This is a genomic window from Streptomyces sp. NPDC127106 (assembly GCF_042677605.1).
In the GTDB taxonomy this organism is placed as follows: Bacteria; Actinomycetota; Actinomycetes; order Streptomycetales; family Streptomycetaceae; genus Streptomyces.
Window position 1 is genome coordinate 34,212 of the sequence record NZ_JBHXTC010000017.1, and the last position, 55,797, is coordinate 90,008.

Annotated in this window: 52 protein-coding genes, 1 tRNA gene, 1 pseudogene and 1 riboswitch (1 of these 55 cut by a window edge); of the genes and pseudogenes, 21 read left to right on the forward strand and 33 right to left on the reverse strand. The window is 72.1% G+C overall.

Annotated elements, in window-relative coordinates; translation table 11 throughout:
- The 3 genes from ACFVGY_RS16870 to ACFVGY_RS16880 form a co-directional block, all read right to left on the reverse strand.
- Positions 1-1,022 (reverse strand): HAD-IC family P-type ATPase (locus ACFVGY_RS16870; RefSeq protein WP_385677352.1); only part of this gene is annotated, 1,022 nt, incomplete at its 3' end.
- A gap of 7 nt (positions 1,023-1,029) precedes the next feature.
- A complete protein-coding gene (locus tag ACFVGY_RS16875) occupies positions 1,030-1,893 on the reverse strand; it encodes a universal stress protein (protein WP_385677356.1) in 864 nt (287 codons plus the stop codon).
- Positions 1,890-2,798, reverse strand: a complete 909-nt coding sequence (locus tag ACFVGY_RS16880) for a universal stress protein (RefSeq protein ID WP_385677359.1) — start codon at positions 2,796-2,798, stop codon at positions 1,890-1,892. The genes ACFVGY_RS16875 and ACFVGY_RS16880 overlap by 4 nt, the downstream gene beginning before the upstream one ends.
- 263 nt (positions 2,799-3,061) lie before the next feature.
- On the opposite strand from ACFVGY_RS16880, the gene ACFVGY_RS16885 reads away from it, so the two are divergent.
- The 6 genes from ACFVGY_RS16885 to ACFVGY_RS16910 all read left to right on the forward strand — a co-directional run bounded on the left by ACFVGY_RS16885 (position 3,062) and on the right by ACFVGY_RS16910 (position 7,941).
- Positions 3,062-3,724 carry a CBS domain-containing protein gene (locus ACFVGY_RS16885; protein WP_385677362.1) on the forward strand — a complete coding sequence of 221 codons (663 nt, stop codon included), beginning with the start codon at positions 3,062-3,064 and terminating at the stop codon, positions 3,722-3,724.
- Positions 3,725-3,760: 36 nt separating this feature from the next.
- Positions 3,761-4,630, forward strand: coding sequence for a universal stress protein (locus ACFVGY_RS16890; protein WP_385677365.1), 870 nt, complete (start codon positions 3,761-3,763; stop codon positions 4,628-4,630).
- Between the two features lie 89 nt (positions 4,631-4,719).
- The gene (locus ACFVGY_RS16895) at positions 4,720-5,322 is read left to right on the forward strand and encodes a CBS domain-containing protein (protein ID WP_385677368.1); all 603 of its coding nucleotides are present in this window, start codon (positions 4,720-4,722) and stop codon (positions 5,320-5,322) included.
- A gap of 13 nt (positions 5,323-5,335) precedes the next feature.
- Positions 5,336-5,944, forward strand: coding sequence for a CBS domain-containing protein (locus ACFVGY_RS16900; RefSeq protein WP_385677371.1), 609 nt, complete (start codon positions 5,336-5,338; stop codon positions 5,942-5,944).
- Between the two features lie 102 nt (positions 5,945-6,046).
- Complete coding sequence (locus ACFVGY_RS16905; protein ID WP_385677374.1) at positions 6,047-6,928, forward strand: universal stress protein; 882 nt, start codon at positions 6,047-6,049, stop codon at positions 6,926-6,928.
- A gap of 23 nt (positions 6,929-6,951) precedes the next feature.
- Positions 6,952-7,941: an Acg family FMN-binding oxidoreductase gene (locus tag ACFVGY_RS16910; protein ID WP_385677377.1), complete on the forward strand. Its 990-nt coding sequence runs from the start codon at positions 6,952-6,954 to the stop codon at positions 7,939-7,941.
- Between the two features lie 135 nt (positions 7,942-8,076).
- On the opposite strand, the gene ACFVGY_RS16915 is transcribed toward ACFVGY_RS16910, so the two are convergent.
- The 5 genes from ACFVGY_RS16915 to ACFVGY_RS16935 form a co-directional block, all read right to left on the reverse strand.
- Positions 8,077-8,328: a DUF1876 domain-containing protein gene (locus ACFVGY_RS16915; RefSeq protein WP_385677380.1), complete on the reverse strand. Its 252-nt coding sequence runs from the start codon at positions 8,326-8,328 to the stop codon at positions 8,077-8,079.
- 20 nt (positions 8,329-8,348) lie between these two features.
- A complete protein-coding gene (locus ACFVGY_RS16920) occupies positions 8,349-11,015 on the reverse strand; it encodes a cation-translocating P-type ATPase (RefSeq protein ID WP_385677383.1) in 2,667 nt (888 codons plus the stop codon).
- Positions 11,008-11,604 carry a hypothetical protein gene (locus ACFVGY_RS16925; protein ID WP_385677386.1) on the reverse strand — a complete coding sequence of 199 codons (597 nt, stop codon included), beginning with the start codon at positions 11,602-11,604 and terminating at the stop codon, positions 11,008-11,010. The genes ACFVGY_RS16920 and ACFVGY_RS16925 overlap by 8 nt, the downstream gene beginning before the upstream one ends.
- Positions 11,605-11,647: 43 nt before the next feature.
- Entirely contained in the window at positions 11,648-12,148 is a 501-nt protein-coding gene (locus ACFVGY_RS16930) for a flavodoxin domain-containing protein (protein ID WP_385677388.1), read from the reverse strand.
- Positions 12,149-13,192: 1,044 nt separating this feature from the next.
- Complete coding sequence (locus tag ACFVGY_RS16935; protein ID WP_385677391.1) at positions 13,193-13,876, reverse strand: helix-turn-helix domain-containing protein; 684 nt, start codon at positions 13,874-13,876, stop codon at positions 13,193-13,195.
- Between the two features lie 392 nt (positions 13,877-14,268).
- On the opposite strand from ACFVGY_RS16935, the gene ACFVGY_RS16940 reads away from it, so the two are divergent.
- The 3 genes from ACFVGY_RS16940 to ACFVGY_RS16950 all read left to right on the forward strand — a co-directional run bounded on the left by ACFVGY_RS16940 (position 14,269) and on the right by ACFVGY_RS16950 (position 17,621).
- Positions 14,269-15,549: an MBL fold metallo-hydrolase gene (locus tag ACFVGY_RS16940; RefSeq protein ID WP_385677394.1), complete on the forward strand. Its 1,281-nt coding sequence runs from the start codon at positions 14,269-14,271 to the stop codon at positions 15,547-15,549.
- A 261-nt stretch (positions 15,550-15,810) separates the two neighbouring features.
- Complete coding sequence (locus ACFVGY_RS16945) at positions 15,811-16,464, forward strand: CBS domain-containing protein (protein ID WP_385677397.1); 654 nt, start codon at positions 15,811-15,813, stop codon at positions 16,462-16,464.
- A gap of 293 nt (positions 16,465-16,757) precedes the next feature.
- Complete coding sequence (locus ACFVGY_RS16950) at positions 16,758-17,621, forward strand: universal stress protein (protein ID WP_385677400.1); 864 nt, start codon at positions 16,758-16,760, stop codon at positions 17,619-17,621.
- A gap of 87 nt (positions 17,622-17,708) precedes the next feature.
- Here the strand turns inward: ACFVGY_RS16950 and ACFVGY_RS16955 are convergent, their stop codons facing one another.
- The 7 genes from ACFVGY_RS16955 to ACFVGY_RS16985 all read right to left on the reverse strand — a co-directional run bounded on the left by ACFVGY_RS16955 (position 17,709) and on the right by ACFVGY_RS16985 (position 24,412).
- Positions 17,709-18,170, reverse strand: coding sequence for an OsmC family protein (locus tag ACFVGY_RS16955; protein ID WP_385677403.1), 462 nt, complete (start codon positions 18,168-18,170; stop codon positions 17,709-17,711).
- Between the two features lie 641 nt (positions 18,171-18,811).
- Positions 18,812-20,209, reverse strand: coding sequence for a Ni/Fe hydrogenase subunit alpha (locus tag ACFVGY_RS16960; RefSeq protein ID WP_385677406.1), 1,398 nt, complete (start codon positions 20,207-20,209; stop codon positions 18,812-18,814).
- The gene (locus ACFVGY_RS16965; protein ID WP_385677407.1) at positions 20,206-21,021 is read right to left on the reverse strand and encodes an oxidoreductase; all 816 of its coding nucleotides are present in this window, start codon (positions 21,019-21,021) and stop codon (positions 20,206-20,208) included. Before ACFVGY_RS16965 ends, ACFVGY_RS16960 begins: the two co-directional genes overlap by 4 nt.
- Before the next feature lies 1 nt (position 21,022).
- Positions 21,023-21,829: an FAD/NAD(P)-binding protein gene (locus ACFVGY_RS16970; protein WP_385677410.1), complete on the reverse strand. Its 807-nt coding sequence runs from the start codon at positions 21,827-21,829 to the stop codon at positions 21,023-21,025.
- Positions 21,826-22,302: a cyclic nucleotide-binding domain-containing protein gene (locus ACFVGY_RS16975; RefSeq protein WP_385677413.1), complete on the reverse strand. Its 477-nt coding sequence runs from the start codon at positions 22,300-22,302 to the stop codon at positions 21,826-21,828. Before ACFVGY_RS16975 ends, ACFVGY_RS16970 begins: the two co-directional genes overlap by 4 nt.
- Positions 22,299-23,468, reverse strand: coding sequence for a 4Fe-4S dicluster domain-containing protein (locus ACFVGY_RS16980; protein ID WP_385677415.1), 1,170 nt, complete (start codon positions 23,466-23,468; stop codon positions 22,299-22,301). The genes ACFVGY_RS16975 and ACFVGY_RS16980 overlap by 4 nt, the downstream gene beginning before the upstream one ends.
- A 107-nt stretch (positions 23,469-23,575) precedes the next feature.
- The gene (locus tag ACFVGY_RS16985; RefSeq protein ID WP_385677418.1) at positions 23,576-24,412 is read right to left on the reverse strand and encodes a hydrogenase maturation protease; all 837 of its coding nucleotides are present in this window, start codon (positions 24,410-24,412) and stop codon (positions 23,576-23,578) included.
- On the opposite strand from ACFVGY_RS16985, the gene ACFVGY_RS16990 reads away from it, so the two are divergent.
- Entirely contained in the window at positions 24,386-24,805 is a 420-nt protein-coding gene (locus ACFVGY_RS16990; protein ID WP_385677421.1) for a CBS domain-containing protein, read from the forward strand. The genes ACFVGY_RS16985 and ACFVGY_RS16990 overlap by 27 nt on opposite strands.
- Before the next feature lie 62 nt (positions 24,806-24,867).
- Here ACFVGY_RS16990 and ACFVGY_RS16995 read toward each other — a convergent pair whose 3' ends face one another.
- Positions 24,868-25,227: a hypothetical protein gene (locus ACFVGY_RS16995; protein WP_385677424.1), complete on the reverse strand. Its 360-nt coding sequence runs from the start codon at positions 25,225-25,227 to the stop codon at positions 24,868-24,870.
- 540 nt (positions 25,228-25,767) lie between these two features.
- Between ACFVGY_RS16995 and ACFVGY_RS17000 the strand changes: the two genes are divergently transcribed.
- The 4 genes from ACFVGY_RS17000 (at position 25,768) to ACFVGY_RS17015 (ending at position 31,528) form a co-directional block, all read left to right on the forward strand.
- Positions 25,768-26,580, forward strand: coding sequence for an SDR family NAD(P)-dependent oxidoreductase (locus ACFVGY_RS17000; RefSeq protein ID WP_385677427.1), 813 nt, complete (start codon positions 25,768-25,770; stop codon positions 26,578-26,580).
- 81 nt (positions 26,581-26,661) lie between these two features.
- Positions 26,662-27,441, forward strand: a complete 780-nt coding sequence (locus tag ACFVGY_RS17005; protein WP_385677429.1) for a GNAT family N-acetyltransferase — start codon at positions 26,662-26,664, stop codon at positions 27,439-27,441.
- A 446-nt stretch (positions 27,442-27,887) separates the two neighbouring features.
- Positions 27,888-27,977: a K(+)-transporting ATPase subunit F gene (gene kdpF, locus ACFVGY_RS17010; RefSeq protein WP_385429159.1), complete on the forward strand. Its 90-nt coding sequence runs from the start codon at positions 27,888-27,890 to the stop codon at positions 27,975-27,977.
- 2 nt (positions 27,978-27,979) lie between these two features.
- Positions 27,980-31,528, forward strand: a complete 3,549-nt coding sequence (locus ACFVGY_RS17015) for an ATP-binding protein (protein ID WP_385677432.1) — start codon at positions 27,980-27,982, stop codon at positions 31,526-31,528.
- 124 nt (positions 31,529-31,652) lie between these two features.
- On the opposite strand, the pseudogene ACFVGY_RS17020 reads toward ACFVGY_RS17015, so the two are convergent.
- Positions 31,653-32,116, reverse strand: a pseudogene (locus tag ACFVGY_RS17020) (transposase); the annotation flags it as partial.
- 519 nt (positions 32,117-32,635) lie between these two features.
- On the opposite strand from ACFVGY_RS17020, the gene ACFVGY_RS17025 reads away from it, so the two are divergent.
- From ACFVGY_RS17025 to ACFVGY_RS17040, 4 genes are read left to right on the forward strand one after another with little or no spacing between them, the layout of a single operon-like run.
- Positions 32,636-33,100: a hypothetical protein gene (locus tag ACFVGY_RS17025; protein WP_385677435.1), complete on the forward strand. Its 465-nt coding sequence runs from the start codon at positions 32,636-32,638 to the stop codon at positions 33,098-33,100.
- A 33-nt stretch (positions 33,101-33,133) separates the two neighbouring features.
- Positions 33,134-35,389, forward strand: coding sequence for a hypothetical protein (locus ACFVGY_RS17030; RefSeq protein WP_385677438.1), 2,256 nt, complete (start codon positions 33,134-33,136; stop codon positions 35,387-35,389).
- 59 nt (positions 35,390-35,448) lie between these two features.
- The gene (locus tag ACFVGY_RS17035; protein WP_385677441.1) at positions 35,449-36,402 is read left to right on the forward strand and encodes a hypothetical protein; all 954 of its coding nucleotides are present in this window, start codon (positions 35,449-35,451) and stop codon (positions 36,400-36,402) included.
- Between the two features lie 56 nt (positions 36,403-36,458).
- Positions 36,459-36,644: a hypothetical protein gene (locus ACFVGY_RS17040; protein WP_385677444.1), complete on the forward strand. Its 186-nt coding sequence runs from the start codon at positions 36,459-36,461 to the stop codon at positions 36,642-36,644.
- Positions 36,645-36,728: 84 nt separating this feature from the next.
- Here the strand turns inward: ACFVGY_RS17040 and ACFVGY_RS17045 are convergent.
- A tRNA-Pro gene (locus ACFVGY_RS17045) sits at positions 36,729-36,802 on the reverse strand.
- A gap of 145 nt (positions 36,803-36,947) precedes the next feature.
- On the opposite strand from ACFVGY_RS17045, the gene ACFVGY_RS17050 reads away from it, so the two are divergent.
- Together ACFVGY_RS17050 and ACFVGY_RS17055 are read left to right on the forward strand one after the other, a co-directional pair.
- Positions 36,948-37,649 carry a transketolase gene (locus ACFVGY_RS17050; protein ID WP_385677446.1) on the forward strand — a complete coding sequence of 234 codons (702 nt, stop codon included), beginning with the start codon at positions 36,948-36,950 and terminating at the stop codon, positions 37,647-37,649.
- Between the two features lie 12 nt (positions 37,650-37,661).
- Positions 37,662-38,558 carry a transketolase family protein gene (locus ACFVGY_RS17055; protein ID WP_385677449.1) on the forward strand — a complete coding sequence of 299 codons (897 nt, stop codon included), beginning with the start codon at positions 37,662-37,664 and terminating at the stop codon, positions 38,556-38,558.
- Between the two features lie 15 nt (positions 38,559-38,573).
- On the opposite strand, the gene ACFVGY_RS17060 is transcribed toward ACFVGY_RS17055, so the two are convergent.
- From ACFVGY_RS17060 to ACFVGY_RS17100, 9 genes are all read right to left on the reverse strand, one after another.
- Entirely contained in the window at positions 38,574-38,714 is a 141-nt protein-coding gene (locus ACFVGY_RS17060) for a hypothetical protein (protein ID WP_385677452.1), read from the reverse strand.
- Positions 38,715-38,771: 57 nt separating this feature from the next.
- A complete protein-coding gene (locus tag ACFVGY_RS17065) occupies positions 38,772-39,323 on the reverse strand; it encodes a GAF domain-containing protein (protein WP_385677455.1) in 552 nt (183 codons plus the stop codon).
- Positions 39,324-39,338: 15 nt separating this feature from the next.
- On the reverse strand, positions 39,339-39,962 hold the full coding sequence (locus tag ACFVGY_RS17070) for an ATP/GTP-binding protein (protein ID WP_385677458.1): 624 nt from the start codon (positions 39,960-39,962) through the stop codon (positions 39,339-39,341).
- Positions 39,940-40,281, reverse strand: a complete 342-nt coding sequence (locus tag ACFVGY_RS17075; RefSeq protein WP_385677570.1) for a DUF742 domain-containing protein — start codon at positions 40,279-40,281, stop codon at positions 39,940-39,942. Before ACFVGY_RS17075 ends, ACFVGY_RS17070 begins: the two co-directional genes overlap by 23 nt.
- A gap of 77 nt (positions 40,282-40,358) precedes the next feature.
- Entirely contained in the window at positions 40,359-40,847 is a 489-nt protein-coding gene (locus tag ACFVGY_RS17080; RefSeq protein WP_385677572.1) for a roadblock/LC7 domain-containing protein, read from the reverse strand.
- Between the two features lie 35 nt (positions 40,848-40,882).
- Positions 40,883-42,958, reverse strand: coding sequence for an ATP-binding protein (locus ACFVGY_RS17085; protein WP_385677461.1), 2,076 nt, complete (start codon positions 42,956-42,958; stop codon positions 40,883-40,885).
- Between the two features lie 346 nt (positions 42,959-43,304).
- Positions 43,305-44,507 carry an MBL fold metallo-hydrolase gene (locus ACFVGY_RS17090; protein ID WP_385677464.1) on the reverse strand — a complete coding sequence of 401 codons (1,203 nt, stop codon included), beginning with the start codon at positions 44,505-44,507 and terminating at the stop codon, positions 43,305-43,307.
- A 244-nt stretch (positions 44,508-44,751) separates the two neighbouring features.
- Positions 44,752-45,540, reverse strand: coding sequence for an SGNH/GDSL hydrolase family protein (locus ACFVGY_RS17095; protein WP_360623251.1), 789 nt, complete (start codon positions 45,538-45,540; stop codon positions 44,752-44,754).
- 180 nt (positions 45,541-45,720) lie between these two features.
- Positions 45,721-46,734, reverse strand: a complete 1,014-nt coding sequence (locus ACFVGY_RS17100; RefSeq protein WP_385677467.1) for a peptidoglycan DD-metalloendopeptidase family protein — start codon at positions 46,732-46,734, stop codon at positions 45,721-45,723.
- A gap of 4 nt (positions 46,735-46,738) precedes the next feature.
- Positions 46,739-46,941: riboswitch (cyclic di-AMP (ydaO/yuaA leader) on the reverse strand.
- Positions 46,942-47,252: 311 nt separating this feature from the next.
- Between ACFVGY_RS17100 and ACFVGY_RS17105 the strand changes: the two genes are divergently transcribed.
- On the forward strand, positions 47,253-48,071 hold the full coding sequence (locus ACFVGY_RS17105; RefSeq protein WP_385677470.1) for a tyrosine-protein phosphatase: 819 nt from the start codon (positions 47,253-47,255) through the stop codon (positions 48,069-48,071).
- An 84-nt stretch (positions 48,072-48,155) separates the two neighbouring features.
- Here the strand turns inward: ACFVGY_RS17105 and ACFVGY_RS17110 are convergent, their stop codons facing one another.
- The 6 genes from ACFVGY_RS17110 to hpnE form a co-directional block, all read right to left on the reverse strand.
- On the reverse strand, positions 48,156-49,550 hold the full coding sequence (locus ACFVGY_RS17110; RefSeq protein WP_385677473.1) for an aspartate aminotransferase family protein: 1,395 nt from the start codon (positions 49,548-49,550) through the stop codon (positions 48,156-48,158).
- Entirely contained in the window at positions 49,547-50,587 is a 1,041-nt protein-coding gene (gene hpnH, locus ACFVGY_RS17115) for an adenosyl-hopene transferase HpnH (protein ID WP_385677476.1), read from the reverse strand. The genes ACFVGY_RS17110 and hpnH overlap by 4 nt, the downstream gene beginning before the upstream one ends.
- Before the next feature lie 5 nt (positions 50,588-50,592).
- The gene (locus ACFVGY_RS17120) at positions 50,593-51,258 is read right to left on the reverse strand and encodes a 1-hydroxy-2-methyl-2-butenyl 4-diphosphate reductase (RefSeq protein WP_385677479.1); all 666 of its coding nucleotides are present in this window, start codon (positions 51,256-51,258) and stop codon (positions 50,593-50,595) included.
- Positions 51,258-53,348 carry a squalene--hopene cyclase gene (gene shc / locus ACFVGY_RS17125; protein WP_385677482.1) on the reverse strand — a complete coding sequence of 697 codons (2,091 nt, stop codon included), beginning with the start codon at positions 53,346-53,348 and terminating at the stop codon, positions 51,258-51,260. The genes ACFVGY_RS17120 and shc overlap by 1 nt, the downstream gene beginning before the upstream one ends.
- Before the next feature lie 130 nt (positions 53,349-53,478).
- Positions 53,479-54,582 carry a polyprenyl synthetase family protein gene (locus ACFVGY_RS17130; RefSeq protein WP_385677576.1) on the reverse strand — a complete coding sequence of 368 codons (1,104 nt, stop codon included), beginning with the start codon at positions 54,580-54,582 and terminating at the stop codon, positions 53,479-53,481.
- Between the two features lie 50 nt (positions 54,583-54,632).
- On the reverse strand, positions 54,633-55,797 hold the 3' portion of the coding sequence (hpnE, locus tag ACFVGY_RS17135) for a hydroxysqualene dehydroxylase HpnE (protein WP_385677485.1). Its footprint extends 215 nt past the window's final position; 1,165 of the gene's 1,380 nt are visible here — the last part of the coding sequence; the start codon falls outside the window, past its right edge — the gene reads right to left on this strand; it ends in the stop codon at positions 54,633-54,635.

Below are 55,797 nucleotides of genomic sequence, written 5' to 3' on the forward strand. Positions count from 1 at the left end.
CCCTGCGTCTCGCCGCCGCGTCGGTTGGGGTGGGCGCCCCCGGCGGGCGCCCCATGGTTCTTTCCCCCCCTGCGCCATAGGTGTTGTGGGCCGGTTTTGTCCGTGGCCAGCACGCTCACCGAGCCCAGCGTCTCGACGGCGGGCAGGCGGCGGACGAGCGCGCCCCGTGCCGCCATACGGCGGGCCCCGAGGGCGAGGGCGAGGGTGACCACCGCCGGCAGAGACTCGGGCACCGCGGCGACGGCCAGGCTGATGGCGGTGACGGCCATCGTGCTCGGCGCTAGACCGCGCAGCAGGCCCAGAGCGAAGAACAGCACGCACAGGGCGATGGTGACGGCAGCCAGGATGCGCCCGAGGGAAGCGAGCCGGCGCTGGAGCGGGGTCGGCTCGTGGCCTCCGTCGAGCAGGGCGGCGATGCGGCCGAGGGCACTCGCCGATCCGGTGGCCGTGGCGGTGGCGGTGCCCCGGCCGCGGACGACGACGGTGCCGGCGCTCACCATCCCGCCCGGAGCCTTGTCGACGGGTTCGGATTCACCGGTGAGCATCGATTCGTCCATCAGGAGCGCGGAGGCCTCGGTCAGGTCGGCGTCCGCGGCGACGATGTCGCCCTCGCCCAGCAGCAGGGTGTCCCCGGGCACCACGAGTGCGGCGGCAACATCGTGCGCGGCTCCGTCGCGCAGCACCCGGGCGTGGGGGGCGGAGAGCGCGGAGAGCGCGGCGACGGCGCGGTCCGCCCTGACCTCCTGGGCGACCCCCACCGTGGTGTTGACGATGATCACCAAGCCGATGACCACGGCGTCCGGGTGGTCCCCGATCGCGATGGTCAGCAGCGCGGCACCGAGCAGCACCATGATCAGCGGGTCGCGCAGCTGTGCCAGCACGCGGCGGTACAGGGGCGTCGGCCGGGGTGGTGGCACCTCGTTGCGGCCGTGGCGGACCAGCCGGCGTTCGGCTTCGGCCTGCGTGAGCCCCGGTTGTTCCTGGGCGCGAGCGGCCGGTGTGTCGGTCACGCGGCTGGTCATGTCGGTCTCATTCGGTCGGGATGGTGATCACCGGGCAGTGCGCACGGTGCAGCAGACCGTGCACGACGGATCCGAGTCGCATGCCGGTGTAGCCGCCTCGGCCGCGCCGACCCACGACGACGGCCAGAGCGTGCTCGGCCGCCCGGGCCAGCTCCTCCACCGGATGGCCGACGAGTACCTCGTGGGTGAGGCGCACGTCGGGATACTTCTCCAAGAGCCCGGCGGTGGCCTCGGCCAGCAGGGCTCGCTGAGCCCGTAGGGCGACTTCCTCGTCGTGCAGCAGGAACACCGGCGGCTGCCACACCGAGACGGCCCGCACGGCCGCGCCGCGCAGATCGGCCTCGTCGAGGGCGAACCCGAGCACGGAGGCCGAGGCGGCGCTGCCGTCGATTCCGGCGACGATGTACGGCGGCTGCTGGGTGGTGTGCTCGGCGTCGCCCACGACGACGACCGGGCAGGGGGCCTGTGCGGTCACCGGGACCACGAGCGATCCGGCACCGAACACCTCCGCGACCCGGCCGAGGTGCCGGGAACCGAGCACGACCATGCGGGCCTGCCGGGCCGCCTCGGCGATGACGGGGGCGGGGAAGCCGCCGAGCAGGTCGCCGGCTACGGCCAGCTCGGGATGGCGTTCGTGGACCCAGTCACGGGCCTGTTCCAGTCTCTCGGCCCCCGTTCGCCGCAGGGCGATCTGCCGGCCGTCGTCGTCGCCGTAGTGGGTGTCGTGCGGAGGTGGTACGGCGAGCACCAGGCGCAGCGGGAGGCGGCGCCGGTACGCTTCGTCGGCGGCCCAGGCCAGGGGAAGGTGCCACTCCCGGAGCGGGTCGATGCCCACGAGGACGTCACGCGCATCTGCCCGGTGGCCGGTCATGACCGGCTCCCGGAGTCGGTGCCCTCGCGGGGGATGAGGAGCACGGGACAGTCTGCGTGGTGGAGCACACTGTGCGTGGCCCTGCCCAGGTTGCGGCCGAGTCCGAGCAGGGTGGGGGCCCTGCGGCCGCCCATGACGAGCAGGTCGGCACGGCGGGACGCCTCGACGAGCACTCCGGCCACGGAGGTGCTCTTCTGCGCGTCGCTTTCGACGGTCAGGTCGGGGAACTCGTCGAGGATCGCGTCCGTGACGGCCTCCAGGGCTGCGGCGTGTGCCTCGGCGATCTCGTCGGCCTCGTCGAGCACGGTCACCCCCTTGCCGACGGACTGGAAGAGGTTCCACACGTGCAGCAGTCGCAGGGACGCCTTGTGTAGTTCGGCCTCCTGAGCGGCGTACCGGGCGCACACGAGATCGTCCGCGTCGCGGACGGCCGCGAGGACGGCGCCCCGCTCCTCCGTCTCGCCGATGCCGCGGACCACGATGACCGGGGTTCTGGCACCAGCGGCCGCTTTGAGACCGACGGAACCGAGCATGAGCGAGTTGAAGCCGCCCAGACCGCGGTTGCCCACGACGATCGTGCCGTGCAGGCCGCCGGCCCGGTGCAGGGTGGAGACGGCATCCGTGCGGCTGAACTCGGTCGTCACGAGCAGACCGGGGTACTCGGCAGCCACGGCCTTCGCCGTGTCGTCCAGGATCTCCCGGCCTGCGGCACGGACCTTCTCGATGGTCTCAGCCGACACGTACAGGGCCCTGCCGTCGGTGTCCGCACCGTAGACGATGTGCAGGGGGCGGCTGCGGCGTACGGCCTCCCCGGCGGCCCACAGGGCAGCGCGGCGAGCCGGCTCCGAGCCGTCCACACCGACGGTGACCGAGCTGGTGTCCGGGGTACGGATGGTGCTTTCCACGGTTACTCCCAACCCAGAAGCCGATGGGGACACCACCCACGCTGACACCCGCGGTGCCGTGGCAAGAGGGCCGCACGGGACCGCCGCCGGGCCCAAAGGTCCCCATCGGTCCGGCTCGGCCCCGTACCGCCCTGGACCGGGGTCCTTCCGGTCCCCGGACGGGACCGTTCGGCCCTCGATTCCCCCTCTGCTCCGACGGAGGGTGAGTGGCACACCCACACAGGGCATCGGCCTCGCGTGACCCGGCACAGCAGGAGGGCCTCATGAAACACATCAAGGTGGCGGACCTGATGACCGACGAGGTCGTCTCCGTGGCCCCGGACACCGCTTTCAAGGACGTCGCAAAGCTCCTCGCCCAGTACGACATCTCCGGGGTTCCCGTCCTGGACGATGAGGACCACGTCGTGGGTGTCGTCTCGCAGACCGACCTGCTGGCCGGTACGGGCCCCCATCCCGATCCGGTGGGCGGCGGTGCTCCGGTGAAGCTTCCAGCGGCCGGCGACATCATGTCCGCACCTGCGGTAACCGTCCGTGCCGAAGAGACAGCGGCTGACGCCGCCAGACTGATGACGCGCCGCGGCATCGAACGGCTGCCCGTCGTGGACGTGGAGGACCGGCTCGTCGGCATCGTCACCCGCCGGGACCTGCTCCGCATGTTCCTGCGCCCGGACGCCGAAATACGCCGACGCGTCGGCGACGTCCTCAGAGACGTCGCGGGTGTATCGGCCGACGAGGTCGAGGTGCACGTCGTGGACGGCATCGTCACCCTGGACGGCAGGGTGCGACACCAGAGTCAGCTGCCCGTACTGCTCGGCCTCGTCGAACGGCTCGACGGAGTCGTGGCCGTCGCCTCGCGTGTCACGGCCCGCTCCGACGACACGGCGAGCACCCATGCCGGGCCCAGTCGCCACGCGATGCCGTGGTGACGCCCGGTCCCCGCCCGCCTGGAGGAATCCGTCAGTATGAAGAACCACGTGACAGTCGGGGTCGACGGCTCCGCGGAGAGCCGGGCGGCTGCGCGCTGGGCCGCGCGGGAAGCCGTCCTGCGGCAGGTGCCGCTGCGGCTCGTCCACGCCGTCGACTGGCCCCTGGACCCGGTACTTCCCGGCCTGGGCAAACAGGATGTGGACCGGTGGGCGGACCAGGCCCTGACCGAGACGGCGCAGGAACTGCGCCGGCGCCATCCGCACCTGGAGATCACGACCCGATGCCCGACGGCACGGCCGGCGGCTGCCCTCGCCGCCGAGGCCGCAGACGCCGCGCTGCTGGTTCTGGGCTCACGCGGCCTGGGCGGTCTGGTCGGTTTCCTCATCGGCTCGGTGGCGCTGTCCACCGTGGTCGCCACCGACACCCCGGTCGTCCTCGTCCGCATGGCAGACGACCCGGACGGGCCGGGCACCGGTTCCGGCACCGAGATCGTCGTCGGTGTCGACATCCACGAGGCCTGTGACCGGGTACTCGCCTTCGCCTTCGAGGAGGCGGCCCGGCGCGGCTGCCCGCTGCGGGCCGTACACGGCTGGAAGATGCCTCCCGCCTACTCCTACGTCCCCCTCTTCGACCCGGACAACGAACGGGAGGTCGGTCAGAGCGTCACGCACATGGTGGACGACATGCTGCTGCCCTGGCGGCACAAGTTTCCGGGCGTGGCCGTCACCCACAGCGTTTTCAGGGGATCCGCAGGGGAGCACCTCGTCGCTGCCTCCCCGAGTGCGGGGCTGGTCGTGGTGGGACGCCGCCTGCGGCGCTCACCCCTCGGCGCACACGTGGGCCCGGTGGCCCACGCGGTGCTGCACCACGCGTCGGCACCCGTCGCCGTCATCGCCCATGACTGAACCGGTCCGCAGGTCCGGTTCCGAGCCGTCCGAACCCGACCGGCCCGACAGTCCCCGGATACCAGGAGTTCCTTTACGGAGGCAAGGCCATGAAGCACCTGCGCACGGTCGATGACGTCATGACACACGCCGCGATGTCCGTCGACCGAGGCACCGTGTTCAAGGACATCGTGGAAACGATGCGGATGTGGAACGTCAGCGCCCTCCCCGTCCTGTCCGAGGACGGACGGGTGGCCGGCGTTGTCTCCGAAGCCGACCTGCTGCTCGGGGAACAGCACACCTCCCCGGACCGCGCGACCACCGCGGGGCAGCTGATGACCCGCCCGGCCGTGACGGTGACGAAGGAAGCCACCATCCGGGCCGCGGCACGCCTGATGGCGCGGCGCCATCTCAAGCGCCTGCCCGTGGTCGACGGCGACGGCCGCTTGGTCGGTGTCGTCAGCCGCGGCGACCTGCTGAAGGTGTACCTGCGCCCGGATGCGGACATCGGCACCGAAATCCGTGAGCTGATCACGTGCCAACTGATCCCGCACGGCTCTGCCGAGGTCCACGTGCACGTCTCCAGCGGCATCGCCTACCTGTACGGATCCTTGCCGGATCCCACGCTGGAAGACGTCGTGGTCCGCGCCGCCGGCACCGTGCCGGGCGTTGTGGACGTCAAGGCCGACTTCACGGTTCCGACCGCAGCCTGAGGGGAAGACCGCCATGAGGCACCGCAGCGTCGCGGACCTGATGACGCCCACTGCCGTCACGGTCCGCCCCGCCACGGCGTTCAAGGAGGTCGCCCGGCTGCTGCAGGAGTTCGACATCACCGCCATGCCCGTCGTGGACGAGACCGGGCGCCCGGTAGGCGTCGTGTCGGAAGCCGACCTGCTCCGTCGGCGCACCGCCGGCGGTGCGCCGACCGCCGAGGACCTCATGACGAGCCCGGCTGTCACCGCCCGCCCCGAGTGGAGTGTGGTTCGCGCCGCCCGGGTGATGCAGCGGCACGGGGTCAAACGCCTGCCGGTCGTCGACACGGACGGTCGAGTGATCGGGGTGCTCAGCCGTAGCGACCTGATCCGGCTGTTCCTCCGACGCGACCGCGCCATCCAGGAGGAGATCGTGGAGGACGTCCTGGCCCGCACCCTGCGCATCGCTCCTTCTTCGATCACCGTCGACGTGGACGACGGGCTGGTGACGCTCAGCGGCACGGTGCCCCGGCCCGAGGTGCTGCCCGTGGTCGTCCGGCTCTGCCAGAGCGTCGACGGAGTCGTGGACGTCGACAACCGGCTGACCTGTGTCCCGGCCGCCGGCGACGCCGACCGTATCTGAGGAGGAGCGAACAGTCCCCGGTCGGACCGACCGGGCCCACCCGGGCATTCGCACACGGCAGAGCCTGAGAGCAGCCGGGTATCCGACCCGAGGAGGACCATCATGTCGAACCGGATCACGGCAGGCCTGGACGGATCGGACGCGGACCTCGCCTGCGCCGACTGGGCGGCCGAGGAAGCCGAACTGCGCGGCGCCGACCTGGACCTCGTCCACGTCGAGGACTGGCCGCTGTACGCGCCCTTCGCCGTACCCCTGCCCGAATCCCGCCGACGCTGGACCGAGGAACTCCTGGCCCGCGCCCGGCAGCGACTGGCGCGCGAGCACCCCGCGCTGGACATCAGCACCCGGCGGATCGACGGCCTCGCGACGGCCGACGCCCTCGCGTCCGCCGCCGCGGACGCGGACCTCCTGGTCCTCGGCTCACGCCGGCTCGGCCCGGTCGCCGGGTTCTTCGTCGGCTCCACCGGCTCGGACACCATCCCCAGGACCGAGACGCCCGTCGTCCGCGTACGCGCGGCAACCGAGAGCCCGGACGGCTCGCCGGGGCCGACGGGAGACGACGGGCCGGTGGTGGTCGGAGTGGACCTCCGGAGCACGTGCGACCGGCTGTTCGCCTTCGCCTGCGAGGAAGCCCACCGGCGGTCCTGCCCCCTCGTCGTCATCCACGGCTGGTCCCCGCCGCCCATGCTCGCCTACGCTCCCGCCCTCGATCCCGGCGTCGAGGAGGAGATCGCCGACAGGCTGGAAGCCAGGCTCCGGGAACTGCTGAGCCCTTGGGAACGGAAGTACCCCCGACTCGTGGTCGACTCACGCGCCGTCATCGGACAGCCCGCCGTACAGATCCTGGAAGCGGCATCCGGTGCGGCACTCGTCGTCGTTGGCCGGCGCATCCGCCGCTCGGCACTCGGCACCCACATCGGCCCCCTCACGCACGCGGTCATGCACCACGCCACCTCCCCGGTAGCCGTCGTGGCGCACGACTGAGGTCGCACAGACAGGACCAGCCCGTGACCGCACCACACCTGGAGCCCGATGTCGTCGTCCGGCTCGTCGGCGACGCCGTCACCGCGCCGTCCATGCACAACACCCAACCGTGGAAGTTCGTGTTCCACTCACGGAGCAACACCATCGAGCTGCACGGCGATCCGGAACGTGCCCTGACGAGAACCGATCCGGATCACCGGGCTCTTCACCTCGGTTGCGCCGCAGCGCTGTTCAACCTGCGCGTCTCCGCGGTCTGGCACCATCACCCGGTTCGGGTGCGGCTGCTGCCCGACGACTCCGATCCATGGCTGCTGGCCACGGCGACCGCGGACGAACCGGAAGGTGCGGACCGCGAGCTGGCAGCGTTGCACGATGCTCTGAGACGCCGGCACACCAGCCGCTACCCGTTCAGCGACGAGCCGGTACCGCAGGCTGTGCTGGACGGTCTGCGGGCCGCGGCCCGCCTGGAGGGCTGCCGGCTGGCGATTCCGGGTGACTGGCACGTCGAAACGGTGCTCGGACTGGTGCGTGACGCAGAACACCGGGAGGAGATCGATCCGCTGGCCCAGGCGGAGACCGCGGCGTGGACCACGCCCGTGCGGAATGCGGCCGCCCCGCGCAGCGACGGCATTCCCGCGACCGCCTTCGGCCCGCGCAGTTCCGGCGGACCTGCCCCCGTACGCGACTTCGGCCGCTCCCGGCCCACGCCGGACCGCGGCTGGGCCGTGTTCGAGAAGAGGCCGCAGCTGGTCCTGCTCGGCACCGCCGGGGACACCCGGACCGACTGGCTCCGCGCCGGCCAGGCGCTGGAACGCGTCCTCCTCCAGGCCACCGCGGACGGCCTCGCCACCTCGATGACCTCCCAGCCGCTGGAGTGGCGGGAACTGCGGTGGACCGTCCGCGACCCGGCCGAGGCCATGGGTCACGTCCAGATGGTGATCCGCCTCGGCTACGGCCCCCAGGGACCCACGACGCCCCGCCGGCCGGTGGAGGAGGTCCTGAAGGTTCGGTGACTCCCCGGCTCCGCAGCACGGACGCGTGATCAGAGGGCTCACGGCCAGGCCCCGTACCGCTTGGTCAGGCCGGTCAGTTCGATGACCGGCTCGCCCACGCATCCGGTCTGACCCGGCGGCTGAGGGCCTGCCCGCTCACGGACGGGTTTCGGCCGCCTCCATGTCACCGTAGGCGAGCCGCTTCAGCTGCGCACTGAGGTCTTCCATGGCTCGGGCTGCGGCGAGCTCGTCACCGATCTCCGGTACGTCCGCGTCCGTGGGGTTGCAGTGCGCGGTGCCGTGGCCGGTGAGCTTCGTGGTGCCGGTGTCCAGCTCGACGCGGACCTTGGTCGTGCGGTCTTCCTCGAACAGGTAGACGCGGGTCTTCCACTCGCTGGTGTGAGACATGGCATTCCTCCGTCGTGGGTTCATGAGCGGTGGCGGCGTGCCCAGCGGCGGAGTTCGTCGGTTCCCCACACCAACGGTGGGAACGCCGCGATGAGGAGGACGACGTCCAGGGGGAGGGCCGCGGTGCCGAAGAGGTGCTGGAGCGGGGGCGCGTAGACGAGCGCCGCAGTGAAGGCGAGTTCGAAGGCGATGCCGGCGAGCAGGAGGGGGTTGGTGAAGAGGCCGATGTCGTGCAGGGCCGCGTGGTCGGTGCGGGCGGCGAAGGCCGTGCCGACCTGGCAGGTGACGATACCGGCGAAGGTGGCGGTGGTCGCGGTGAGGTAGGCGTGGTGGAGCGGGGTGCCGGGGTCGACCGGGTCGCCCGGATGCCATCCCGCGCGCCAGAGCACGTAGAAGAAGGCCGTCATGACGAGAGCCGCGGAGACGGTGCCGAGCCAGCCCCAGCTGCGGATCAGCATGTCCTTGTTGATCACTCCTTGGGTGCTGGGGCGGGGCGGCCGGCTCATGATCCCCGGTTCGGCGCGCTCTCGGCCGAGGGCCAGGGCGGGGAGCGTCTCGGTGCCGAGGTCGATGGCGAGGATCTGGAGCACGGTCAGCGGCAGTGGAACGGCCCCGCCGGAGAGGGCGAAGACGAGGAAGGGAACGACTTCGGGGGTGAGGTGGGCGAAGATGTAGACGATGAACTTGCGGACGTTGTCGTAGACCCGGCGTCCGGATTCGATCGCCGTGACGATGGTGGCGAAGTTGTCGTCCGTCAGGACCATGGTCGACGCCTCGCGGGCCACGTCGGTGCCCGATCGCCCCATGGCCACGCCGATGTGGGCGCGGTGCAGGGCCGGGGCGTCGTTCACGCCGTCGCCCGTCATGGCGATGATCTGTCCGTGGCTCCTCAAGGCATCAGCCACCTTTAGCTTCGTCTCGGGCGAGGAACGCGCGAAGACGATCTCGGTGCCGCCCTTCCGGAGGAGGCGGTCGAGCTGGTGGTCGTCGACCGCCTCGGACTGGGCGATCACATGCAGCTCCGGCCTGCCGATGCCGACAGCGCGGGCGATCGCGGCGGCCGTGGCGCCGCTGTCGCCGGTGACGATGTGCACGGTAAGGCCCGCCTCGTGGCAGCGCCGGACCGCGGCCGCGACCTCCGGACGCGGCGGATCGTAGAGGCCGACCAGCCCGAGCAGGTGCAGGTCCCGCTCGGCCTCCTGGCGCCGCGCAGGGCCGTCGGCACCGGCCGACAGGTCCCGCACGGCGACGGCGAGCACCCGCATGCCGTCCGCAGCCAGGGCCTCGGCGGCGTCCTGTGCCTGCCGGGCCGGCTCCCCGCCGGCCAGCAGTGACAGGACGGCCTCCGGGGCGCCCTTGACGATGACGCGGAGGCGGCCGTCGTCCGAGGCATGAACCACCGACATCCGGCGCAGGCGCGGGTCGAAGCGGAAGCAGGCGTGTCGACGGGCGTCCCGGTCGGCCGAATCCAGCGGAACGGCTTGCTGTGCGGCTCCCTCGACCAGTGCGATCTCGGTCGGATCGCCGTGCAGCCGGCCATCGGTCACGCGCGTGACCGTGGTGCACAGGGCCGCTGCCCGGATGAGCTCGGCGCTCCAGGGCCCGGACGCCGTGAGGTGCCCAGGCGTCCAGAAGTCGTGCAGTCGCATCTCGTTCTGCGTGAGGGTCCCGGTCTTGTCCGTGCAGATGACGTTCGTGGACCCCAGGGTCTCCACCGCGCTCAGCCGCTTGATCACCGCGCCTTGCCGGGCCAACACTCGGACGCCGACGGCCAGAGCGAGGGTGATGGTGGGCAGCAGCCCTTCGGGCACGTTGGCGACGAGCAGGCCGATCGCGAACATCAGCGAGTCGGTCACCGGGAGGCCGACCGCCACGCCGGTCACGAGGAAGACCGCACTCATGGCGACGGCCACCGCGGCGATGAGCCAGGCGACCCTCTTGACCTGTCTCTCCAACGGGCTCGGCTCGCGGCGGGTGCGCTGGCTGAGGGCGGCGATCCGGCCGAGCTCGGTGTGGTCTCCGGTGGCGAAGACGATCGCCTGCGCCTGCCCTTCCGTGGCGCTGGTGCCGCTGAAGACGAGGTTCGGCTCCTGTAGCACGGGGAGCGCTTGCAGCCCGGGCCCGGGCAGGCGCTCGACGGGCGTGGACTCACCGGTCAGCATGGACAGGTCGGCTTCGATGCCTCCGCCCGTGAGGCGGGCGTCCGCGGGGATCCGGTCGCCTTCCCCGAGGACGATGAGGTCACCGGGGACCAGATCACGGGCGGGGAGGTGCTGTGGCTGCCCGTCGCGGATCACCGCGGCCTGTGCGGGAAGGTAGCGGGCCAGGGTCTCGACGGCTCTCTCGGCCTGCCGTTCCTGGACGAGTGCGAAACCGGCGTTGACGAGGACGACCGCGACGATCGCCCAGCCCAGGACGTCGATGGCCGCGAAGAAGGCGAGGGCGGCCGCTGCCCACAGCAGCAGGGCCAGGGGGTGGACCAGCTGCCGCAGGAGTTCGCGCAGGATGCTCGGCTGCGCTGAGCGGCGTACCTCGTTCGGCCCGTAGACAGCCAGTCGGCGCCCTGCCTCCCGGCTCGACAGCCCCAGGGGGCCCGTGTGCAGTTCACGGCGGAGCAAGGGAAGGGGCTCAAGCGGATCCGGCATGATGTCCGATGCGAGCTTCGGGCTCACGGTACCGTCAGCCATCGTCCGCTCCCTGATCGGGCCGCAGGCGACCTGTCCAGAGGGGTTCGACGTCCTCCCACTCGGTTTCCCAAGCCCTGGCACAGCGAGCGTCGACAATCCGGAGCCCGAAGCGCACGAGGACACCTGACACGAGCAAGGTTCCCGTGAGCGCTACCGTGCCGAAGCCGAACGCCTCCAGCGCCAGCTCGGCCGTGTCGGGCGGCGCGGCGACGGCGTTGCCGCGGTCGTCGACCCACACACGGACGGTGTCTCCCTTCCGCGTTCCCGGCGGGACGGAGACAGTTTCCCTGTGCGCGCGGTCAGGGGGATAGTGCCAGGTGACGGGGGCAACGGTGATGGTTCTGTCACTCGGCCCGCCTCCGGCCTGATAGGTGGTCCCGTCGACCGTGACGGCCATGACGGCATGCCGATGGGGCACGACCGTCGCGGCGGTGCGGCTGCCGTCGGTCCAGGCAGACCACCCGACGACGGCACCGCACACAACGGCGATCAGGCAGGCCACGGCGAAGGCCGCGTGCAGGCCTGTGCGGGCCCCGTCGGCCTTGCGTCGAAGCGGGTTGGCCCCCGGTCCTGTCGTCCGGTCGTCCATGGCGCGCCTCCGCGCTGCACACGTGCCGAGCGGGCCGCCCCGTTCAGGCGGCGCCGAGCTCGTCGCTGATGTGGTGTGCCCAGGTCTGGATGCGTTCGGGGTTGCGGTAATCCCCGCCCTTGCCCTGGTGGAGCATCCCCCGGACGAGGAGTCCGGGGGTACGAGCCGTGACACTGCCACCGAAGGTCTTGTGCTCCCGTGCGCCGATCAGTTGCATCTGCCGGGCGACTGCGGGAGTCGGGGGGATGTCGTGCTCCTCGGCCGAGCGGTCGAGGGGGCCGCTGCTGAACAGCCACACCGGGCGCTTCCGGAGGGAGTCGGCATTGCGTTCGGCGCAGCGCTTGGCCTTGCCGCTCCAACGACCTGCGTAGAGGGCGCCGCCGAGGACGACGGCATCGTAGTCACGGACGTCGTGGATCCCGTCCGCGGGCAGTACGACGGCCTCCAGCCCGTCCTCGCGAAGGGTCCTGCCGATCTGCTCGGCGATGCCGGCCGTGGCGCCGTGCCTGGTCCCGTAGGCGACCAGGACTCTCTTGGTGGTCATGTCGGGCCTCCCTGTCTCCGCCGTGCGGGCTGTTGCCACTGTGACGCGGCGAACAGCGGCTCCGCTTGGGTCGGACGGTTCCCGGCGGGGACCGTTCGGCCCTCCCCCTACCTGCGCTCCTCGGCCGCCGCCACGTGCTGCTTGACGGCAGCGAAGCCGTCCGGGGCCACGGATATGGAGTCGATCCCGACGTGGACGAAAATGTGTTCCATGACGTCCTCCGGTGCCTGCGTCGCGGCGGGGGCTCAGCACGGCAGGGTGCGGCCGGACGGCGTGCGCAAGTCCAGCGGTGCGGGTCTGCGGGGCTGCTTCGGCCGGGACCGGATCCTTGTGCGCCGCACCGTGGCCACCCTCTCGGGGAAGCGACGCCGGTATGGCGTCCGAGTTCCAGGGTCACGCCGCGGGATGCCCGGCCCGCAGTGCCAAGGGGCCCAGTCACACAGGGCCGTGTGGTCCGCTCGCGTGCAGGGCCGCTCCGGGCAGGCGGAACCACCGTGCCCGGCCCGCAGCGACCCGCTCGTACCTCCCGCCGGGCAGGACCAGGGGCACGGGGCCGAGGGGCGACGGCGGGACGCGGATGCCCAGCCGGCCCGGCCGGAAGCGGATGCGGATGTCCCGGTGCCCGAGGTACGAGAAGGAGAACGCGGAGCCGGGGTCTCGGTGAGCGGCACCCGGTCGATGTGCAGCCCGTCGGTACCGGGGTCGAGCCCGGTGATGCCGCGTTCGACGAGGTCGAGGGTGCCGGCCATGGCGCCGAGGTGGATGCCCTCGCCGGTGGTGCCGCCCTGGATGTCGGGGTTCCGCCGGGGAGGTCGATGCGGCGCGCCGTGAGGAAGGAGCGTACGCCGTCGAGCCGGGACCGGCCGTCCACCAGCTCCCGGTAGTCGCGGACGGCGTCGAACGCGCGCGGCGGTTCACCGGTGTCCCGGTGCTGCCATGCGGCGAGGCACCCGTCGAAGGTCTCCTTCCAGGCGGCTGCGTGGCGGGCCGCCGTGGCCAGGAGCACCCCGTCGGTGTCGAAGACGACCGCGCGGACGGCGTCCATCAGCCGTGCACCACGCGGCGGCCGGTGAGCCGGACGGGGGTGAGCTTCATCCAGTGGGTGCGGTCGCCGCCGGCCCACGGGTGGGACCGGGTCTCGGCGCTCAGGTGCCGGAGTTCGTCGGCGTCGGTGACGGCCGCGAGTTCGCCGACGGCCAGGACGCTCCAGCCCTCGGCGGTCACGTCGTCGATGCGGTCGATCTCGAAGGCGGCCTCGGTTCCCGCGGCTCTGGCGGCAACGGCGTGCGCGTGCGTACGGAAGGCGATTCCGGTCCCCGTGACCAGGTAGTTGACGGGGAGGACGGCCGGGCCGTCGGGGGTGAAGACGGCGATGCGGCCCACGCCGTGCGTGCCCATCAGCCCTCGGCATTCGGTCTCGTCCAGGGGTACGAGCGCGGTGTCGCGCCGGGCGGTTGCCCGGCCGGGGGCCCGCTCGGCGCTGGCGCCGGTCAGGTCGTCGACCGTGACGCCGAGGGCGTCGGCGACGCGGACGAGGGTGCCGATGGACGGCGAGGCCGCGTGCTCCTCCAGGTAGGCGATGTAGTTGGCGTCCGCTCCGCACTGCCGGCCCAGTTCCTCGCGGCTCAGGCCGAGGGCCTCGCGGCGGGCCGCCAGACGGCGGCCCAGGTCGGTGCGTCCGCCCGTCCCGCCGGACGGCCGATGTGGGGTTCGCGGGGTGCTCGTCATGGCGATCACTGCTCCTGGGGTGGCACGGCGAACCTCTCGCCGGGGTGTACTTGCCGTCGAGGACGCCTACCTCGTCCGAGGTCGAGCAGATGCCCGCGAGCAGGACCGCCTCATGGCCCGGGTTCCGGCCGGGGTGAAGTCGGGCACGTCGCCTTTGACCAAGTGGTCCGGCACGTGCTGCCAGCAGGTCCGTTCCGGCCCGTAGAGGACCGGTCCCTTCATAGCGCGGCCTTCTCTCTGCTCTAGGGAAGCGTCAACGCCAGGCTGTCCCTTCATCTCTCTGCCGCGCTTGGGCCGGTCGGGCCCGACGAGGGACCGGTCGGGCCCTCCCCCAGGCGGAGTCGGATGCCATGGTTGAGATCGGCATCCGTTCCGAAAGAAGGGCTGTTGCCATGTCGCCGTCCCGTGGGTCCACCCGTCCGGCCCTGCTGTCCTTCCTCGGCGGTGTGCGGACGGTCACCGGCAGCAAGTTCCTCGTCGAGCGCGACCACGCCCGGATCCTCGTCGACTGCGGGCTCTTCCAGGGTGTCGCGGACCTGCGCCGCCGCAACTGGGCCAAGCTGCCCTGCGACGCCGCCGACATCCACGCCGTCGTCCTCACCCACGCCCACCTGGACCACTGCGGCTACCTGCCGCGCCTGGTCCGGCACGGCTTCCGCGGCCCCGTCCTGGCCAGCGCCGCCACCGCCCGCCTCGCCGAGATCGTGCTCCGCGACAGCGCCCGCCTGCAGATGGAGGCCGCCGAGCACGCCAACCGGCACGGCTGGTCCAAGCACCGGCCGGCCAAGCCGCTCTACGACGATGACGACGTCGACCACACGGTGAGGTTCTTCGACCCGGTCCCCGTCGGCAGCGAGGTCGAGATCACGGCCGGAACGAAACTCGTGCTCCACCACGGCGGCCACATCCTCGGCTCCGCCTGGGCCCGCCTGACCCTGGAGGACGGCCACGCCCTCGCCGTCAGCGGCGACCTGGGCCGCCCCGGCCACCCGCTGCTCCTGCCGCCTGAGCCGTTCGCCGGCGCCGACGTCCTGCTCATGGAGTCGACGTACGGCAACCGCCGCCACGACGACGAGAGCGCACGGCACGCCTTCGCCACGGCGATCACCCGCGCGCTGTCCCGTGGCGGCACGGTCGTCATCCCGGCCTTCGCCCTCGACCGCACCGAGGTCGTCCTGCACGAACTCGCCGCCCTGCGCAGCGACGGCACGCTGCCCCGCGGCGTGCCCGTCTACGTCGACAGCCCCATGGCCCTGGCCGCACTCGACGTCTACCGCGACGCCGTACGGGCCCGCTCCCCCGAGCTACGGCCCGAGATCATCGCCCGAGGCGAGGCCGCGATCAGCCCGGAGCCCTTCCTGGCCGCCCGTACCGTCCAGGAGTCGATCGACATCAACGACACCACCGGCCCGGCGGTCATCGTCTCCTCCGCCGGAATGGCCACCGGCGGCCGCGTCCTGCACCACCTCCACCGGGTCCTGCCCGACCCCCGCAACGCCGTCGTGATCGACCGCCGCCGAGACGCTCCGGGACCGGATCGAGGACGAGCTCGGCTGGACCGCCGTCGTACCCAAATCCGGCGAGGCCGTACTCGCCCGCTGAGACGGGACGAACGGTCCGGCGGTGCGCCCCGCGCGGTCCTCCCAACCCGGACGGTGCCCGGCGCAGAGTAAGGGCGAAAGGTTGGAGGCACACCTTGAGGACCATACACACCGTCCTGGAGGAGATGGCTCCGGAACACGCGAGGCCCTGCTCGCCCACTCCCGCCAGGCCACGTTCCGTGCCGGTGCGAGGGGGACTCGGTCGTCTGCCGCTCCGTCGCCATCGCCGGGTCATCGCCGACCGGCTCGGCTCCGCCCGCGCCCGGCTCCTCGACCTGTTCGCACCCCACGGCAGCGGATCACCGCTCGCCCACGCACGCTGAGGACCCCGCCATGACCTCCACCCCGTACACCGTCGCCGACGTCATGACCACCAGGGTCATCGCCGTCACCCCGTCGACCGGCTTCAAGGACATCGCCGCCGCGATCGAGCGGTGGAAGGTGACCGCCCTCCCCGTCATCGAAGGCGAAGGCCGCGTCGTCGGCGTGGTGTCCGAAGCGGACCTCCTGCCCAAGGAGGAGTTCCACGAGCACCGCCCTGGAATGATCGAGCAGATGCGCCGCCTCGGCGCCACCGCCAAGGCCGGCTCCACCCTCGCCGAGGACCTCATGACCACCCCCGCGATCACCATCCGCCCCGACGCCACCCTCCCCCAGGCCGCCCGCATCATGGCCGACCGGCACGTCAAGCGGCTCCCCGTCGTCGACGCCGACGGCACCCTCAAGGGCATCGTCAGCCGCGCCGACCTCCTCAAGGTCTTCCTCCGCACCGACGAGGACCTGACCGCCGAAATCCGCCAGAGCGTCGTCAAACGCCTTTTCCCGCTCTCCCACGCAGCCGTCAAGGTCACCGTGGCCCAAGGAATCGCCACCCTGACCGGCCAGGTGAAGGACCGGGACCTGATCCCCCTCGCAGAGCGCCTCACCCACTCCGTCGAGGGCATCGTCGACGTCCGCTGCCGGCTCCAGGCACCCACCACGAAATGAACTTCTGCCAGGCTACGGAGTCCGGCTTCCGGGCTGCGCCAGCCGTGACCTTCCAGGAGGACGATGCCCGCCACGGCCGTCGCAGCGCCGCCGAGAGCCGCCACTCCGATCGGCACGGCGCCGATCGTATGGAGGGCCGTTCGTGCCGTCGCCCGGCTTCTTCGGCCGATCTCCGCCGATAGGGCCCTTGGGCCCAGGTGCGCCCCTGTCGGCCCTGTCGGTCGAGCGGGGGCCGCAGCAAGCTGGACGGACAGACCACCTGCGCACGTACGGGCACCACGAGGAGGCGTGTCATGACGGCCCTGGTGACAGTGGGCGTGGACGGCTCACCTGAAAGTCTCGCAGCGGTGGCGTGGGCCGCACGGGAAGCGGTCCTCCGTGATGTGCCGCTGCTCCTCTTCCACGTGGAGGAATGGACGGAACCCCCCCAAGACCACCGGTTCACCGCGACACCGAACCACCGATCCGAAGCACTGCTCCACGACGCCGCCGAGCGGGCTCGCCGGGACCAACCCGCCCTGGAGGTGAGCACACGCTGTGTCCGGGGCCGCGCCGCGGAGGTACTGAGCCGAGCCGCGGACGAGGCGGAGCTGACAGTGCTCGGCTCCCGGGGGCTCGGCGCTCTCAGCGAATTCATGGTCGGCTCGGTGTCACTGGCCGTCGTCGGCACGGCACGGCACCCGGTCGTCCTTGTACGAGCGCCCGCGGACGGCCCCGGGCACACCTCGGACCGTGGGGTCGTCGCGGGCATCGACCTGGCTCACGGCGGCGACCAACTCCTCGGTTTCGCCTTCACCGAAGCCGCTCGCAGGGGCGGTGCACTGCACATCCTGCACATCCTCCACGCTCTGCCCCCCGTTTACGTGTACGCCGGGGTCATGGACCCGCACATCGGCGACGAGCTCGGACAGCGTGCGGAGGAGACCCTGACAGACCTGCTGCGTCCCTGGCAGAGGACCTATGCCGGAGTCCACGTCACCCACGAGGTGGTCGCCGGTTCCCCGGGGGCCCGGCTGGTGGAGGCAGCGAAGGGAGCCACGATGCTGGTCGTGGGCCGACGCACCCGGAAAGCACCGCTCGGCCCGCACATCGGCCACGTCGCGCACGGGGTGATCCACCACAGCTCCGCCCCGGTCGCACTGGTGCCCCTGGACTGACCGGGACAGGGGCCGCATGGAACGCGTGCCGCCCGCGAACCGTCGTGGAGCAGGCGTCCGCAGTACCCCCTGAGGTGCCGCAAGCCCCTAACGAGGCACCGACACCGTTTCCAGGTCGATATGGATCTCCGGCGGTTGGTGCAGCGTGTTGTGGACGGTGCAGTGGGAGGCGACGGCCAGAAGGCCGCTGCGGCGCTGTTCGGGCAGTTCGGGCGGGGGCACAATCACGAGGCGCATGAGGGCGACACGGGCTGGTCGGTCGGTAGCCATGGTGAATTCCGTACGCACGCGCAGCCCCTTCCGCGGCTGGCCGTGGCGGTGCAGATAGCGTCCGGCGTAGAACGCCACGCACGTGGCCAGTGACGCGGCGAACAACTCGGTGGGCGTCGGCGCACGGTCCGTCCCACCTGCTTCCACGGGCTGGTCGACCAGGAATCGGTGGCCGCGGACATCGACGGCGTAGGCGTCGCCTCCGACGTGGGTGGCTTCGAACCGGTGCACATCCTCGGCCCGCCGCCCGGCAGTCTTCTCAGACCCCGTGTCCGTCATGACCGCACCTCCGTTCGCAGGGCGCCCGCCGTGCGAACGCCGCAGGCCGTTCAGCGGTTCACAAGGGCGCGTGAACCATCTCGGCGAAATGCCCGACCCGTTCCCCAGGCCGGTTCCGTGCCGGGTCCGCCCCGCCGATCACGCCGACAATGAGGCGTGGCCGGCGATCACGGGCCCCCATCCGACTTCATGCGGTGTGGGTCCTTGCCCTTGGTCAGGCGCTTCGCCACGTTGTCCCGGTCGGCGACGATGCCGTGGCGCCGACCGTCCGGGCCACGGACGGGGAGGCTCCCGCACCGAGCCTGCCCATGCGCCGAGCGGCGTTCGTGAAGATCTCGTCCTCCCGTACGCAATCGCACCCGTGCGCATGTGTCGCAGGCCGTGTTCTCCTTTCACACCTCGGGGCATCCCGTGGCTGCCTCCCACTGTGGATCGTCGGCTGGGACCCTGGCGATGGGTTGCTCGGACCCGAAAGGGCCCACCCGGCCCTTTACGACGTGGACCACCGCCACGTGCAGGATGTCCACGGCCGGCTGGCCGGGCTTACCGGAGGCGGGTGCTGAGCCTGCCGGGGCGCACTCGGCCGGCGTCGGGGTGTACGCCGTAGACCAGAGCCTGGGGCTTGGCCGGGCGGGCGATTCTCACCCCCTGGGGGTCGGATCGGAGCCACGGATGTGCTCGATGTCCAGTTCCAGGAAGTGTGCCGAGCAGGAGATGCACGGGTCGTGGTTGCGGACGGCCCGCTCGCACAGGTGGGTGAGCTCTGCCTCGGACTGCTCTCCGCGGTCGAGGCCGGCCTGGACGACCCGGCGCAGGTCCTCCTCGATGGCGCCCTGGTTCTGGGCGGTCGGCGGAACGAGGCTGGCGTCGGCGATGCGGCCGCTGTCGTCGAGCGCGTAGCGGTGGTAGAGCAGGCCACGCGGCGCTTCCGTGGCACCGTGTCCGGTGCCGGCCCGGGCGGGTACGTCCACGTACGGGCGGCCGGGCTGCTCGTACGCGTCGATGATGCGCAGCGCCTCTTCCACGGCGTACAGGACTTCTACCGCACGGACGAGGATGCTGCGGTAGGGATTCCTGCAGACCGAACCGCGCCCGGCGCCCGCCGCCCCGGGGCGCAGCGGGGGATCGCCCAGTCCGGCCTCCCGGGCCGCTTCCAGGGCCGTGGGGGAGAGCAGGTGGCCGTTGACGGCCCAGCGGGCGAGGGATCCGGTGAGGTGCTTGCGGCCGTCCAGCCGGGAGTGCAGGGCCGTGGAGTACGGGACGTGCGCCTCGGTGACGTGGTGGGAGAAGTCCCGGAGGGGGAAGCTGCGGGGCGCGAGGGGCTCGTCGTACGGGAGCACGGTGGGGATGCCGGACTCGATGGCGTACGTATCGGCTTCGGCGAGGGCGAAGAGGTCGGCGTCGCACTCGGAGTCGGGGAAGTCGAACCCGGCCACCCAGCGGACCGTGTCCCACGCGTCGTCGAGGGCGGTGCGCAGTCGCTCCGTGAGGGGCCTGAGTTCGTTCCGGGTCGGGGTGCGGTGGAACCCGCCGAGGCGGACGTTGACGGGGTGGATCGCCCGCCCCCCGAGCAGCTCGACCACCGCATTGCCGGTCTGCTTGAGGCGCAGTCCGCGCTCGACGTGCTCCCGATGGGCTCGGGCCAGGCCGATCACGTCCTCGTGGCCGAGGAAGTCCGGTGCGTGCAGCAGATGGATGTGCAGCGTCTGGCTCTCGATCCATTCACCGCAGTACAGCAGGCGGCGCAGGGCTGCCAGTTGCCCGTCGACGGTGATGCCGCACGCGTCCTCGATCGCCCGGCAGGCGCTCATCTGGTAGGCGACGGGGCAGATCCCGCAGATGCGGGAAGTGAGATCGGGGGGCTCGGTATGCGCCCTGCCGCGGAGAAAGGCCTCGAAGAACCGCGGGGCCTCGTAGATCGCCAGGCGTGTCTCGGTCACGGTGCCGTCATGGATGCGCAGGTGGAGCGCGGTCTCGCCCTCGACACGGGTCAGGGCGGGGATCCGCAGGACCTGGGAGCGGGGCGTGGGCTCGCTCATCCGGTTCCTTTCGCGTCCGGCACGCCGGGCCCTTGCTCCTCCACGGCGGTGAACGCGGTCACGTTGAAGGTGTGCAGGAACCTGCCGACGTCCTCCTCGCTCATCCCGTCGCGGTGCAGGAGCGGGACGAGCGCGGGCAGGTTCGTGGTTCCGGCCGGCCCGAAGCAGCCGTAGCAGCCGCGTCCGTAGGTCGGGCAGAGGGCTCCGCAGCCGGCGTGGGTGACGGGGCCGAGGCAGGGCGTGCCGTGGGCGACGGTGACGCAGACGTTGCCGCGTCGCTTGCAGGAGAAGCAGACGCTGTGGTTCGGGATGCCGGGTTTGCGTCCGGCGAGGAAGGCCGTGATGACCTCCAGGAGCTGGCCCCGGTCGATGGGGCAGCCGCGCAGCTCGAAGTCGACGGGTACGTGGGCGGAGATGGGCGTGGAGGTGGCGAGGGTCGCGATGTAGTCGGGGCGGGCGTAGACGGTCGCCAGGTACTCCTCGACGTCGGCGTAGTTGCGCAGGGCCTGGACGCCTCCGGCGGTGGCGCAGGCGCCGATGGTGACGAGGTGGCGGGAGTCGGCGCGGATGCGCCGGATGCGGTCCAGGTGTTCGGGGGTGCTGACCGACCCTTCGACGAGCGCGAGGTCGTACGGGCCCGGTGCGGCATCGCTGGACGCTTCGGAGAAGTGAGCGATCTCCAGTTCGGTGGCGATGCCGAGCAGTTCGTCCTCGCAGTCGAGCAGCGTGAGCTGGCAGCCGTCGCACGAGGCGAACTTGAAGACGCCCAGTCGGGGGCGGGCGGTCCGCGGTGGCGCGGTGGGGGTGTTCATCTCACAGTTCCCGGACGGTGAGCAGGGATTTGGCCTGGTCGTAGCCGATGACCGGGCCGTCGCGGCAGAGCAGCAGGGGGCCGAGCTGGCAGTGCCCGCAGTGACCGGTGGCGCAGCGCATGTTGCGTTCGAGGGAGACCTGGATGCGGGCGGGGTGCACGCCGCGATCGACCAGGGCGCGCGCGGTGGCGCGGATCATGACCTCGGGGCCGCAGACGAAGGCGGTCGTGTCCGCAGGGGTGAACCGGGCCTCTCCGATCAGCGCGGTGACGACTCCTACCCTGCCGGTCCAGTCGCCGGAGGGCCGGTCCACGGTGGCCACTGCGAACGGCCGGCGCCACGTGGGAAACTCGTCCGGATACAGCAGATCGCCGGGGGTCCTGGCGCCGGCGAGGACGTTGAGCCGCCCGTACGCGCCCGGCTCGGCCAGTACGGCGTGGATGAGGGGGCGCAAGGGGGCGAGGCCGATGCCGCCGGCGATGACCAGGAGATCCCGGCCGCGTGCCGCGGCCGTGTCCCATCCGGTGCCGAACGGGCCCCGGACCCCGACCGCCGCGCCGGGCCGCAGCTCGCACAGCGCGCGCGAGACAGCACCGACGGCCCGTACCGTGTGTGCCAGTCCCCGCCCGTCGAGGAGTCGCGACACGGAGACGGGGATCTCGCCTGCACCGAATGCGTACAGCATCGCGAACCGGCCCGGTGCGAAGGTGGGCAGGTGCTCACCGACCGGCTCCAGCGCGAACGTGACCGTGTCGTGTGTCTCCTCCCGCCGGTCCACCACACGGTAGGGAAGCGGTGTCAGGGTCATGGCGTGGGCCCGCTCTCCTGCGGTCCGTACAGGTCGAGCAGTCGGGTGCGTGTGGCCCTGAGCCGTTCCCCGATCGTCGCGGCGACCAGCGTGACGAGTGCCAGACCGAGCGCGGGCCGTTCGGTGCACAGTGCGCGTACCGCGGCGGCGTCGAACTCCCAGGCGTGGACGGGTTCCCGGGTCTCGGCACCGAGATGCCACTGCCGGGGCGGGCACAGCCACGACCAGCCGAGCAGGCCGCCCGCACCGATGGTCTCGACGACCACGCGACCCCGGCCGGGCACCTGGACATCGAGTGCGACCGTGCCCGAGCGGATGATCCAGAAGCGGTCCGCCTCCTCGCCCTCCTCGAACACCCGCGTGGCGCCCGGCATGACGACCTCGCGGGCCAGGGCCGTCAGCCGCTCCCGCTCCTCCGCGGGCAGGCCGGCGAGCAGCCCCTCGCCGCCGGGCCCGTCCGGAGCGGGGGTCATGGCGTGCTCTCCCTCTGCGCGGCCTCCTGATGCAGGGCGTGGGCCTCCTCGGTGAGGTCGATGCCGGTGGGACACCAGACGATGCAGCGGCCGCAGCCGACGCAGCCGGAGCTGTCGAACTGGTCGTGCCAGGTCCCCAGCTTGTGGGTGAGCCACTGGCGGTAGCGGCTGCGCGGGGTGGCCCGGACCGGGCCGCCGTGCAGCAGCGAGAAATCCAGGTCGTAGCAGGAGTCCCAGCGGCGCCACCGCTCGGCGTGGTCGCCGGTCAGGTCGGTCACGTCCTCGGTGGTGGTGCAGAAGCAGGTCGGGCAGACCATGGTGCAGTTGCCGCAGCTCAGACACCGGGCCGTGACATCGTCCCAGCGGTCCGCCTCCAGGGTGTCCCGCATCAGCGCGCGCAGGTCCACCGGAGGCATGGACCGGCCCATGTGCTCGGCAGCCTCCCGCACGCCGCTGACGGCGGCGGCACGGGTGGCGTCGTCGGCGGTGTGGTACGGGAGTTCCGCAAGGACCGCGGCTCCCTCCTCGGTCCCGCTCCGGCACAGGAAGCGGTGGCCGCCGTCGTCCACCACCTCGGTGAGCGCGAGGTCGTACCCTTCGTCCACGGCCGGTCCGGTGCCCATCGAGACGCAGAAGCAGGTGGCACCCGGCTCGGTGCACTCGACCGCGACCAGAAATGCACCCGTGCGCCGGGACAGGTAGGCAGGATCCCGGTACCGGCCGCCGGACATCACCCGGTCCAGGATCCGGATGGCGCGCAGATCGCAGGGCCGCACGCCGAGGAACGCGTACGAGACGGGATCAGGCCTCTCCTCGCGCACGGTCAGCTCCCCGCCGGGCCCGCGGTCCGCGGACCACTGGCGGACCCGCTCGGGGTGCAGGAACGACTTCCAGGACTGTGGCCCCGCGCTGTGCGCGAAGGCGGACCCGTCGTCGCGCCGGCGGACCCGGTACCGACCCGCCTCCAGCTCCACCCCCCACCCGTAGGGCAGCTCGGAGGCGGAACCCAGCTCGTCGAGGACGATCGCTCCGTCCCGCACGGTCGGGCCGATCACCGTACGGCCGCGGCGCCTCAGGGCCTGCACGAGCGCGTCGAGACCGCCACGGTCGAGCACCGCCTCGGTCCCGCCGCCGGAGGCCCGTCCGGTGTCTTCGGGATCGCTCATGCTCTGCCCTCTCCTCCGCGCACCACGGCCCCGGGGAAGCACACATCGAACACGGTCCACCGCGCCGAGACCGTCCGGCGTGCACCTGCTTGCTCACGGACAGGGTGTCAGGCAGGCGGCCTCCGTGCCGCGAACGCCGTCCGGCGAGTCACACCTGATGGCCCCGTCCCGGAGCGGGCGTCGTGCGAAAACGCGTTGCGCCGTGCGATGTCCGCCTCGATCCGCCGGACCAGATGCGGCACCGCGGCAGCCACCGCCGAGGTGATGCCCAGGCCCACCGAGCGGTCCGTGCCTTCGACCGCGTACACGACCAGACGGCCGGGACCGCGCCCGAGAGCGTCGCCGAGCCGCAGGGCCTCGGCCAGTCCCAGCCCGTGCGTACTGTGCCTCCCGAGGGCGATCGGACTCGGAACCCCTCCCGCTGCGGCATCCCACCGGTGCGTCCGCCCCGGCTGCGCCGACGGAGGGAAACAGGCATCGACGACGATCGCGAGCCCGGCCTTCTCCCAGAGGTCGAGCAACCGCCCGGGGTCCCCGTCGCACTGCGCGAGAACGGTGCCCCGGGGCAGCGGCCGCTGCGCCGCCCGCTGCCTCAGCAGTGCGACGACAGCCCACCCGACTCCGTCGTCCCGGCGAAACTCGTTGCCGATCCCGATGACCGCCGTGCCGCTGAACCCATCCACTGGTCCCCGCTTCCGTCTTCGACGACCCGACCCACAGTGGCACCTCCTCGCGCCCCCGTGGGACCGCTGTGACCGTGTGCTGGTCAGCGGGCGTCCCGGTGTGTGGCGGAGAAGCCACGGATTGATGATCGGCCCGAGGCCCGTGGTCCGCACCCCGGATCCCCCGGCCCGGCGCGCGGACCGGCTTCTCCGCCGCCAGACTGGACAGGGAGTCGAGGTAATGAGGAGGTAACCGTGAAGACCGCTCGGGAGATCATGCATGCGGGTGCCGCATGCGTGCAGGAGACGGAGACGCTCATGGACGCCGCCCGCCGAATGAGCGAGCTGGATGTCGGAGCGCTCCCCATCTGCGGGCCGGACGACCGTCTGCACGGGATCATCACCGACCGTGACATCGTGATCAAGTGCCTGGCCAAGGGCAAGGACCCGAACCACATGACGGCCGGGCAGCTCGCACAGGGCAAGCCCGTGACGGTCGACGCCGAAGCGGGAGCGGACCAGGTCCTGGCCGCAATGCAGAGCCATCGGATCCGGCGGGTGCCTGTGATCGCCGACCACCGACTCGTCGGCGTGATCAGCGAAGCCGATCTCGCCCGGCACCTCTCGGACGAACAGGTGGGCCACTTCGTCGAGGCGATCTGCGCCACCCGGTGAGCCCGGATGGACCATCGCCCCTGCACCACGGGCAAGGGCACCGCCTGAGCCTGCGCCCTCCGTCAGGTGCGGGCCTGGACCCGGCGGGCCGCGCCCGGCCAGCCGCCCAGTCCGGCCAGTCCGGCCAGTACCGCTGACAGTCCGGACGCCACGACCCACACCACAGGCAAATCGGCCTCACGCCAGTCCGCGTGGTCCAGGTCGGACAGGACCACGCACGCCGGCACGCCGGCGAGGAAGACACCGCCGGACAGCAGAGCAGCGGTGGTCCCCGCCCTGAACCGCACGCTCGCGCCCGCTCCGGCGCGCAGGCAGACCAGCAGGACGGCCAGCACAAGCACGGCCCAGGGCAGTCCGGTCACGGTGGTCAGGACCGCCACCGACCACGCTCCAACGCCCCACTCGGCAACGCTTCTTCGCATCAGTCGAGCCCCCATGGCCGCTTCCCCGTCCCACGCGGCCCGACAGCGAGCCGCTCTTCGCCGACCCGGCTTCCCGGCACACCGCTCGCACCCTATCCACCCAGCAGGACGGACGCCGTACGGGACGCCCGCAGGCGGAAGCGCTCCGAGCCCGGTCGCCCGGCTGCCGCCCCGACCGTCATGACCGCATACGAGTGTCATCAAGGACGGGTGAGGGCCCTTGAGTCCGGGCTGGCGGCGCAGTTGTATGGCTGACGTGAACAGCGGTCTGCGCCGCGACGACCGGCCACCGTCATGGCGGAGCCGTGCCGGTGTCGCGCCGGTGCCGCCGGTAGGCCACTGCTCATCCACCGGTGCGGTAGGGCTTGCTTCCCCGCGCCCTCCCTGCCCACGGCCGCTGACTGCCCGTCACCTCACCCGGCCGTGCCTCACCCGGGCACGCCCCGCCACCAGGGGCGTGCCCGGGACTCCTTCCCTCAGCTCCACACCACTCGCCCGCACCTGCGCTGGTCGCACGTGCCCGTACCCAGGAAACCGACCATGTCGTCTGCCACCCTGTCCGGCCGCACCGTCCTGGTGACCGGAGCCACCTCCGGCATCGGCTACGCGACTGCACGGCAGCTCGCCGAACGCGGCGCCACCGTCCTTCTCCACGGCAGGAACGCCGAAGAGGCCCAAGCCGCCGCAGCCGGTCTAGCCTCGACTGCCACCGAGTTCTCCACCTCGCAACTGGTGCCGGTGTCAGCCGACTTCGGCCGCCTGGAGGAAGTCGAGCGGCTCGGAACGTTCGTGGCGGGTCACTACCCGCGCCTGGACGTACTGGTCAACAACGCGGGCATGGCCGCGCCCGAGCGGCACACCGTCACCTCCGACGGCAACGAGATCGCCTTCCAGGTGAACTTCCTGGCCCACTACCTGCTCACCCATCTGCTGGAGCCGGCCCTCACTTCCGACCCGGGCGGCCGCGTCGTCAACGTCTCCTCCGCCCTGCATCGGACCGGCTCCATCCAGTGGGCCGACCCCAACCGCACTCGCCGCTACTCCCGGCTCGCCGCATATGCGCAGTCGCAGCTGGCGCTGACCGTGTTCGCCGCCGACCCCCGCGTCACTGCCGTCTCCGTCCACCCCGGCGTGTGCGACACGGGCCTGCTCCATCTGTACGGACACGAGGGCGCGACCCCCGCCGAGGGCGCCCGGCACGTCGTACGGCTCTGCGACCCGACCACCGAGATCGTCAACGGCGCCTACTACGACCGCTCCGAGCGGGTCGCGCCAGCGACCGCCGCCACCGAGGACCGCACCGTCAAGCGCCTCACCAAGCTCGCCGACGTCCTCGTCGGCCGCACGGCCTGAACACACCCACCACACAGACCCGGCGGGTGGGGCGGTCCAAGGCGGTGGGCCGCCCCGCCCGTCGATCCCGGGGGCATCACCGTGATCGAGATCCTGTCGCACCAACTTCCCTCCCTGACCCGGTGGTTCTCGGCGGGCGCCGCCGGTCCGGCGGCCCTGGTGGAACATTCCCTGGCCACGGGCACCGGCCGCTGGTGGGCTGACCGGGCCGTCCAGCCGCGGGTGCTGGCCGTGTCCTGCGCCGACCAGGTGCTGCTGCGCGGCGACCCGGCCTCGCTGGCCCCCGGTTCCCTCGCCTCCTTCGCACACTGCTACGTGGAGGCACCCGCCCGCTTCGGGCCGGCCCTGTACTCCGCTTTCGACCGGGTGACCCCGTGGGAGCGGATGGTCTACGTCCACCAGCACCGGGTGGACATGCCCAAGGTGCCGCGCGGGGTGACCGTACGGCGGCTGACCGCCGACGATGCACCCGCCCTCGCCGCACTGGACCCTCAGGCCGCCTGGATCCACGCCACCTGGGGCAGCCCCGTCGACCTGGCCGCTGTAGGCTACGGCTGGGCCGCCTTCGACCGGAACGGGCGGATGGCCGCCGTGGCCGTCACCCGCTTCCGGGGCAGCGCGTACGAGGACCTCGCCGTCCTGACCCGCCCCGACCGGCGCCGTGAACGCCTGGCGCTGGCCTGCGTGACCGGGCTCACCGCCGATGTCGCCGCGCGCGGCCGCACTGCCAGCTGGTGCTGCTCCCGCGACAACCGCGCCAGCCGCCTCCTCGCCTGGACCGCCGGATTCCGGCTGGTCCGCGAATACGTCCACCACGTGACGGGACGACCGTCGGTCCGCGGAACCAGGATCGCCGCCTGACCACCCGCAGGAACGAACCCCAACCACCACGCACAGGGCCGGCCTCCGCCGGCCTCTGCCCCACCACGCGGGGCGGCCCACCGTCCGGGGCGGCACCGCCTCCGCCGTCGGTGCTCGGGTACCACTGCGACGGCAAGGCCCGCCACAACGAGCAGTGAGGGAGCCGGAATTCGCCACCGCCGTGCGCCCGTGGCCAGCACCACGAGAGGCATGACCGTACCGACGCTGCGCATGTGGCCCCCACCCGAGTCGACGCGGACCGACCGGACCGCACTTCGCCGGCCAGGCTTCCCGGCACACCGCCTTCACCCTATGGGTGCAACGGCCGTCAACGCGGCATCAGTGATCCGCTCAGGTGGTGTCAAGAACGGGCCCAGGACGTGTCGCCGGCCTGATCGCTGGTGTTCGCTGGTGAGGTTGAGGTCGTACGGAGAGGTCGGATACGGGTGAGCACGGAGACTGTCGTAGGCATCCTCATCGCGGTGAGCCTCGTCGGCTATCTGGTCCTGGCGCTCTTCTTCCCGGAAAAGTTCTGACCATGGCCGTGGTGGAGGGAACGGTCCCCGCAGCCGAGTTCGCAGGACGGCCGGGGATACGGCCCGGCAGACTCAAGGTCTTCCTGGGCGCGGCGCCCGGAGTGGGCAAGACCTACCGGATGCTCGACGAGGCCCACCGCCGGGCGGCCCGCGGCGCGGACGTGGTGGCCGGACTCGTCGAGTGCCACCGCCGCCCGCACACCGAGGCCAGGCTCGAAGGGCTGGAGGTCCTCCCGCCTGCCGGGTACGAGTACCGCGGCGGCCGCTACGCCGAACTGGACCGGGAGGCACTGCTGGCCAGACGGCCGCACGTGGTGCTGATCGACGAGCTCGCCCACACCAACGTCCACGAGGCGGGCTGTCATCCGAAGCGCTGGCAGGACGTCGAGGAGATCCTCGCCGCCGGGATCGACGTGGTCACCACCCTCGACATCCAGCACCTGGACTCGCTCAGCGACGTCGTCGGCAAGATCACCGGGGTGCCGCAGCGGGAAACCGTCCCCGACGAATTCGTCCGCCGCGCCCACGAGATCGAACTCGTCGACAAACCCCCCGAGGGGCTACGCCGTCGGATGGCCCACGGCAACATCTACCCTCCGGAACGGATCGACGCCTCACTCGCCAACTACTTCAGGCCGGGCAATCTCATCGCCCTGCGGGAACTGGCCCTGCTGTGGCTGGCCGGGCGCGTGGACGAGGCCCTGCAGAAGTACCGCACCGAACACGGCATAGACGGCGTGTGGGAAACCAGGGAACGTGTCGTGGTCGCCCTCACCGGCGGCCCGGAGGGCGAAACCCTCATCCGTCGCGCGGCACGCATCGCCGGCCGCTCAGCCGGCGGTGACCTGCTCGCCGTGCACGTCACCCGCAGCGACGGCCTGGCCGCCGGGGTGTCGCACGCGGCGCTGGCCGCCCAGCGGGCCCTCGCCGAGGACCTCGGCGGCAGCTACCACTCGATCGTCGGCGACGAAGTGCCCACCGCCCTCGTCGACTTCGCGACAGCGGAGAACGCCACTCAGCTCGTGCTCGGCACGAGCCGCCGCGGCCGGGTGGACCGTTTCCTCACCGGCCGGGGCATCGGCGAGACGGTGGTGGAGCTGTCCGAGGACATCGACGTCCACATGGTCACGCACGAGCGGGCGGGCCGCGGCCGGCTGCTCCCCTCCCGCAGGCGCACCCTCCCCACCTCCCGGCTCGTCGCAGGACCGGTCGCCGCCCTGCTGCTCCCCTTACTCCTCAGCGCGGCCCTCGACCGCATGCGCGGCACCCTGCACCTCACCAGCGAAGCCCTGCTGTTCCTGGTCGTCGTGGTCGGCGTGGCCTGCATCGGCGGGGTCACCTCCGCCCTGGTCGCAGCGCTGACCGCCGCACTGCTGCTCAACTACTGGTTCATGCCGCCCATAGGCCGGTTCACCATGAGCGACCCGGACAGTGTGCTGGCCCTGGTGGTCTTCGCCGAGGTCGCCGCGATCGTCGCGGCCGTGGTCGACCGGTCCCTACGGCTGTCCCGCCGCGCGGCGCGGGCCACGGCCGAGGCCGAGACACTCTCCTCCCTGGCGGGCAGCATCGTCCGCGGTGACGCCACGATCCCGGCGCTGCTGGAACGTACGAAGGAAACGTTCGGCATGGAGTCCGTCGAACTGGCCTTGGAGCCCGTCGATGCCGATGGCGGACCGACCTCCGCCCTGGTGGTGGCGGCGGGACCCGGGGCGGCGCTCGTGCTGCGGGGGCGTCCGCTGCCGTCCTCCGACCGGCGGGTACTGGCGGCCTTCGCCGCGCACGTCGGCGCCGCCGTCGAGAAAGCCCGCCTGACCGAGGCCGCCGCCGAAGTGGAACCCATCAAGGCAGCCGACAAGCTGCGCACGGCCCTGCTGCGGGCGGTCAGCCACGACCTGCGCACCCCGCTGGCGGGGGCGCTGGCCGCAGTCAACTCCCTGCGCAGCACGGACGTCGAGTTCTCCGACGAGGACCGGGCCGAACTGCTGGCTTCCGCCGAGGAGTCACTGCTCAGGCTGCACCGCTTGGTGGAGAACCTGCTCGACCTGAGCCGCCTCCAGGCCGGGGCGCTGACCCTCGAACTGCGCCCCGCCTCGCTGGAGGAGGTACTTCCGGCCGCGCTGGATTCGTTGGAACCGGATACGGTGGCCGGCCCCCGCGTCGACGTACAGAGCCTGGAAGCGGCGCCGGCGGTGCTGGTCGACCCGCCCCTCCTGGAAAGGGTGCTGGCCAATCTCGTCGGCAACGCGGTACGCCACTCCCCCGGAGACCGTCCGGTCCTGGTGACCGCGAGCGCCCTGGCCGGGCGGGTCGAGATCCGGGTCGCCGACCGTGGCCCCGGGATCGATGCCGCCGACCGCGAGCGCGTCTTCGAACCCTTCCAGCGCCTCGGCGACCGGGACCACTCCGCCGGCCTCGGCCTCGGCCTGGCCCTGGCACGCGGACTCACCGAAGCGATGGGCGGCACCCTCGCACCCGAGGACACGCCCGGGGGCGGACTGACCAGGTGGTGTCCCTCCCCGCCGCCGAACCGATCCCGCAGTACCCCTGACCTCACACCTACCAGAAGGCCCGGGGCCGGCAGGCGCCCGACGAGCGTGACGGCTGCCGGGACACTGCCTGGCAAGATCACATCCTTCGAACAAGGGAAGTCCGAGGTCCGACATGGGACACCTCCTCTACGTCACCGTCGCCATGACCATCGGTGCGGTGGCACTGCTCCTCGCCGTTTCCGGCGTTGCCACGCTCAGCCGGGGCTGGATGCTGCCCCGGCAGCGCCGACACATCGTGCGGCCTCGACTGTTCGGCTGGGCCCAGCTGCTCATCGCCGCCTCGCTGGGCGTCCAGCTGATCGGCTTGCTGGTCGTCGACGCCGCCTACCGTCCGGTCGTCACCATGCCGGGCGCCGTGGTCCTGCTCTTCGCCCTGGCCCTGACGGTACGAGCGCAGCACCCGCCGCGCACCCAGCCCACCGGTTGAACGCGCACGGCCGTTCCACGTACGCGGCGCCCTCACCCCGGTCCGCTGCGAACCGGAGCAGGGCTACAGGGTCCACGTCGAGCCCGACGTCTGGGTCCGCCACCGCCTGGGGTAGCTTGAACGCGTTCAAGGCATCAAATTGTGGGGGCGGCCATGCGGGTCACCGCGCACGAGAGGGTTCATCCGTGGCAGATCGGCCTGGCCGCGTGCGCCGTGGTCACCCCGCTACCGCCGGTCATCGCCTCCGGGGACCCACTCTTCGTACTCCCCTTCGTGGTCGCGACCACGATGCTGACCGCCGTACCGCTGTTCCTCTACGCCCGGCCCTCCGCCTTCCAGTGGGCCACCGGGATCATCTCGGCGGTGCTGCTTCCGTGGTCGCTGATCGGCTCGTGGGTCGGGATGCTCGTCTTCTCCCCGTCGACCCCCCTCCTGCTCCTCTCGGCCTTCTCGGACCCGCGGCAGCGCCCGAGGGCCGCCAGGTTCCTGGCGGGGGCTGGTCTCCTGCTGGCAGCGGCGGTGACGCTCTTCTGGTGGGGCCGCGGGTATTGAAGCCTTTCCTGCGGATCATCTGATCGTTGGTTGATGGGTGTCTTTGACTCAGCAGACGCGGCGGCAGGCCACCGGCCTTCGACCGCGCGGCCCACAGGAACGGAATACCGCCGAGCGCTGCGTCAACACGCTCAGGCAATGGCGTGGCCACGAGGCGTAGGTCGGGGTGAAGCACAGCTCGACCTTGTGTTTCTTCGCCCAGCGGCGGATGTCAGCGCCCCTGTGGGCGGACAGGTTGTCCGGGATCACGTAGATCGGGGCGCCTTCGAGCCGGGCGGCACGGATCGATTTCAGCGCGGCCAGCGTGTTCCCGGCACGGCGGTTGACGACCCACAGGCGGGCATCGCCGATCGAGTAGCAGCCATGGAAGTACCGCACCCCATGGGTGCGGTGGTAGGTAGCCGGCATCCGGCCGGGCTTGTCTGCTCGGCCCAGCAACTGCCGCCTGTGGGCCGGATCCCGAGGGGGCCGAACTCGTCGAAGGCGAAGACGCGGTCCGGGAAGCGGTGCGAGACGTCCTCGATCCGGTCAAATTTCGCCTCGCGGTCGGGGTCGAGGGTCCTTTTCCAGGTCTTGGTGCGCTGGAAGGTGATGCCGCGGCTGGCGAGCACTGGGGCTCCGCTCTCCTCGGACTCGGCGAGTCGGAGCATCTCGAACGCGTGCTGGGCTATTTGGAGGCTGAGGGCGCCGGCGGAATAGTGGAACAGGCCGGTCGTTGCGGATGGGAGGGAAACCAACAGCCATGCGAGGCTGTCGGCCGCGTCCCGTTTCGCGGCACCGCGCACGCCTTCGACGACGCCGTCGTTACGCCTGCGGCCGAAGCCACCGGCGTCACAGAAGGCCCGGGAAACGCACTCTCGGGGATGTCTCCGCTGGCGCAGTCGCCGAGGGTGAAGGGGACCATCAGCAGGTAGGCAACCCGGAGCCTGATCCCACCCGCCACGGTGAGCAGGCACACCCCCAAGAGCTGCTTGCGGGTGGTGCTCTCGGCTGCCCACGATCAGCTGCGCCCGCTGGCCATGCTCGCCGCAGACGAGACCCGACGGGAGATCAACAAAGCGCTAGGAGAGCGTCAATTCTCCGGCAGGAACCAGCTCTGCCGCATTCGGCCCATTTGATCTCTCCGTACGATGAATGATCTTGAGCCGAACGGGGGGCGGGTCGTGTCAGGGGATTTCACGCAGGAATGGAACAGCGAGCGGGCAAGGACCGCCGAGCGGACAGTGATGCGGCTCAACGGCATTGCGGCAGCCGACGGCTCGGGTGGCTCAGGGACTTTCGCTTCCACGCCGGCGGAGAAGAAGGCTGCGGCGAACACCATCGAGAGGGAGCTGGAGCCGAACACCAAGAAGGCGACGGAGCACGCAGACGAGTGCACCGACACGGCTGTCAAAGGCTTCGAGGGCTGGGACGCGTCCGTGGGGCTGAAGAAGGTGGCGGACACGTGGGACCAGCAGGTGAAGGTCTTGATGGGCCGACTCGGCTCTGAAAAGGGATCGTTACGCGGCGCTTCGGGCCTCTTCGTGCAGAACGACCTGGGAACGGGTGACGGATTCCGCCCCCTGGGCGCCCGGTCGAAGCTCAACGGGCTGTAGGGGGAGCAGTAGATGCCGACGTACCACGAAGTGATGACGACTGACCTGAGCCTGCTGACGACAGCCGCCGGCAAGTGGGACGAGATGGCGGGCGAGCTGAAGAAGGTCGAGACGCGTTACGGCGACAGTGTCCAGAAGATCACCATGGGGCCCAGCTGGAGTGGCGTCAGCGTCGGCGTCGCCCGGACGAGCTTCGACGCCACGCGGTACGAGTTCTCAGCCGCCCAGGTTCAGGCCAAGGCGGTCGCGAGCCTACTGCGGGATGCCCACGCCCAGTTCGCCGATCTGAAGAAGCGGGTCGAGTCGGCGCGCGACGACGCGATCAAGGCGGGTATGACCGTCTCGGAACAGGGCACGGTCGCATTCGACTACGCCAAGCTGACTCCCGCCGAGCGCAGCGCCTACCACCACGACCCGGACGGCCAGACCACCATCCGTGACGCGGTCAACACGTGGCAGCAGCATATAAACGACCAGGTCAAAGCCGTCTCCGAAGCCGACCAGGGAGTCAAGCTCGCCCTTGAGGCCGTCGTGGTGGACAGCAACAAGGACGCCTTCGGTAAGGGCAACGACGGCACCCTGAACGGCTTCAACGCTGACGCACAGGGCGACATCGAGGTCTACGAGGCCCGCAATGCCGAGGACATCGCCACCCGCATCAACAGCGGCGAGAAGGTGTCGGCAGCCGACCATGCCGAGCTGGACCGCTCCTTCCGCGACAACGCCAAGAGCACTGAGTTCAACCAGACATTCCTCAACGGGATGGGCGCGCAGAACACTCTCAAGTTCACCAACCGGTTGGCCGACCTCGCCTACCAGGGCGACGAGAAGGGCAAGCAAACCTATCTGGACCTGCAGAAAGGTCTCGCCGACTCCCTGTCCAACGCCATGCAGGACCCGAAGTCGAAGTTCTACAAGGACTTCCGGGAGCAGCTGAAGAAGGCGGGCGTCGAGAAGTTCGACCTCAAGGAGGCCGCCGAGGGTCCGAACTCCATCAGCCGCGGCCGTGGGCAGCAGGTCCGGGGCTATCAAAGTCTGATCACGCTCATGCAGAACGGCGACGGGTACTCGGCACCGTTCATGCACGACCTGGCGGACGACATCCGCTCGGCGGAGGACAAGAAGCGCGGCGGCGACCCGAACATCTGGGACCTGCAGGGCGACTTCAGCGGCAAGGGCGGGGGATGGTTCGCCAACGACCCGCTCGACGGTCTCCTCGGCATCATGTCCAAGGACCCTGCGGCAGCCACCTCCTATCTCGACCCGGGTCCGGACCACAAGAACGACAACCTCCAGTACCTGCTGAAGGAACGCGACTGGAAGTTCAACGACACGCCCGTCTGGCACGGCAACATCGAGACGCACAGCGATACGGAGAGCGAGGGCAAGGACGCGCGCACCGGCCTGGGACTCCTCCTCGAATCCTCGACGACCGGCCACACACCGCTCGGCCCGAACCAGGACCCCTGGCCGGCGACCCCCCACACCGAGGGCCAGGCACGCATCATGCACGACGTGATCGGCGGACTCGAACCCGGCCAGAGCGTGCACGAGAACATGCGCGAACCGCTGGCCCGCGCCCTGGCCACGTACACCGCGGACACCCACGAAATCCTCGGAGGCCTGGACTCCAAGTACATCTCCGCGGCCGGGACCGGGTATTTCCAGGACGGCGACGAGATCCACATGACTGTCAGCCAGAAAGACCTGGTGCAGTTCATGCGCGGCCTCTCGGAGGACCCGGAGGCGTACGGAACGCTCCACAAAGCGGAGTCCCGGTACATCGATCTCTCCCTGGAGGAGATACCCAAGGGGGCGCAGGGGGCGGAGCTCACCAACCCGATCAACAAGGCGGGCACGGTTCTGGGCGTCATGAGTTCCATCCGGGAAGACGTGATCAACGACGGTCGGATGGCCGGTTACAGCGAGGCCGACTGGAAGGCGAAGCTCGCCTACCACGTGATCGGCGGTGCGGTGACTCCCCTGTACGTCACCACGGCGGGCGGTGTCTCCATCGCGTTCGGCGACTCGATACAGCGCGGCGTGGACACATGGGCCTGGGAATGGGGGAACCGGATGAAGGGGGAGATCGATGCCAAGGCCAACCCTCAGATCGCGGACGAGTACCTTTCCGTCAATACGCAAGCGCCGATCTTGATCCGTGAGTGGGCCAACGATCGTGCGAACATCGCGGAGAGCGACGTTCAGGACTACACCCGGGACGTCCTCGAAGGACGTGTCCGGGGTACCGAAACTGCACACAAGTACCTGACCGACACGACCAACTGAGCAGGCAGCGAAGGATGGCAGTGGGGACAGTCGTGACGGGGAGGAACAGGTGCCGAGCCGTGCCGGTGAAAGCGCTGACGGCCGCCGGAGTCTGTCTTGCGTTGCTGGGCGCCGCCGTGGCGTGGCTCCTGCTCGGGCGGGAGACGTCTCCCCGCTGCAACGGCCTGGCAGAGAACGCGAGCGTCCAGAAGTCGATGGGGGCCGCCATTCAGCCCGGGATGAGCTGCGCGGCACTGGGGGAAGCCATCGTGAAAGCGACCTCGGGCGGCGAACCGGGCCGTCATACCCAGGCACAGGCGCAGGTCATGAAGGACGTCCTCTTCGCGCTCGGCCGGGTGCAGCCGAAGAATGTCGACCTCGACCCCGCGCTGAGGGTCCCGCTCGCGACTGCCCTGGCCGACTACGGACCTGACCTGCACGAGATGCTCGCCGGTTTCGACAGTGAGTACGTGCTGAAGGCGGGCCACGACACGCCGCCCTGGGAAACCGGCGGTACCTACCACCTGTCGGTCTACGACAGCATGTTCCGCAAGACCCTGCGAGCGGTGGCCGAGGACCCCCGGGCCTACGCGGTACTCCGGATGGCAGAGACCCATACCACGGCCGAGCGGCTCGCCGCCGTCCCTGCGGACACGACCGGCAGACAACTCTCGCTACAGCCGACGAGGAACGCCCGCGCTCTCGGCATCCTGGACGGCATCGCCGACGCAGCTGCCGGCCAGGACGCCCAACAGGCCCGGAAATGGCACGACACGGTCTTTGGCCGCCTGTTGAACGAGCAGGGCCCGGCGCGTGCCTACCCGGACGATCCGGCCGGCCACCTCACCGCCGCCTGGCTCCAGCAGCTCAAGAACACCCCCGACGAGGAACGCCCGGAGCGGATGCGTGGCCAGGGCCACGACATGGCCCGCGCCTGGGCACAGGCACGCAACATGGACGAACGGGTCCGGCAGGGCCTGCTTGCCGAAGTAGAGCGCAGTGAGATGCTCGCCTACCGGGAAATGAAGCCCTGATTCCTCGCCCACTCTTCGGGGAGGTTCCGGGGTGCTCGGAGGCGACGGGGCGGCTGGTGCTCCTCGACGAGCCGGGACGGACACAACTGGCGTGCGATGCGTTCCGCGACGCGGTCATCACCTCGTTCGCCGCACACATCGACGCCGCGACCACGGCCCACGCGCACCACACGGCCCCCGACCTACGTGAAGCATGTGGACTGGGGCCGCGGCGGACCGTGCCGCCCGTGACCGCCAACTGACGCGGTCAAGCACGCTGGTCCCAAAAATGACCAAGGGGCTGTTTTGGAATATCCAGAACAGCCCCTGATCGCGACTCTTTCGAGTCGGGACGACAGGATTTGAACCTGCGACCCCTTGACCCCCAGTCAAGTGCGCTACCAAGCTGCGCCACGTCCCGATGCCCGCTGACCTGGGGTTTCCCCCGGTTGAACGCGCACGAGAACAATACCGCACTTCCTGGGGTGGTCGCGCGCGGGTTCCGGTCGCACGTCGCGGGATTCCGAGGTTGACCTCAATCGCGGTTGAGGTTGCAAGATCACTGTATGACACAAGGAACCGCGGACACGGAGTTCCGCCACCAGGACCTGCGGCGTCTCATGGCGCTCATGACCGGGGCCGAGAAGCACGGGCCGGCCGCCACATCCACCCTCGACGTGCTGTGGGTGCTCTACGACCGGGTGCTGCGGGTCGGGCCCGGGACCGCCGAGGACCCCGCGCGGGACCGCTTCCTGCTGTCCAAGGGGCACGGGCCGATGGCGTACTACGCCGTGCTCGCCGCCAAGGGCTTCTTCCCCGTGGACTGGCTCGACGGCTTCGGCTCGTACGATTCCCCGCTCGGCCACCACCCCGACCGGGTGCTGGTGCCCGGCGTCGAGATCGCCAGCGGGTCGCTCGGGCACGGGCTGCCGCTCGCCGTCGGCAGCGCCCTCGGGCTGCGGGCCCAGGGGCTGGCCGATCCGGCGGTGTGGGTGCTGATCGGCGACGCCGAGCTCGACGAGGGCAGCAACCACGAGGCACTGGCGTACGCGGGAGCGGCCGGGCTGGAGCGGCTGCACACCGTGGTGATCGACAACGACTCGGCGACCCACGGCTGGCAGGGCGGGATCGCCTCCCGCTTCGAGGCGGCCGGCTGGTCCGCGGTGACCGTGGACGGGCGGGACCACGAGGCCCTGTACGCCGCCTTCACGGCACCGCATCCGGGACGGCCGCACGCCGTGGTCGCACGCGTCGAGAAGAAGGCCTGAGGGGGAGAAACCATGGACAACATGCGGGAACGGTTCATCGCGGTCACGTCGCGACTGCTCGACGAGGACCCCCGGCTGGCCCTGGTGCTGGCCGAGATCAGCATGGACGGGTTCCGGCCCGCCCGGGAGCGCCATCCGGACCGGGTGCTCAACGTCGGCATCCGGGAGCAGCTGCTGGTCGGGGTGGGCGGCGGGCTCGCCCTCACCGGCATGCGGCCGGTCATGCACACCTTCGCGAGCTTCCTCGTCGAGCGGCCGTTCGAACAGCTCAAGCTGGACTTCGGTCACCAGGGCACCGGCGGGGTCCTGGTCAGTGCGTCCGCCAGCTACGACTGGCCGGCCGGCGGCTTCACGCACATGTCCCCGGGTGACGTGGCGCTGATGGACACCCTGGACGGCTGGACGGTCCACGTGCCCGGCCACCCGGACGAGGCCGAGACCCTGCTGCGGCACGCTTACGCGGCGGGCGACGACAAGGTGTACGTCCGGCTCTCGATGCAGTCGAACGCGGCCCCGCGCACGGTGGACGGTCTGCGCATGCAGACCGTGCGGGAGGGCGCTGCCGGCGTGGTCGTCGCCGTCGGCCCGCTGCTGGACGAAGTCCTCGCCGCGACCGAGGGGCTGGACGTGACGGTGCTGTACGCCACCACCGTACGGCCCTTCGACGGCGCGGCGCTGCGCGAGGCCGTCGGCCGGGCCTCGGCCGACGTCGTCCTCGTCGAGCCGTACCTGGCCGGCACGTCCTCGGCGGCCGCCGCGCAGGCGCTCGTCGACAGGCCGCACCGGGTGCTGGGGCTGGGGGTCGGCCGGGCGGAGCTGCGCCGCTACGGCACGATCGAGCAGCACACCGCGGCCCACGGTCTGGACGCGCGCTCCCTGCGGGAACGGATCACCGCGTTCCTGCGGTGATCCCGCCCCGCGCGGTCACTCGCCCGACAGCTCCGGGTGGGCCTCGGTCAGGCGCTTGGGGGCCGCCTGCCGCCAGGCGTCGACCAGGATCGCCCGCAGCTCGGCCGTGGCCTCCAGTGCCCCGAAGCGGACCCGGTCCGGTCCGGTCCGGTCCACGGGTCCGCGTCAGTGACCGGGGCGTGCGACACCGACAACCGCCCCGACGGCGGCCGTTCAGCCGGCCCGCGCCGCGTCCTCGCGGGTGCGGAGGAGGTCCGCGAGTTCCGCCGCCAGGGACTTCACGGTCGCCAGGCCCTCCGTACCCCACCGGCGCGGCTCCACGTCCACCGCGCACACCGTGCCCAGGACCATCCCCTGCCGGTCGGTCAGCGGCGCGCCCGCGTAGGACCGCACCCCGCTCTCGTCGACCACGGCGTTCCCGGCGAACCGCGCGAAGTCCCGTACGTCCTCCAGTACCAGCGCCCGCCGCCGCACGACCACGTGCGGGCAGTACCCGTGGTCCCGCGGCAGCACCCGCGCCGGGTAACCGCTGGGCTGCGCGTCGGGCGCGTGGTGCAGGCCGGCGAAGAACTGCCGTTCCTCACCGACGAAGTTGACCCCCGCGTACGGGGCCTGCAGCACCTCGGCGATCCGCCGGGCGAAGGCGTCCAGCGCGCTGTCCGGCCGTTGCCCCAGGCCCAGTTCGCGGAGCCGGACGGCGCGCGCGGGTGCCTCCCGGTCCACCGGCGTGAGCAGCAGGTGTCCGGTCGACTCGTAGTACGTCATGACGGTTCCCCCCATTTACGAAGACCGATCCGGCCGCTGTGGTGCGGCCAGGGACAGCAGATGGTGGACGAGGGCGGCCAGCACCCCCGTCCCGGAGCCCGGCAGCCGCGCGTCGCACCGTACGACGGGAACGCCGGACGCGAGGCCCACGGCCTCGCGGACCTCCTCCGCGGTGTAGCGGTGGCCGTCGTCGAACTCGTTGACGGCTACGACGAAGCCGATGCCGCGCCGCTCGAAGAAGTCCACGGCCGGGAAGCAGTCGTCGAGGCGGCGCGTGTCGGCGAGCACGACGGCACCGAGCGCCCCGATGCACAGCTCCTCCCACAGGAACCAGAAGCGCTGCTGGCCGGGTGTGCCGAACAGGTAGAGGACGTGGCGTTCGTCGAGGGTGATCCGGCCGAAGTCGAGCGCGACGGTCGTGGCCGTCTTCGTCTCGACGCCGTCCAACGGGTCGGCGGCCTCGCCGATGCCGCTGAGCAGCTCCTCCGTGCACAGCGGTTCGATCTCGCTGACCGCCCCGACGAAGGTCGTCTTGCCCGCCCCGAACCCGCCCGCGACGAGGATCTTCAGCGTCGCGGGCAGGGCGGCCGCGGCCGCGCGGGAGTCGGTACGGGTGTCACAGTCGTCGGCGTAGGCCATCGAGCACCGCCCGGAGCAGGGTCTGGTCATCGGCTGCGGCGAACGTTCCGCCGCCCGGGAACCGCGGCGCCTGCGCCGTGACGGCCCCGGATTCCATCAGGTCGGACAGCAGCACCTTCACCACCACCGCCGGGAGCCGCAGCTGCCCCGCCACCTCGGCGACGGTGACGGCCGCGGCGCCCGCGCACAGGCGTAGCGCCAGGGTGTGCTCGGCGCCGAGGGCGGTACGCGGCCGCACGCCGGTCGCGGTCACCAGGGACAGCAGGTCGAGGGCCACGGCCGGCCGGGTCCGCCCGCCGCTGGCCGTGTACGGGCGCATCACCCGCCCGGCCGAGTCGTCGAGCCAGGGCGTCGTCTCGCGCGGGGCTCCCCTGCCGTGCGCGGCCCGGGCCCGCTTCACTCCCGGCCGGCGGCGGGCCGCCGCGGCGGGGCCGCCAGGTACGGTCGGACGCTCTTGACCAGCATCGCCATCTCGTAGCCGAGGACGCCCGCGTCGGCCTCCCGGTCGGCGAGGACGGCGAGGCAGGTGCCGGATCCGGCGGCCGAGACGAAGACGAGCGCGGTGTCGAGCTCGACGACCACCTGCCGGACCTCCGCGCCGCCACCGAAGCGGGATCCGGCGCTGCGGCCGAGGGAGTACAGGCCGGAGGCCAGCGCCGCCAAGTGGTCGGCGCTGTCGGCGTCGAGGCCGTGGAGGCAGGTGACGAGGCCGTCGGCGGTCAGGAGCACCGCGCTGCGGGTGTACGGGACCCGCTGGACGAGGCCGCTGAGCAGCCAGTCGAGATCGGAGAGCCGGCCGGCCGCCGTGGTCGGGGCCGGTGCCGCCGGTGCCGCCGGTGCCGGGGCCGCTGTCGGGGCCGTCGTGGTGGCCGTTTCGCCGCCCATGGTGGTGCGCTCCTTGCCGGGGTGGGGGTTCGGGGTCATGCGTCGTTCTCCGACTGGGCGAGGCCGAAGCCGCGCCGGAAGGCGGCCATCAGGCCCGGGTCGTGAACGGGCTGGTCGGGGGCGTGGGACCGGCGCGGGGCGGGGGCCTCCCGCAGCTCGGGGGCCAGGTGGGCCTGGGCCCGCCGACGGGGCAGCGGCGGCCGGTCCGGGTCGGTCCGGGCGGCCGGCACGGACGCGGCCGGGGGCGCCGACCCCGGCACCCGCGGCGGCGCATCCCCTGCCGGACCTCCTGCCCGAGCCCCGGCCACCGGCCAGGGGTCCGCCGGGTGCGCGCAGAGCCGCGGATCCGGTCCGAGGCCCGTGGGACCGGGCCCGCAATCCGGCCTCGCGGCCGGGAGGGGCGCCGCCCGTCCCGCACCGGGCGCCCCCGAGGCGGCCGCTGCCGCTCCCGCTGACGGGGCCTCGGCCGCGTACGAAACCTGCGCCGCCTGCGGTGGCTGCACCGTCGTGGCCGAGGGTCCCTGGGCCGGGGCGGGAACCCGGGTCGGGGCCGGGGCCGGAGCCTGGCCCCAGGCAGGAGCCGGAGCCTGCGTCTGGGCCGGGGCCGGAGCTGAAGCTTGGACCGGAGCCGGGTCCTGGACCGGAGCCGCAGGGGAGGCCACCGGGCCCGTCGGCTCCGTACGGCGGGGCCGCGGCCCCGGGGCAGCCGTCGCCCAGGCCGGTGCCGTCGGCCGCTGCGCGGCGGGCTCGGGTCGGGGCACGGACACCCGGGCGGGCTCCAACGGCGGCATCCCGGGCCCGGGCCCGGAGTCCGCCCCGGCTACGGCCCCGTGGCCGAACCCGGCACCGGCTCCCTGGCCGGTCCCCCACGAGGCGGCCCGGGAGCCGCTGAGCGCGTCGGCGGTGCCGGGTGCCTCCGCGCCGAGTAGGTCCTGGGGCAGGACGAGCACGGCGAGCACCCCGCCGTAGATGTTGGACTTGAGCTCGACGGCGATCCCGTGCCGCCGGGCCAGTGCCGAGACCACGTACAGGCCGATCCGCCCGTCCGCCAGCAGGTGCCGCACGCTGACCTGGTCTGGATCGACGAGGAGGGCGTTCATCCGGTGCTGTTCCGCGGCCGGCATGCCCAGCCCCCGGTCCTCGACCTCCACCGCGATGCCGGCGGTGACCCGCTCCGCGCGCACGACCACGTCCGTGTCCGGGGCGGAGAACACCGTGGCGTTCTCGATCAGCTCGGCGAGCAGGTGCACCACGTCGGCGACGGCGTGGCCGCGGACGGTGCCCCCGGCCGGCGGCACCACCTTGACCCGCGTGTACTGCTCGACCTCCGCGACGGACGAGCGCAGCACCTCGCTCAGGTCGATGGGGCGGGTCCACTGGCGACGGGAGCCGGCGCCCCCGAGCACGGCGAGGTTCTCGGCGTGCCGGCGGATCCGGGTGGCCAGGTGGTCGACGTGGAAGAGCTCCTTCAGCAGGTCGGGGTCCTCGACGGTGTCCTCCAGCCCGTCGAGCAGCGAGATCTCGCGGTGCACGAGGGACTGGAGGCGACGGGCGAGGTTGACGAACACCTCGACCTTCCGGTCGCTGTCGGACGGGGCGGCGGGCCCGGCCAGCCGTACGAGGGCGGCGTGCGCCTGCTCCCGCGCGCCGCGCAGCTCCTGGGAGAGCAGCCAGAACTCGTCGACCCGTCCGGGGTCGGTGCCGGGCGGCGGTGCGGTCGGGCCGCCACGGACGGGCCGGGCCGGCTGCTCGCCGCGCTCCAGCCGTTCCGCGCTGGTCCGCAGCTCCTGGCGGCCCCGCGCGCTGGAGCGGCGCAGTGCCTCGCAGCGGTCCCGGACCGCCTTGGCGGTGCGCTGGGCGCCGAGCAGGGCGGCGGTGAGCGCGCCGACGACGAGCAGGGCGCAGCCGAACAGGACGGGCCACAGTCGGGCGTCCCGGTGCCCGACCCCGCCGCCGAGCTGCAGGGTGAAGATCACCGCGGCGGCTCCGCTGAGACCGGCGGCGAGGGTGGGCAGCACGGCGGCGCGCACCATCTGGGGCCGTATCTGCCGCACCGGACCGGTGGCGGCGTGTCTCGACGGGGCGTGGCGGGCGGCGCGTAGTCCGGACATCGGCGTCCTCTGGCGTCCTCATACGTGGGCCCGGGCCTCCAGGGGTGCGGGGGCCCGGTGTTGATCACCGGATACCCACGCTAGACCGCAGGATCCCGCCGCTGACAGCCAGTTGGGGAACTTCACCGGGGTGCTTCCCGCTCCCGAGGGGGCGCTCGTACGGCAGCCCGAATCCGCCGGGAGCGCATGTTCGGGGCCGCCCGCACGCGGCCCCGGTGCGCCTTCCCCCGCCGCGCCGCACGGGGAGACCGCGCCGCACGGGGAGGTCGCGCCGCACGGGGAGGTCGCGCCCTCCCGCCCGCGCGGCGGCCGGGGCCGTCGCCTCACCCCCGCGCGGGCGGGGCCGTCACCTTTCGCCGGCGAGGTCCAGGTCACGCTCGGCCGGAGGGGCGGCGTCGGCAGCCGCCGGGGCCGCCGCCGCGGGCTGCCGCCACGGGCGGTCGATGGGCCGGGCCACCGGGCGCCACCAGGGGTCGGTGGGGAGGACGCCGCCCGGCTCGAACGGCTCGCCGGGCCGCGGGACGGCCACGGGCTGTTCCGCTTCCGCCGCGGCGTCGAGGGTCCACTCGCCCGGCTCCGCCCACGGGTGGAACGCGAGGTTGAAGGTCCCCCAGTGGATCGGCAGGAGCACCCCGTGCGGCGTGGCTCCCTGGAGGTCGAGGTGGGCGCGGACGCCCTCCTCGGGGGTCATGTGGATGTCCGGCCAGTACTCGGAGTACGCCCCGATCTGGATCATGGTCGCGTCGAAGGGGCCGTGCTCGGCGCCGATGTCCTTGAACCCGGGGAAGTAACCCGTGTCACCGCTGTGGAAGATCCGGTGCTCGGCGCCCGCGACGACCCAGGAGGCCCACAGGGTGTGCTGTTCGTTGCGCAGCCCGCGTCCGCAGAAGTGGCGGGCGGGCGTGGCCGTCAGGGACAGTCCGGCGATCTCGGTGGACTCGTTCCAGTCGAGCTCGCGGATCCGGTCCGCGGGGACGCCCCAGTGTTCCAGGTGCGCGCCGACGCCGAGCGGGACGGCGAAGACCGTGTCGGTGCCGGCCAGCTGCTTGACGGTCGGCAGGTCGAGGTGGTCGTAGTGGTCGTGGGAGATCACGATGGCGTCGACCGGCCCCAGGGCGGCCAGCGGCACCGGCACGGGGTGCAGCCGCTTGGGCCCGGCGAAGGGGAAGGGGGAGCAGCGCTCGCCCCACACCGGGTCGAACAGGACGCGGCGCCCGTCGATCTCGGCGAGGACGCTCGAATGCCCCATCCAGGTCAGGCGCAGCCCGCTGGCCGGCGGCTTCGCCAGGTCGGCGAAGGTCGTCGGGTGGACGGGCACGGATGCGGCGGGGCTGCGCCGGATCCGCTGCTCCTTGTGGAAGTAGACCTTGGCGAACTCCACCAGGGAGCCGGAGGGCCTGGTCCGGGCGCCGACCGGGTTCCGGAAGGAGCCGTCGGCGAAGTTCGGCGAGCGCCGGATCCGCTCCAGTCGTGCGCCGGACGGATCCGCGCCGAAGGCTTCGGGGCGCAGGGCGCGCAGCCGGGGACGCAGGGGACGGGAGCCGGTCAAGGCGCCTCCTGGGACGGTGGGGCGGGGTGGTCGCGGGCCGTGGCGGAGGGCCTGCTCCCTACTGGTCTACCACCAGCAACGCGGGGCGGCCCCGGAGGATTCCGGGGGCGCGCCCGCGCGGAACCCGCACCGCGCCCCACCACCCCCGCACCACCCCCGCGGCAGCCTCACCGCCCGGCCCGCGCCGGCCGCGCCGCGGGGACCTGCGGCAGCTGCGCCGCCCGCGCGGAACCCGCCCGCCGGCCTACAGCGGCAGCAGGTCCGGCCGCTTCGCCTCCACGTGGTCCCCGGAGGACTCCCCGCGCAGCCGCCGACCGATCCACGGCACCAGGTACTCCCGGGCCCACTGGATGTTGTCGCGGGTCACGTCCACCGAGCCGCGCGGCTGCTGCGGCGGCCACGGCTGGTCGGGGTCGGCCGGCACCTCGAGCCCGAGCACCTGGGCGGCGCGCAGCGCGACCCGGGTGTGCCCCTCGGGCGAGAGGTGCAGCCGGTCCTCGTCCCAAGCCCGGCGGTCCTGTACGGACTTCAGCGACCAGAGGTCGAGGACCGGGCAGCCGTACCGGTCGGCGATGGCGCGCACGTGCGCGCTGTACGTGGCGACCTTGCCGCGCAGGTGTTTGAGGACGGGCACGCCTCGGGTGTCGAAACCGGTGGTGATCATGACCTGGCCGCAGGAGGCGGTGAGGTCGGCGACGGCGGCCTCGAACCGCTCGGCGACGGCGTCCGGGTCGCTGCCGGGCCGGATGATGTCGTTGCCGCCCGCGCAGAAGCTCACCAGGTCGGGGGCGAGTTCCTTGGCCCGGGGAACCTGCTCGGCCACGATCTGGTCGAGCAGCCGTCCGCGCACCGCGAGGTTCGCGTACCGGAGGTCGCCCTCCGGGCGCTGGTCGGCCAGGAGCACGGCCAGCCGGTCCGCCCACCCGAGAAACGTCCCGTCGGGCCCCGGGTCCCCCACACCCTCCGTGAAGCTGTCCCCGAGTGCCGCGTACGAGCCGATGGTCCGGTACGTCTGTTCTGTCGTCTCTGTCATCGTCGTCGCTGCCACGGGACCATATCCTTCACCGCGGGACGTGACCTACGCCACCGTAGGCAGGGGTTGACGGACCGTGATCTATACCACCCGGTCGGTGTGGAATAACAGCGCGTGAGGCCGGGACCCCCCTCGGGTCCCGGCCTCACGCGGGTCCGTCGCCTCCGGCGGCGCGAGCCGTCAGATGGTCACGCCCTTGGAGCGCAGGTAGGCGATCGGGTCGATGTCCGAGCCGTACGAGGGACCGGTGCGGATCTCGAAGTGCAGGTGCGGGCCGGTGGAGTTGCCCGTGGAGCCGGAGAGGCCGATGGTCTGACCGCCGCTCACGCTCTGGCCGACCGAGACGGAGAGTTGGGAGAGGTGGCCGTACTGGGAGTACTTGCCGTCCGCGTGCCGGATGACGACCTCGTTGCCGTACGAGCCGCCCCAGCCGGCGGAGACGACGGTGCCGGCGCCGACGGCCTTGACGGTGGTGCCGGAGCTCGCGATGAAGTCGACGCCGGTGTGGTAGCCGCTGGACCACATGGCGCCGGCGGTCTTGTACTGGGTGGAGACGCCGCCGGAGACGGGGGCGGTGAAGCCCGCCGCGGTGACCGCGCCGGCGGCGGTGCCGGCGGCCACGCTCTTCTTGGCGGGCGCGGGCGCGGGCGCGGGGGCGGCGCCGAGCGGGGAACCGGTGGTCGGGTCGGCCGGAGCGGTCGGGTCGGCCGGGGCCTTCTTCTTCGGCTTCGGCGCCGGCGCGGGCTCCTCGGCCGGCGCCTGCTCGGGAGCCTGCGCGCCCGGGGCGCCCGGGGCGCCGAGGGTCAGCTCCAGGCCGGGGTGGATCAGGGAGGGGTTGTCGCCGACGGCTTCGCGGTTGTCGGCGTAGAGCCGCTGCCAGCCGCCCTTGAGGTCGTGGTCCGCCGCAATGACGGAGAGGCAGTCGCCCGTCCGGACCGTGTAGACGGTCGCAGCGGCGGGGGCGGTGGAAGCGGCCACCCCTGCCCGGGCGGCAGCCGGGGCCTGCGGCGCTCCTGCCGGGACGGCGGAGGTGGCGGTCGGAGCGGCAGCCGGGGTGCCGGCCGCGTGGGCACCGGTGGCGCCCATCAGCGGCAGGGCCAGGGCCGCTCCGCCGGTGCCGGCGACGGCTGCGCCGACGAACCCTCGGGTGATGGAACGGGACTTCGGGCGACGGTGCTTACCCTTTGCCGGCATGGCGAATTCCTCTCCGGCGCCTGCGAGGTGAGCTGTCGGGTTCGGATGGGAGATGTCCGGCCGTCCGTGCACGTGCGACGCGGATGCACACGCGAAGTGAACGGAACACGTACGGCTTCACCCCTAGCCGCTCCGGAGCGGAACTCCGATGCAGCGGCCTACCTGGTTCCCCCGCTCCTGCCGCGCGAGTTCGGTCGATTGCTGTTTCCGGACGGCGGCAGGATTAGGCGGTCCATCCGGATCGGTCGCGAACGTAATCCAACGGGACCGTACGGAACAAGCCGTGAATTTCCTGACGGATTCACAGGGGCGGGATTTCGGCGGAATTCCGGTCACCCTGCGTCCATTCCCCACCGCCAACAACCGGCCCGGCCGGGCCATTCGGCTTTGACGATCAGGCACTCACGGTCACCGTATGATCTGGCTCACGGGGCTGCGCCCGATCTCGCCTCCGGCACCGGCAAGTTAGTCCCAAGCAGAGCAATTCGGACACTGAATGACGATGCGGAGGATTCCCCGTGACCCAGCAGATACCGCCCACCTCGCCGGACATACCGCTCCCCGAGCCCGCATTGTCCGGTGTGCGTAATTTCCGCGACGTGGGCGGCCTGCCGACCGCCGACGGGCGCAGGGTCAAAGCGGGACGACTCTTCCGAAGCGGACATCTGGCGCATGCCACTGAAACCGACACGGAATTCCTGGCATCGCTCGGGCTGCACACCGTCTTCGACTTCCGCAACGCGGCCGACCAGGCCCTGGAAGGTCCCGACGTCGAGCTCCCAGGGGTGCGCAACGTCAACGTCCCGCTGTCCGATCCGGCCGCCGGCAAGGAATTCTGGACCATGGTCCGCGACGGGAACGTGGGCCAGCTCCGCGGGCTCCTCGGCGACGGAAAGGCCTTCGCCCGGATGGTGAACTCGTACCGCGCGATGGTCGTGGACCGCACCGCCGAGCACAGCCGGGTCCTGCACGCCCTCGCCGAGGACAGCCTCCCGGCGCTCATGCACTGCGCGGCCGGGAAGGACCGGGCAGGCCTGTCGGTCGCCGTCACCCTGCTCGCGCTGGACGTCGAGCGCGACGCCATCGTCGCGGACTACCTGGAGTCCAACGCCCCGCACCGCCGCTACCGGGTCCGTCGCGGCAGCGACGCGCCCGAGGCCCGCTCCCCCGAGGTGATGGAGCTGCTCGCCCCGCTCTTCGACGCCCGCGCCGCCTACCTGACCGCGGCCTTCGACACCATCGACGAGCACTGGGGCGGCGTCGACCGCTACCTCGCCGAGGGCCTCGGCCTCACGGCCGGTACCCTCGGCCGGCTGCGCGAGCGGCTGCTCGACTAGCCGTCGTCGGGGCGACCACCGCCGTCGGCCACCGACCGCCGACGACCGCCGCCGACCACCGCCGGGGCAGGCCGGTCGGGAGGGTCACCCGCCGGCGACGGCCTGCCTGACCAGCGTCCGCCCGAAGTCCCACAGGAGCCCGCCGCCGGAGTGCGCCTCGTCCATCACCGCGCGGAAGGCGCCGACGAACCGGTCGACGTCCGCCTCGTCCACGATCAGCGGCGGGATCAGCTTGATGACCTCCAGGTGGTCCCCGGAGACCTGCGTCAGGATCCGGTGCCGCTGGAGCAGCGGCACCACCACCATCTGCGCGAACAGCCCCTTGCGGGCCGCCTGGAGCATGGTCCACCGGCTGCGCAGCCGCAGCGAGGACGGCCGGCCGAACTCGATGCCGATCATCAGGCCCCGGCCGCGCACCTCGTACAACAGCTCGTACGCGTCCACCAGCGCCGCGAGGCGCCCGCGCAGCAGGTCCCCCATCGCGCGGGCGTTCGCGACGACCGACTCGTCCTCCATGACGCAGAGCACCGCCAGTCCGGCCGCCATCGCCTGGGCATTGGACCCGAAGCTGGCGGAGTGCACCAGGACCCGGTCCATGGACGAGTAGACCTTCTTGAAGATCCAGTCGCGGCCCAGGGTGGCGCCGACCGGGACGTAGCCGCCCGACAGCGCCTTGGCCACGCACACCAGGTCCGGCTCCACGCCCGGCTCGTGCTGGTACGCGTAGAAGTCGCCGGTCCGTCCGAGGCCGGTCTGCACCTCGTCGGCGATCAGCAGCGCCTTGTGCCGGCGCAGCAGCTCCTGCGCGGCCGGCAGGAATCCGGGCGGGGCCGCGTGCACGCCCTTGCCCTGGATCGGTTCGACGACGAAACCGGCGACGTCGCCGCGCTTCAGCTCCCGTTCCAGCGCGGCCAGGTCCCCGAGCGCGATCCGGGTGTCGGGCAGGAGCGGCGCGAAGCCGTCCCGGAAGCCGGCCTCCCCGTTCACCGAGAGCGAGCCGGCGGTCAGCCCGTGGAAGGCGTGGTCGCAGTAGACGATCCTGGGCCGCCCGGTGGCGTACCGGGCGAACTTCAGGGCGGTCTCGACGGCCTCGGTGCCACTGTTGCCGAAGAAGACCCGGTCCAGGTGCGGGCTGTACGCCAGCAGCTTCTCGGCCAGCAGCCCGGGCAGCGGCTGGCAGTCGAACCGGGTCAGATCGGCGAGCCGGGCGTCGAGCACGTCGTGCAGGGCCCGGCGGACGACCGGGTGGTGGCGGCCCAGGCCCATCACCCCGAACCCGGCCAGCATGTCCAGGTAGTCGTTGCCCTCGGCGTCCCAGAAGTGCGCGCCCTCGGCCCGCTCGTAGACCTTGTCGAAGCCGATGGTGTGCAGCATGCGGGGCAGTTGCGGGTTCAGGTGCCGGGCGTGCAGCTCGTACCGCTCGGCACCGCGCTCGGCCAGCAGCGCCTTCAGGTCGAAGCCTCCGGAGCCGGCGGTCACGCCGATCCGCCGCGGTTGCCCCGGTTCCCGCTGATCGTGTCCCGGGCCGCGCGCAGGGATTCCTTGAGGGAGCCCATGGTGGCGAGGACGGCGGTGGGCTCGTAGCCGCAGTGCGCCATGCAGTTCGCGCAGCGCTCGTCCTTGCCGCGGCCGTACGCGCTCCAGTCGGTCTCCTCGATGAGCTCGCGGTACGTCGTCACGTACCCGTCGCTCATCAGGTAGCAGGGCCGCTGCCACCCGAACAGGGAGTAATTCGGAATGGCCCAGGCGGTGCACGGGAAATCGGCCTTGCCCTCCAGGAAGTCCAGGAAGAGCGGGGAGTGGTTGAGCCGCCAGCGGCGCCGGTTGCCGCCCGCGAAGGCCTTCCGGAAGAGTTCCCTGGTCTGTTCGACGCCCAGGAAGTGCTCCTGGTCGGGTGCCTTTTCGTAGGCGTAGGCGGGTGAGATCATCATTTCGTCGACCTTCAGGTCGTCATTCAGGTAGTTGAGGACCTCGATGACGGTCTGCGGGGTGTCGGTGTTGAAGAAGGTGGAGTTCGTGGTCACCCGGAATCCGCGCTCTTTCGCCTCCCTGATGGCGGCGACCGCCTCGTCGAAGACGCCTTCCTTGGCCACCGATTCGTCGTGGCGTTGACGCAGTCCGTCGATGTGCACGGCGAACGCGAAATAGGGCGACGGGGTGAACTTCCCGATCTTCTTGCGCAGCAGCAGGGCGTTGGTGCACAGGAAGACGTACTTCCGCCGGGCCACCAGCTGGCGCACGATCTCGTCGATCTGCGGGTGCATCAGGGGCTCGCCGCCCGCGATGGACACCATGGGGGCACCGGACTCCAGGACGGCCCCGACCGCCTGGGCCACTGGCATGCGCTGCTTGAGCACGCCGGCCGGGTGCTGGATCTTCCCGCAGCCCTCACAGGCCAGGTTGCAGGCGTAGAGCGGTTCCAGCTCGACGATCAGGGGGAACTTCTCGCGCTTGCGGAGCTTTTGTTCGAGCAGATAGGTCCCGACCCTGATGGACTGTCGCAGCGGCATGGCCATCTGGCTCACCTCCTGGGGAGCGGCAAAGAACGGTGCCAGTCATAGAACGCGGGCAGTACGGCACGCAGTACGCGGAAGGCCGATATTCCACCGCGGACCGTGCCGATACGGACGAGCTCGTGCTCCGGGGCGTCCACGACCACCCGGACGGCGGCAACCGGGCGGTGCGCACCGGGCGGGGCGGCCCGGACGGCCGTCCACAGGGTGGCCGCCGATTCCATGTCGACGCCGATGGCGCCGGTGGCGCGCAGCCGGGCGCGCTCCTGGCCCCGTACGACCCGGTCGGATCCGGTCAGCGTGCCCGTGTGCACGGTCCGGCCGGGGGCGGTCCGGGCCAGTGCCTCGGCGAGCAGGGACGTTCCCGCACAGGCGACGGTGCCCCGCGGGTCGCGGGTCTCCTCGGCGACGACCAGGTCGCCCGGGTGCATGCCCGGGACCAGCCCGGCGCAGAACCCGGTGGCGAGGACGGCGGCCCCCTCCGAGCCCGGTGCGGCGAGGGCCCGCAGGACGGCCCGCTCGGCGGCGCGCGGCCCCATCCCGGTGCGCAGGACCGTGTAGCCGAGGGGGGCGCCGTGAGCGCCGCCGCTGCGCAGGGCGGCCCGCTCGATGCGCAGGGCGCAGGCGACCAGCAGCGGCCGGGGCCGGGGGGCACCGGGCTGGGCGGCGGCCATCAGGGCGTCCCGGGCGCGAAGGGGTCCCCGTGCAGGTAACGGCCGAGCGCGGTGAGGGGGAACACCTGCCGGTACAGGTGGTAGTTGATGGAGAAGTCCCAGGGGAAGCCGGTGCCCGTGAAGTGCGGCTCGTCCCAGGAGCCGTCCGCCAGCTGGGTCCCGGTCAGGTAGGAGATGCCCCGTTCGACGGCCCGGCCGTCGCGCTCCCCCGCCGCGAGCAGGGCCATCAGCGCCCATGCGGTCTGCGAGGCGGTGGAGTCGCCGCGTCCCGCCCAGGCGGCCGGGTCCCGGTAGGAGCGCTGGTCCTCGCCCCAGCCCCCGTCGTCGTTCTGTACGGATTCCAGCCAGGCCACGGCCCGCCGGACCGCCGGGTGGCCGGGGGCGATGCCCGCCACGACCAGTGCCGGTACCACCGACCCGGTCCCGTACACGTAGTTGGTGCCCCAGCGGCCGAACCAGCTTCCGTTCGGCTCTTGTTCGGCGAGGAGCCAGGCGATGCCGCGCCGGGCCCGCGGGTCGGCGGCCCGGCCCTCCACGGCGAGCATCTCCACCACGTGGGCGGTGACGTCGGCCGAGGGAGGGTCGACGACCTCGCCGAAGTCGCAGAACGGAAGGCGGTTGGGCAGGGGGCTGGTGTTGTCCGCGTCGAAGGCGCCCCAGGCGCCGTTCCTCGACTGCATGCCGAGGGTCCAGGAGACGGCCCGGGCGATGGCGGCCTCGGCCCGGCCCGGGTCGGAGTGCCGGATCCGGCGCAGTGCGAGGACGACCTCGGCGGTGTCGTCGATGTCGGGGTAGGTGTCGTTGTGGAACTCGAACGCCCAGCCGCCGGGGGCGAGTCCGGGCCGGCGCACCGCCCAGTCGCCGGTCCGGGTGATCTCCTCGTCCAGCATCCAGTCGGCCGCCTTCACCAGCGCCGGGTGGTCGGGCGGCAACCCCGCGTCGGCGAGGGCGATGGCGGCGAGGCAGGTGTCCCAGACCGGGGACTGGCAGGCCTCGACCATCCGGACGGGTCCCGCGTCGCCCGGCCGGCCGTCGGGGCCCGGGGCGGTGTCCTCGCGCCAGACGGCGAAGCGGTCCAGGGATTCCAGGCCGGCCCGCATCACGGGGTGCCCCAGGTCGTAGCCGAGCAGGTGCAGGGCGATGAGGGAGTACACGGCGGGCGGCTGGATCCCGCCCCAGCAGCCGTCGTTCTCCTGCCGCTCGATGATCCAGCGGCCGGCGGTGGCCATGGCCGCCGCACGCAGCGGGCGGGGGGCGAACCGGCGGTAGACGTGCAGGACCTTGTCCATGCGCTGGAAGAGCCCGTACCAGGTGCCGAGCGGGGCGAGCCGTCCGGCGGGCACCGGGCGGCGGGCGTCGGTGTGCAGCTCGTCCAGGGCGAAGGGGGCGGGGCGCACGGGTCGGTGCGCGCAGACCACGGTCAGCGGGACGATGGTCTGGCGGGCCCAGCAGCCGAAGTCGTAGATGTTCAGCGGCACCCAGGGCGGCAGGAAGACCAGTTCGGGCGGGAGTTCGGGGAGGTGGTCCCAGCTCCACCAGCCGAAGAGCGCGAGCCAGATCCGGGTGAAGACGCGGGCTGCGGCGATCCCCCCGTGGGCGCGGATCCAGGCGGAGGCGCGGGCCATGTGCGGGGCGTCGGGGGCGTCTCCGGCCAGGCGCAGGGCGACGTACGCCTCGATGGTGGCGGAGAGTTCGGGCGGTCCGCCGTGGAAGGTGGCCCAGGTCCCGTCGGGGCGCTGTTCGCCGCGGATGTGCCGGGCCGCGGCCCGGGTGGTGGCCTCGTCGCGGATGCCGAGGAACTGGCGCAGCAGCAGGTCCTCGGCGTCCATGGTGACGTTGGTCTCCAGGTCGCCCTTCCACCAGCCGGCCGGGTCCTGCTGCCGGAGCAGGTGCCGTGTGGCGCGCTCGACGGCCTCGCGGACACCGGGCGGCGCCGCAGCCGCAGTCGCGGTCGAGACCGTGGTCGCGGCTGCGGCGGCGGTCGCGGCACCGGTCGCGGCTGCGGCGGTCGCCGCGGCGCCGACTGCGGTGGCGGTGGTGTCATCCGGATCGGCACCGCGGGGGCCGGCGCCGTCGGTCGTCGCTGTCATGGCTTCCCCTTAACGTGCAGTGGCTCGTGCTTCTGCTGTGCTGGGGTCTGCCGTCGGCCGGCGCTACGGGCTGGTGGCGCCGGGCGGCGACTCGCGCGTCATATCCGTACCCGGGTGACGAAGGCGGCGATCACCTCTTGCGTACGACGACGAAGTCGGCGAGGGCGACGAGCTGTTCGCGCACCCGCTGGGGCATGTCGACGTCGTCGAGGGCGCGGACGGCGATGGCATGCTGGCGGCGCGCCTCCTCGGCGGTCCACTCCCGGCCGCCCGCCTCTTCGATGAGGGCGGCGCGGGCCGCGAACTCCTCCTCCGAGAAGTTCTCGAAGTCGTTGCTCTTGGCGTCGGCGGCGAGCAGCTTGCCGAGCTTCTCGGCGGCGGGGCCGCCCGCCGCGAGGGCGGCGACGACCGGCAGGGACTTCTTGCGCTGGCGCAGGTCGCTCCAGGTCTGCTTGCCGGTGGACTCCGGGTCGCCCCAGATGCCGAGGAGGTCGTCGACGGCCTGGAAGGCGAGGCCGAGGTGGTAGCCGTACTCCTCCAGCTTGTCGGCCGTGCGGTCGTCCGCGCCGCCGAGGACGGCGCCGATGGAGATCGCGCAGGCGAGCAGGGCGCCGGTCTTGTTGCCCTCCATCTCCAGGCACTCCTCGACGCTGACGCGCTCGCGGTGCTCGTAGGAGATGTCCTGGGCCTGGCCGTCGATGAGCTTGCGGCTGGCGGTGGTCAGGCGGCGGGTGGCACGGCCCGCCTCGACGGTGCCGAGCTCCAGGAGCACCTCGTTGGCGAGGGCGAACAGCGCGTCGCCGACGAGGATGGCCTGGGCCGGGCCGTGGACCTTCCACACCGTGTCGCGGTGGCGGCGCTGCTCGTCGCCGTCCATCAGGTCGTCGTGCAGCAGCGAGAAGTTGTGGACGAGTTCGACGGCGACCGCACCGGGGATGCCCACCTCGGCGGGGGCCCCGGCGGCCTCGGCGGACAGCAGTGCGAGGGCGGGGCGGACGGCCTTGCCGCCGTCGCCGTCCGCGGGGTTGCCCTGGGCGTCGATCCAGCCGAAGTGGTAGGCGGCGACGGTGTCCATGGGCGCCGCGAGCCGCTCCACCGCGGCGCGCAGTGCAGGAGTGGACAGGGTGCGGCCGCGTTCGAGGAGGGCGAGGGTGTCCGCGACCTCCGTCTGCGTCGCTGCCGCCGCTCTGTTACCGGCTTCCGTGTTCTCGACGGCCGGATTCCCCGGGTTCACTGGCTCTCCTCTGTTCTCCGTGCGTGCTGTGCCGGTGGTGCTGATGATCGTCATGCCGCCTCCTGCAAGGGGTGGGCCCGGTGGCGGCCGAGCGCGGCGAGCGCGGCGTGGGCCGCGCTCAGGCCGCTCCGGACGGCACTCTCCATGGTCGCGGGCCAGCCGGTGGCGGTCCACGCACCGGCGAGATAGAGACCCGGCGTGTCGGTGCACGCCCCGGGGCGCAGCCGGCCGACGCCGGGGGTGGGGGCGAACGTGGCGGTGCGCTCCCGGGTGACGAAGAAGTCGCGCACCTTGGCGCCGCGTGCCGCGGGCAGCAGCCGCTCCAGCTCGGGCAGGTACTTGTGGCGCAGGACGGTCACGGGCTCGTCGATGTCGTTCTGGGCGACCGACTGGGACAGGGCCAGGTACTGGCCGCCGTCGGGTAGCCCGGAGGACTCCGTGCGGTCGAAGACCCACTGGACGGGGGTGCCGAGCGCGGCGAAGAAGGGGCGGCGCAGGACCTTGCGGTCGTAGACGACGTGGACGTTGAGGATGGGCGCGGTGCCGATGTCCAGCAGTTTGTCGGGGTCGGCGAGCGCGCCGGGCGGGAGCAGCCCGTGGGCCTCGCGCTGCGGGACGGCGAGCACGACGGTGTCGGCGTCGAGGGTCTCGGACTCGGTGGCGACCTGCCAGTTCCCGTCCTGCGTGCGGGCGATGGAGGTGACGCGGGTGCGCAGTGCGGTCCGTACGCCGGCGGCGTCGAGCGCGGTGCGGGCGAGGGTGTCGTGGAGGTCGCCGAGGGGGACCCGGGCCCAGCCGATGTCGGCGGCGCCGCTCTCGGAGAGCAGGCCGGTCTTGAAGACCATGGCAGCCAGTCCGAGGGAGGAGTGCTCGGCGGTGGCGTTGAGCGTGGCGATGCCGATGAGGTTCCACAGGGCCTCGACGGTGCGCGGGCTCTGGCCGTGGCGGCCGAGCCAGGTCGCGAAGTCCAGCCCGTCCAGGGCCGGGTCCGCGGGGTCCAGGCCGCGCAGGGCGAGGGCGGCGCGCCCCACGGCGGCCCGCTCGGCGAGCGAGAGGTGCGGGTAGCGGGCCAGCGATCCGGCCAGGTGCAGCGGGACGGGCAGGGCGCTGCGGCGGAGCCGGCCCAGGCGCGGCCCGCGGGGGTGGCCGACGTCGAGGACGGGGACGTCGAGCCGGTCCTGGAGCGGGGCGAGGGCGGCGCCGTCGATGCGGTCG

Bases quoted from the DNA above. Each gene is read 5' to 3' on its own strand.
- ACFVGY_RS16875 (WP_385677356.1), bottom strand. From the start codon at position 1,893: ATGACCGGCCACCGGGCAGATGCGCGTGACGTCCTCGTGGGCATCGAC.
- ACFVGY_RS16885 (WP_385677362.1), top strand. From the start codon at position 3,062: ATGAAACACATCAAGGTGGCGGACCTGATGACCGACGAGGTCGTCTCC.
- ACFVGY_RS16890 (WP_385677365.1), top strand. From the start codon at position 3,761: ATGAAGAACCACGTGACAGTCGGGGTCGACGGCTCCGCGGAGAGCCGG.
- ACFVGY_RS16895 (WP_385677368.1), top strand. From the start codon at position 4,720: ATGAAGCACCTGCGCACGGTCGATGACGTCATGACACACGCCGCGATG.
- ACFVGY_RS16900 (WP_385677371.1), top strand. From the start codon at position 5,336: ATGAGGCACCGCAGCGTCGCGGACCTGATGACGCCCACTGCCGTCACG.
- ACFVGY_RS16905 (WP_385677374.1), top strand. From the start codon at position 6,047: ATGTCGAACCGGATCACGGCAGGCCTGGACGGATCGGACGCGGACCTC.
- ACFVGY_RS16915 (WP_385677380.1), bottom strand. From the start codon at position 8,328: ATGTCTCACACCAGCGAGTGGAAGACCCGCGTCTACCTGTTCGAGGAA.
- ACFVGY_RS16920 (WP_385677383.1), bottom strand. From the start codon at position 11,015: ATGGCTGACGGTACCGTGAGCCCGAAGCTCGCATCGGACATCATGCCG.
- ACFVGY_RS16925 (WP_385677386.1), bottom strand. From the start codon at position 11,604: ATGGACGACCGGACGACAGGACCGGGGGCCAACCCGCTTCGACGCAAG.
- ACFVGY_RS16930 (WP_385677388.1), bottom strand. From the start codon at position 12,148: ATGACCACCAAGAGAGTCCTGGTCGCCTACGGGACCAGGCACGGCGCC.
- ACFVGY_RS16935 (WP_385677391.1), bottom strand. From the start codon at position 13,876: ATGACGAGCACCCCGCGAACCCCACATCGGCCGTCCGGCGGGACGGGC.
- ACFVGY_RS16940 (WP_385677394.1), top strand. From the start codon at position 14,269: ATGTCGCCGTCCCGTGGGTCCACCCGTCCGGCCCTGCTGTCCTTCCTC.
- ACFVGY_RS16945 (WP_385677397.1), top strand. From the start codon at position 15,811: ATGACCTCCACCCCGTACACCGTCGCCGACGTCATGACCACCAGGGTC.
- ACFVGY_RS16950 (WP_385677400.1), top strand. From the start codon at position 16,758: ATGACGGCCCTGGTGACAGTGGGCGTGGACGGCTCACCTGAAAGTCTC.
- ACFVGY_RS16955 (WP_385677403.1), bottom strand. From the start codon at position 18,170: ATGACGGACACGGGGTCTGAGAAGACTGCCGGGCGGCGGGCCGAGGAT.
- ACFVGY_RS16960 (WP_385677406.1), bottom strand. From the start codon at position 20,209: ATGAGCGAGCCCACGCCCCGCTCCCAGGTCCTGCGGATCCCCGCCCTG.
- ACFVGY_RS16965 (WP_385677407.1), bottom strand. From the start codon at position 21,021: ATGAACACCCCCACCGCGCCACCGCGGACCGCCCGCCCCCGACTGGGC.
- ACFVGY_RS16970 (WP_385677410.1), bottom strand. From the start codon at position 21,829: ATGACCCTGACACCGCTTCCCTACCGTGTGGTGGACCGGCGGGAGGAG.
- ACFVGY_RS16975 (WP_385677413.1), bottom strand. From the start codon at position 22,302: ATGACCCCCGCTCCGGACGGGCCCGGCGGCGAGGGGCTGCTCGCCGGC.
- ACFVGY_RS16980 (WP_385677415.1), bottom strand. From the start codon at position 23,468: ATGAGCGATCCCGAAGACACCGGACGGGCCTCCGGCGGCGGGACCGAG.
- ACFVGY_RS16985 (WP_385677418.1), bottom strand. From the start codon at position 24,412: ATGCATGATCTCCCGAGCGGTCTTCACGGTTACCTCCTCATTACCTCG.
- ACFVGY_RS16995 (WP_385677424.1), bottom strand. From the start codon at position 25,227: ATGCGAAGAAGCGTTGCCGAGTGGGGCGTTGGAGCGTGGTCGGTGGCG.
- ACFVGY_RS17000 (WP_385677427.1), top strand. From the start codon at position 25,768: ATGTCGTCTGCCACCCTGTCCGGCCGCACCGTCCTGGTGACCGGAGCC.
- ACFVGY_RS17015 (WP_385677432.1), top strand. From the start codon at position 27,980: ATGGCCGTGGTGGAGGGAACGGTCCCCGCAGCCGAGTTCGCAGGACGG.
- ACFVGY_RS17025 (WP_385677435.1), top strand. From the start codon at position 32,636: ATGAATGATCTTGAGCCGAACGGGGGGCGGGTCGTGTCAGGGGATTTC.
- ACFVGY_RS17030 (WP_385677438.1), top strand. From the start codon at position 33,134: ATGACGACTGACCTGAGCCTGCTGACGACAGCCGCCGGCAAGTGGGAC.
- ACFVGY_RS17050 (WP_385677446.1), top strand. From the start codon at position 36,948: ATGACACAAGGAACCGCGGACACGGAGTTCCGCCACCAGGACCTGCGG.
- ACFVGY_RS17055 (WP_385677449.1), top strand. From the start codon at position 37,662: ATGGACAACATGCGGGAACGGTTCATCGCGGTCACGTCGCGACTGCTC.
- ACFVGY_RS17065 (WP_385677455.1), bottom strand. From the start codon at position 39,323: ATGACGTACTACGAGTCGACCGGACACCTGCTGCTCACGCCGGTGGAC.
- ACFVGY_RS17070 (WP_385677458.1), bottom strand. From the start codon at position 39,962: ATGGCCTACGCCGACGACTGTGACACCCGTACCGACTCCCGCGCGGCC.
- ACFVGY_RS17075 (WP_385677570.1), bottom strand. From the start codon at position 40,281: ATGCGCCCGTACACGGCCAGCGGCGGGCGGACCCGGCCGGCCGTGGCC.
- ACFVGY_RS17080 (WP_385677572.1), bottom strand. From the start codon at position 40,847: ATGGGCGGCGAAACGGCCACCACGACGGCCCCGACAGCGGCCCCGGCA.
- ACFVGY_RS17085 (WP_385677461.1), bottom strand. From the start codon at position 42,958: ATGTCCGGACTACGCGCCGCCCGCCACGCCCCGTCGAGACACGCCGCC.
- ACFVGY_RS17095 (WP_360623251.1), bottom strand. From the start codon at position 45,540: ATGACAGAGACGACAGAACAGACGTACCGGACCATCGGCTCGTACGCG.
- ACFVGY_RS17100 (WP_385677467.1), bottom strand. From the start codon at position 46,734: ATGCCGGCAAAGGGTAAGCACCGTCGCCCGAAGTCCCGTTCCATCACC.
- hpnH (WP_385677476.1), bottom strand. From the start codon at position 50,587: ATGGCCATGCCGCTGCGACAGTCCATCAGGGTCGGGACCTATCTGCTC.
- ACFVGY_RS17120 (WP_385677479.1), bottom strand. From the start codon at position 51,258: ATGGCCGCCGCCCAGCCCGGTGCCCCCCGGCCCCGGCCGCTGCTGGTC.
- shc (WP_385677482.1), bottom strand. From the start codon at position 53,348: ATGACAGCGACGACCGACGGCGCCGGCCCCCGCGGTGCCGATCCGGAT.